The 57671-nt window shown below is 72.5% G+C and carries 50 protein-coding genes and 2 pseudogenes (1 of these 52 running past the window's edge); 15 read left to right on the forward strand and 37 right to left on the reverse strand.

Features of this window, described 5'->3' with window-relative positions:
• Positions 1–262: 262 nt before the first annotated feature.
• The 3 genes from RM590_RS00005 to thyX all read right to left on the reverse strand — a co-directional run bounded on the left by RM590_RS00005 (position 263) and on the right by thyX (position 3881).
• Positions 263–1948, reverse strand: a complete 1686-nt coding sequence (locus RM590_RS00005) for a ribonuclease J (protein ID WP_311702146.1) — start codon at positions 1946–1948, stop codon at positions 263–265.
• A gap of 128 nt (positions 1949–2076) precedes the next feature.
• The gene (gene dapA, locus RM590_RS00010) at positions 2077–2976 is read right to left on the reverse strand and encodes a 4-hydroxy-tetrahydrodipicolinate synthase (protein WP_311702147.1); all 900 of its coding nucleotides are present in this window, start codon (positions 2974–2976) and stop codon (positions 2077–2079) included.
• A gap of 182 nt (positions 2977–3158) precedes the next feature.
• Complete coding sequence (thyX, locus tag RM590_RS00015; RefSeq protein WP_311702148.1) at positions 3159–3881, reverse strand: FAD-dependent thymidylate synthase; 723 nt, start codon at positions 3879–3881, stop codon at positions 3159–3161.
• A 188-nt stretch (positions 3882–4069) separates the two neighbouring features.
• Here thyX and RM590_RS00020 point away from each other — a divergent pair, with 188 nt between their 5' ends.
• Both RM590_RS00020 and RM590_RS00025 read left to right on the forward strand, forming a co-directional pair.
• Complete coding sequence (locus tag RM590_RS00020; RefSeq protein WP_311702150.1) at positions 4070–4267, forward strand: hypothetical protein; 198 nt, start codon at positions 4070–4072, stop codon at positions 4265–4267.
• An 80-nt stretch (positions 4268–4347) separates the two neighbouring features.
• Positions 4348–4893, forward strand: coding sequence for a hypothetical protein (locus RM590_RS00025; protein ID WP_311702151.1), 546 nt, complete (start codon positions 4348–4350; stop codon positions 4891–4893).
• On the opposite strand, the gene RM590_RS00030 is transcribed toward RM590_RS00025, so the two are convergent.
• The 5 genes from RM590_RS00030 to rpsO form a co-directional block, all read right to left on the reverse strand.
• Positions 4802–5359, reverse strand: a complete 558-nt coding sequence (locus RM590_RS00030) for a tetratricopeptide repeat protein (protein ID WP_311702152.1) — start codon at positions 5357–5359, stop codon at positions 4802–4804. The genes RM590_RS00025 and RM590_RS00030 overlap by 92 nt on opposite strands.
• A gap of 2 nt (positions 5360–5361) precedes the next feature.
• Complete coding sequence (dapB, locus tag RM590_RS00035) at positions 5362–6117, reverse strand: 4-hydroxy-tetrahydrodipicolinate reductase (RefSeq protein WP_311702153.1); 756 nt, start codon at positions 6115–6117, stop codon at positions 5362–5364.
• A gap of 42 nt (positions 6118–6159) precedes the next feature.
• Positions 6160–7530 carry a M16 family metallopeptidase gene (locus RM590_RS00040; RefSeq protein WP_311702154.1) on the reverse strand — a complete coding sequence of 457 codons (1371 nt, stop codon included), beginning with the start codon at positions 7528–7530 and terminating at the stop codon, positions 6160–6162.
• Complete coding sequence (locus RM590_RS00045) at positions 7527–9773, reverse strand: polyribonucleotide nucleotidyltransferase (RefSeq protein ID WP_311702156.1); 2247 nt, start codon at positions 9771–9773, stop codon at positions 7527–7529. The genes RM590_RS00040 and RM590_RS00045 overlap by 4 nt, the downstream gene beginning before the upstream one ends.
• Before the next feature lie 282 nt (positions 9774–10055).
• Positions 10056–10346 carry a 30S ribosomal protein S15 gene (rpsO, locus tag RM590_RS00050; RefSeq protein WP_120698701.1) on the reverse strand — a complete coding sequence of 97 codons (291 nt, stop codon included), beginning with the start codon at positions 10344–10346 and terminating at the stop codon, positions 10056–10058.
• Between the two features lie 247 nt (positions 10347–10593).
• On the opposite strand from rpsO, the gene RM590_RS00055 reads away from it, so the two are divergent.
• A complete protein-coding gene (locus RM590_RS00055; protein ID WP_311702159.1) occupies positions 10594–10869 on the forward strand; it encodes a hypothetical protein in 276 nt (91 codons plus the stop codon).
• A 113-nt stretch (positions 10870–10982) separates the two neighbouring features.
• On the forward strand, positions 10983–11267 hold the full coding sequence (locus tag RM590_RS00060; RefSeq protein WP_311702160.1) for a DUF397 domain-containing protein: 285 nt from the start codon (positions 10983–10985) through the stop codon (positions 11265–11267).
• Here RM590_RS00060 and RM590_RS00065 read toward each other — a convergent pair.
• From RM590_RS00065 to RM590_RS00075, 3 genes are all read right to left on the reverse strand, one after another.
• Complete coding sequence (locus RM590_RS00065) at positions 11255–12154, reverse strand: hypothetical protein (protein ID WP_311702161.1); 900 nt, start codon at positions 12152–12154, stop codon at positions 11255–11257. The two genes, RM590_RS00060 and RM590_RS00065, sit on opposite strands and share 13 nt — an antisense overlap.
• 39 nt (positions 12155–12193) lie before the next feature.
• Positions 12194–13663, reverse strand: a complete 1470-nt coding sequence (locus RM590_RS00070) for an outer membrane protein assembly factor BamB family protein (protein ID WP_311702162.1) — start codon at positions 13661–13663, stop codon at positions 12194–12196.
• Positions 13664–13796: 133 nt separating this feature from the next.
• Positions 13797–14495 (reverse strand): class I SAM-dependent methyltransferase, encoded by a 699-nt coding sequence (locus tag RM590_RS00075; RefSeq protein ID WP_311702163.1) that lies wholly within the window; start codon positions 14493–14495, stop codon positions 13797–13799.
• Between the two features lie 293 nt (positions 14496–14788).
• Here RM590_RS00075 and RM590_RS00080 point away from each other — a divergent pair, with 293 nt between their 5' ends.
• On the forward strand, positions 14789–17440 hold the full coding sequence (locus RM590_RS00080; RefSeq protein ID WP_311702164.1) for an SCO5717 family growth-regulating ATPase: 2652 nt from the start codon (positions 14789–14791) through the stop codon (positions 17438–17440).
• Positions 17441–17474: 34 nt separating this feature from the next.
• Here RM590_RS00080 and RM590_RS00085 read toward each other — a convergent pair whose 3' ends face one another.
• The 8 genes from RM590_RS00085 to rimP all read right to left on the reverse strand — a co-directional run bounded on the left by RM590_RS00085 (position 17475) and on the right by rimP (position 25324).
• Entirely contained in the window at positions 17475–18419 is a 945-nt protein-coding gene (locus RM590_RS00085) for a bifunctional riboflavin kinase/FAD synthetase (protein WP_311702165.1), read from the reverse strand.
• A 77-nt stretch (positions 18420–18496) separates the two neighbouring features.
• Positions 18497–19390: a tRNA pseudouridine(55) synthase TruB gene (truB, locus tag RM590_RS00090; protein WP_311702166.1), complete on the reverse strand. Its 894-nt coding sequence runs from the start codon at positions 19388–19390 to the stop codon at positions 18497–18499.
• Between the two features lie 7 nt (positions 19391–19397).
• On the reverse strand, positions 19398–19859 hold the full coding sequence (rbfA, locus tag RM590_RS00095; RefSeq protein ID WP_311702167.1) for a 30S ribosome-binding factor RbfA: 462 nt from the start codon (positions 19857–19859) through the stop codon (positions 19398–19400).
• A gap of 26 nt (positions 19860–19885) precedes the next feature.
• Complete coding sequence (locus RM590_RS00100) at positions 19886–20182, reverse strand: DUF503 domain-containing protein (RefSeq protein WP_311702168.1); 297 nt, start codon at positions 20180–20182, stop codon at positions 19886–19888.
• A gap of 74 nt (positions 20183–20256) precedes the next feature.
• The gene (infB, locus tag RM590_RS00105; RefSeq protein WP_311702169.1) at positions 20257–23271 is read right to left on the reverse strand and encodes a translation initiation factor IF-2; all 3015 of its coding nucleotides are present in this window, start codon (positions 23269–23271) and stop codon (positions 20257–20259) included.
• A gap of 152 nt (positions 23272–23423) precedes the next feature.
• A complete protein-coding gene (locus tag RM590_RS00110; RefSeq protein ID WP_311702170.1) occupies positions 23424–23702 on the reverse strand; it encodes a YlxR family protein in 279 nt (92 codons plus the stop codon).
• Between the two features lie 108 nt (positions 23703–23810).
• Positions 23811–24815, reverse strand: coding sequence for a transcription termination factor NusA (nusA, locus tag RM590_RS00115; RefSeq protein WP_311702171.1), 1005 nt, complete (start codon positions 24813–24815; stop codon positions 23811–23813).
• A 2-nt stretch (positions 24816–24817) separates the two neighbouring features.
• A complete protein-coding gene (gene rimP, locus RM590_RS00120; protein ID WP_311702172.1) occupies positions 24818–25324 on the reverse strand; it encodes a ribosome maturation factor RimP in 507 nt (168 codons plus the stop codon).
• 271 nt (positions 25325–25595) lie between these two features.
• Here rimP and RM590_RS00125 point away from each other — a divergent pair, with 271 nt between their 5' ends.
• From RM590_RS00125 to RM590_RS00135, 3 genes are read left to right on the forward strand one after another with little or no spacing between them, the layout of a single operon-like run.
• Entirely contained in the window at positions 25596–26087 is a 492-nt protein-coding gene (locus RM590_RS00125) for a hypothetical protein (protein WP_311702173.1), read from the forward strand.
• Complete coding sequence (locus RM590_RS00130; RefSeq protein WP_311702174.1) at positions 26084–26524, forward strand: ferritin-like domain-containing protein; 441 nt, start codon at positions 26084–26086, stop codon at positions 26522–26524. The genes RM590_RS00125 and RM590_RS00130 overlap by 4 nt, the downstream gene beginning before the upstream one ends.
• The gene (locus RM590_RS00135) at positions 26521–27432 is read left to right on the forward strand and encodes an aminoglycoside phosphotransferase family protein (RefSeq protein WP_394813748.1); all 912 of its coding nucleotides are present in this window, start codon (positions 26521–26523) and stop codon (positions 27430–27432) included. The genes RM590_RS00130 and RM590_RS00135 overlap by 4 nt, the downstream gene beginning before the upstream one ends.
• Positions 27433–27442: 10 nt before the next feature.
• Here the strand turns inward: RM590_RS00135 and RM590_RS00140 are convergent, their stop codons facing one another.
• From RM590_RS00140 to RM590_RS00160, 5 genes and pseudogenes are all read right to left on the reverse strand, one after another.
• Positions 27443–28372 carry an alpha/beta hydrolase gene (locus tag RM590_RS00140; RefSeq protein ID WP_311702175.1) on the reverse strand — a complete coding sequence of 310 codons (930 nt, stop codon included), beginning with the start codon at positions 28370–28372 and terminating at the stop codon, positions 27443–27445.
• Positions 28369–29256, reverse strand: a pseudogene (locus tag RM590_RS00145) (4-hydroxybenzoate 3-monooxygenase); the annotation flags it as partial. The gene RM590_RS00140 and the pseudogene RM590_RS00145, both read right to left, overlap by 4 nt.
• Before the next feature lie 219 nt (positions 29257–29475).
• Positions 29476–30258 (reverse strand): annotated as a pseudogene (locus RM590_RS00150) (AMP-binding protein); the annotation flags it as partial.
• Between the two features lie 46 nt (positions 30259–30304).
• Complete coding sequence (locus tag RM590_RS00155; RefSeq protein WP_311702177.1) at positions 30305–30469, reverse strand: hypothetical protein; 165 nt, start codon at positions 30467–30469, stop codon at positions 30305–30307.
• A complete protein-coding gene (locus RM590_RS00160; protein WP_311702811.1) occupies positions 30466–30837 on the reverse strand; it encodes a phosphopantetheine-binding protein in 372 nt (123 codons plus the stop codon). The genes RM590_RS00155 and RM590_RS00160 overlap by 4 nt, the downstream gene beginning before the upstream one ends.
• A 55-nt stretch (positions 30838–30892) precedes the next feature.
• Between RM590_RS00160 and RM590_RS00165 the strand changes: the two genes are divergently transcribed.
• Both RM590_RS00165 and RM590_RS00170 read left to right on the forward strand, forming a co-directional pair.
• On the forward strand, positions 30893–31957 hold the full coding sequence (locus RM590_RS00165) for a multicopper oxidase family protein (protein WP_311702178.1): 1065 nt from the start codon (positions 30893–30895) through the stop codon (positions 31955–31957).
• Positions 31954–32337, forward strand: a complete 384-nt coding sequence (locus RM590_RS00170) for a multicopper oxidase domain-containing protein (RefSeq protein WP_311702179.1) — start codon at positions 31954–31956, stop codon at positions 32335–32337. The genes RM590_RS00165 and RM590_RS00170 overlap by 4 nt, the downstream gene beginning before the upstream one ends.
• A gap of 90 nt (positions 32338–32427) precedes the next feature.
• On the opposite strand, the gene RM590_RS00175 is transcribed toward RM590_RS00170, so the two are convergent.
• The 7 genes from RM590_RS00175 to RM590_RS00205 all read right to left on the reverse strand — a co-directional run bounded on the left by RM590_RS00175 (position 32428) and on the right by RM590_RS00205 (position 41586).
• Complete coding sequence (locus RM590_RS00175) at positions 32428–34140, reverse strand: proline--tRNA ligase (protein ID WP_311702180.1); 1713 nt, start codon at positions 34138–34140, stop codon at positions 32428–32430.
• A gap of 57 nt (positions 34141–34197) precedes the next feature.
• Complete coding sequence (locus RM590_RS00180; protein ID WP_311702181.1) at positions 34198–34764, reverse strand: GNAT family N-acetyltransferase; 567 nt, start codon at positions 34762–34764, stop codon at positions 34198–34200.
• 53 nt (positions 34765–34817) lie between these two features.
• Positions 34818–35666 (reverse strand): GNAT family N-acetyltransferase, encoded by an 849-nt coding sequence (locus RM590_RS00185; RefSeq protein WP_311702182.1) that lies wholly within the window; start codon positions 35664–35666, stop codon positions 34818–34820.
• Between the two features lie 136 nt (positions 35667–35802).
• Complete coding sequence (gene ispG, locus RM590_RS00190) at positions 35803–36957, reverse strand: flavodoxin-dependent (E)-4-hydroxy-3-methylbut-2-enyl-diphosphate synthase (protein WP_311702183.1); 1155 nt, start codon at positions 36955–36957, stop codon at positions 35803–35805.
• A 76-nt stretch (positions 36958–37033) separates the two neighbouring features.
• On the reverse strand, positions 37034–38338 hold the full coding sequence (locus RM590_RS00195; protein WP_311702184.1) for a M50 family metallopeptidase: 1305 nt from the start codon (positions 38336–38338) through the stop codon (positions 37034–37036).
• Positions 38335–39630, reverse strand: a complete 1296-nt coding sequence (dxr, locus tag RM590_RS00200; protein ID WP_311702185.1) for a 1-deoxy-D-xylulose-5-phosphate reductoisomerase — start codon at positions 39628–39630, stop codon at positions 38335–38337. Before dxr ends, RM590_RS00195 begins: the two co-directional genes overlap by 4 nt.
• A gap of 48 nt (positions 39631–39678) precedes the next feature.
• On the reverse strand, positions 39679–41586 hold the full coding sequence (locus RM590_RS00205) for an acyl-CoA dehydrogenase family protein (RefSeq protein WP_311702186.1): 1908 nt from the start codon (positions 41584–41586) through the stop codon (positions 39679–39681).
• Positions 41587–41816: 230 nt separating this feature from the next.
• On the opposite strand from RM590_RS00205, the gene RM590_RS00210 reads away from it, so the two are divergent.
• On the forward strand, positions 41817–42863 hold the full coding sequence (locus RM590_RS00210; protein WP_311702187.1) for a LacI family DNA-binding transcriptional regulator: 1047 nt from the start codon (positions 41817–41819) through the stop codon (positions 42861–42863).
• Complete coding sequence (locus RM590_RS00215; protein WP_311702188.1) at positions 42860–44899, forward strand: glycoside hydrolase family 31 protein; 2040 nt, start codon at positions 42860–42862, stop codon at positions 44897–44899. Before RM590_RS00210 ends, RM590_RS00215 begins: the two co-directional genes overlap by 4 nt.
• 101 nt (positions 44900–45000) lie before the next feature.
• Here RM590_RS00215 and RM590_RS00220 read toward each other — a convergent pair whose 3' ends face one another.
• The 5 genes from RM590_RS00220 to RM590_RS00240 all read right to left on the reverse strand — a co-directional run bounded on the left by RM590_RS00220 (position 45001) and on the right by RM590_RS00240 (position 51471).
• Positions 45001–45699 carry a GH12 family glycosyl hydrolase domain-containing protein gene (locus tag RM590_RS00220; protein ID WP_311702190.1) on the reverse strand — a complete coding sequence of 233 codons (699 nt, stop codon included), beginning with the start codon at positions 45697–45699 and terminating at the stop codon, positions 45001–45003.
• A complete protein-coding gene (locus tag RM590_RS00225; RefSeq protein ID WP_311702191.1) occupies positions 45657–47705 on the reverse strand; it encodes a beta-galactosidase in 2049 nt (682 codons plus the stop codon). The genes RM590_RS00220 and RM590_RS00225 overlap by 43 nt, the downstream gene beginning before the upstream one ends.
• 12 nt (positions 47706–47717) lie before the next feature.
• Positions 47718–48656, reverse strand: coding sequence for a carbohydrate ABC transporter permease (locus RM590_RS00230; protein WP_311702812.1), 939 nt, complete (start codon positions 48654–48656; stop codon positions 47718–47720).
• 5 nt (positions 48657–48661) lie between these two features.
• Positions 48662–49717, reverse strand: coding sequence for an ABC transporter permease (locus RM590_RS00235; protein WP_311702192.1), 1056 nt, complete (start codon positions 49715–49717; stop codon positions 48662–48664).
• 77 nt (positions 49718–49794) lie between these two features.
• The gene (locus RM590_RS00240) at positions 49795–51471 is read right to left on the reverse strand and encodes an extracellular solute-binding protein (RefSeq protein WP_311702193.1); all 1677 of its coding nucleotides are present in this window, start codon (positions 51469–51471) and stop codon (positions 49795–49797) included.
• Between the two features lie 297 nt (positions 51472–51768).
• On the opposite strand from RM590_RS00240, the gene RM590_RS00245 reads away from it, so the two are divergent.
• Together RM590_RS00245 and RM590_RS00250 are read left to right on the forward strand one after the other, a co-directional pair.
• Positions 51769–54618 (forward strand): glycoside hydrolase family 3 C-terminal domain-containing protein, encoded by a 2850-nt coding sequence (locus tag RM590_RS00245; protein ID WP_311702194.1) that lies wholly within the window; start codon positions 51769–51771, stop codon positions 54616–54618.
• A gap of 38 nt (positions 54619–54656) precedes the next feature.
• The gene (locus RM590_RS00250) at positions 54657–55703 is read left to right on the forward strand and encodes a TRM11 family SAM-dependent methyltransferase (protein WP_311702195.1); all 1047 of its coding nucleotides are present in this window, start codon (positions 54657–54659) and stop codon (positions 55701–55703) included.
• Between the two features lie 24 nt (positions 55704–55727).
• On the opposite strand, the gene RM590_RS00255 is transcribed toward RM590_RS00250, so the two are convergent.
• A complete protein-coding gene (locus RM590_RS00255) occupies positions 55728–57182 on the reverse strand; it encodes an aldehyde dehydrogenase family protein (RefSeq protein WP_311702196.1) in 1455 nt (484 codons plus the stop codon).
• A gap of 210 nt (positions 57183–57392) precedes the next feature.
• On the opposite strand from RM590_RS00255, the gene RM590_RS00260 reads away from it, so the two are divergent.
• On the forward strand, positions 57393–57671 hold the 5' portion of the coding sequence (locus tag RM590_RS00260) for a M14 family metallopeptidase (RefSeq protein ID WP_311702197.1). The gene runs 1035 nt beyond the window's last position; the window shows 279 of its 1314 coding nt (coding positions 1–279); it begins with the start codon at positions 57393–57395; its stop codon lies off the right edge, out of view.

Here is a 57671-nt window from a genome sequence, read left to right on the forward strand (position 1 = left end):
GATCAAACTCTCCGTGAATGCTTCCAAACAGGAAACCATCCACACGAGATGTTCCTCGCTGAATAGTTACCAAAAAAATCTGGCGTTGACTTTTGGCACGCTGTTGAGTTCTCAAGGAACGGACGCTCCGTGTGCGCCTGCTCGTGCCGCTCGACGAGGCCGGGATGTTGAGCCTTCCCGGCTTCCCCTTGCGGCGGTGTCGTAAACCTACTGGAGCGGGGCGCCAGGATGCAAATCCTGGCGCCCCGCGGGCAGATGACGGTCAGACGTCCATGACGACCGGCATGATCATCGGCCTGCGGCGGTAGGTGTCGGAGACCCACTTGCCCACCGTTCGCCGTACGAGCTGCTGGAGTTGGTGGGGCTCAACCACGCCGTCCTGGGCGGAGCGCGCCAGGGCCTCGTCGATCTTCGGGATGACGGCCGCGAACTCGGAGTCCTCGATGCCGGAGCCGCGCGAGTGGATGCTCGGGCCGCTGACGATCTTGCCCGTGCTGCTGTCCACCACGACGAACACCGAGATGAAGCCCTCCTCGCCGAGGATCCGGCGGTCCTTCAGGCTGGACTCGGTGACATCGCCGACCGACAGGCCGTCCACGTACACATAGCCGGCCTGGACCTTGCCCACGATCTTCGCCTTGCCGCCGACCAGATCGACCACCACGCCGTCCTCGGCGATGACGATCCGCTCCGCGGGCACCCCGGTCGCGGCGCCGAGCTCCGCGTTGGCGCGCAGGTGGCGCCACTCGCCGTGCACCGGCATCAGGTTCTTCGGCTGGCAGATGTTGTAGAAGTACAGCAGCTCGCCGGCCGAGGCGTGTCCGGAGACGTGCACCTTGGCGTTGCCCTTGTGGACGACGTTGGCACCCCAGCGGGTCAGGCCGTTGATCACGCGGTAGACCGCGTTCTCGTTGCCGGGGATCAGCGAGGACGCCAGGATCACCGTGTCGCCCTCGACGATGCGGATCTGGTGGTCGCGGTTGGCCATCCGGGAGAGGGCGGCCATCGGTTCGCCCTGGGAGCCCGTGCAGACGAGGACCACCTCGCGGTCCGGCAGGTCGTCCAGCGTCTTCACGTCCACCACCAGGCCGGGCGGGACGCGCAGATAGCCCAGGTCCCGGGCGATGCCCATGTTCCGCACCATGGAACGGCCCACGAAGGCGATCCGGCGGCCGTGTTCGTAGGCGGCGTCGACGATCTGCTGGATGCGGTGCACGTGGCTGGCGAAGCTCGCCACGATGATGCGCTTCTCGGCGCGCGCGAAGACCTGGCGCAGGACGCCCGAGATCTCCCGCTCGGGGGCCACGAACCCGGGCACCTCGGCGTTGGTCGAGTCGGACAGCAGCAGGTCGATGCCCTCCTCGCCGAGCCGGGCGAAGGCCCGCAGGTCGGTGAGGCGGCCGTCCAGCGGGAGCTGGTCCATCTTGAAGTCGCCGGTGTGCACGGCCATGCCGGCCGGGGTGCGGATGGCGACGGCGAGCGCGTCCGGGATGGAGTGGTTGACCGCGACGAATTCGCACTCGAAGGGGCCGATCCGCTCGCGGTGGCCCTCCCGCACCTCCAGCGTGTAGGGCCGGATGCGGTGTTCCTGGAGCTTGGCCTCGAGGAGGGCGAGCGTCAGCTTCGAGCCGATCAGCGGAATGTCGGGCTTCTCGCGGAGGAGATAGGGGACACCGCCGATGTGGTCCTCGTGGCCATGGGTGAGCACGATGCCTTCGACGTCGTCGAGGCGTTCCTTGATGGAACTGAAATCGGGCAGAATCAGATCGATTCCGGGCTGCTCCTGCTCGGGAAACAGCACGCCGCAGTCGACGACGAGCAGTCGACCGCCGTATTCGAAGACGGTCATGTTGCGGCCGATCTCGCCCAGGCCGCCGAGCGGGGTAACGCGTAGGCCACCCTCGGGAAGCTTCGGCGGTGGGCCGAGTTCTGGGTGCGGATGACTCAAGAGACTCTCCTGACCACGCGCGCCACGTGCCGGATTCGGACACATGGCGCGCGTGACTGTGTGCATTGGTCGGTATTCAGTTATCACCTTCGGCGCAGAGATCGCGCTTTCGGTAACGTCCTTTGTTCTTAGATTTGTACCCCGCCGGCGGCGAGATCGCGCTTGAGCTGATCCGTCTCCTCCGCGGTGAGGCCGACGAGCGGGAGGCGGAGCGGACCGCCCGGCAGGCCCTGGAATCCCAGCGCCGCCTTGGAGGTGATCACGCCCTGGGTGCGGAACATCCCGGTGAAGACGGGCAGCAGCTTCTGGTGGATTTCGGCCGCCTTGGCAACGTCCCCGCTCGTGTACGCGTCCACGAGCGCGCGCAGCTCGGGCGTCACGACGTGCCCGACGACGGAGACGAAGCCCACGGCGCCCACGGACAGCAGGGGCAGGTTGAGCATGTCGTCGCCGGAATACCAGGCGAGTCCGGTGGTGGCGATGGCCCAGCTCGCGCGGCCGAGGTCGCCCTTGGCGTCCTTGTTGGCGACGATCCGGGGGTGCTCGGCCAGCCGGACCATCGTCTCCGTGGTGATCGGAACGCCGCTGCGGCCCGGGATGTCGTAGAGCATGACGGGCAGGCCGGTGGCGTCCGCGATCGCCGTGAAGTGCTGGCGGAGCCCTTCCTGGGGCGGCTTGTTGTAGTACGGGGTGACGGTCAGCAGACCGTGGGCGCCGGCCTCCTCGGCGGCGCGGGCCAGCTCCAGGCTGTGCCGGGTGTCGTTGGTGCCGACGCCCGCCACGACGTGGGCCCGGTCGCCGACGGCCTCCACGACGGCGCGGATGAGCCGTGTTTTCTCCACATCGCTGGTGGTCGGGGACTCACCGGTGGTGCCGTTGACGATCAGGCCGTCGTTGCCGGCGTCCACCAGGTGGGCGGCGAGGCGCTGGGCGCCGTCGACGTCGAGTGAGCCATCCGCGCTGAATGGCGTGACCATGGCGGTCAGGACCCGGCCGAAGGGGGTCTGCGGTGTGGAGGTCGGAGCCATAGGTTCCACGCTACTCGCAGCTCAGCGTGCCCGGGCCCATCGGGGCGGGCAACCGGTGGATCCCGGCACTGCCTGCTCGGGGGTTCAGACAGCGCCGGGTCCGTTCATTCACCCTAAATGAACTTCCCGAAATGTCGCAATACGGACACTTCGGTCGCCCTGGGGGCGGCCCCGCGCAATTCCTAGGGAGCGACACGGCCGTTCGCGTTGAACGCGGCGTGTGTCAGCGGCATCAGCCGCGCCCACTCCTCCTCCATCCGCTGCCCCACCATCTCGATCTCCCGCTGCGGGAAGCTGGGGACCCTGGCCCGCTCGTCCTGGGTGCGCAGCCCGAGGAAGTGCATGAGGGAACGGGCATTGCACGTGGCGTACATCGACGAGAAGAGGCCGACGGGGAGCACGGCCCGGGCCACCTCGCGGGCCACGCCGGCCGCCAGCAGCTCCTGGTAGGCCGCGTAGGACTGCCGGTAGGCGTCCTCCATGACCTTCCCGGTCAGCGCGTGCTGCTCGGCGGTCCCGGGCACGAACTCGTACTTCCCCGGCCGGCCGCGCTGGACGAGCCTGCGGTCCTGCCCCGGCACGTAGAACACCGGATCGAGCTGCCGGTACCGCCCGCTCTCCTCGTTGTACGACCAGCCGACCCGGTGCCGGTGGAACTCCCGGAAGACGAAGATCGGGGCGCCGATCAGGAACGTCATCGAGTTGTGCTCAAAGGGGCTGCCGTGCCGGTCCCGCATCAGGTAGTTGATCAGCCCCTTGGAGCGCTCGGGGTCCTTGTCGATCTCCGCCAGGGACTGCTCCCCCGCCGTGGAGACCCGGGCCGCCCACAGCACGTCCGTGTCCGCGGCGCTGTGCTTGACCAACTCGACGGAGATGTCGCTGCGGAAGCTGGGGGTCTCGGTCACCGGGGAGGTCCTTCCGGTCGCACGGGCGGTGGACGAAGCGGAACCCACCCTAAGCGCCGCCACCGACAGGACCGACGGGGCGCCGCCGGACGGGCAAAACGGACCCCGCGTCCGGAGTCGGATTGTTCACCTGATAACTTTGTTATTGGTCCATTCAGGGGAACCGGCCAAGGGAAGGGGCGCCCGTCATGACCTCTCGCGACGACTTCCGCAGCAACGTGACCGCGCCCCGTTCGCGGCCCTCCCTCCGCGGCATGATCGGCGGGGCGCTCGTCGGCCTTGTCGTGATATCCGGGCTGATAGGCGCCCTGCTGCTGGCCCGCCCCGCCCTCGATGTGGAACACCGGACGACTCCCGACGCACCCGAGGCGGCTCAGGACCGCTGAGGCGCGGTAGCCTCACCGTTCACAGCATCGTCCCCCCGCGTCCGCGTGATGCCGTCTGTGAATACGAACGAGGACCAGCCGTGCCCCTGACTTTCCTCGCGGCCGACCACGACTCCGCCGGTGCTCCGTCGGAGATCCCCCTGCCGCACACCGAACAGGACTACTGGCGCCGCCCCTACCGCCCCGGCCCCTGGCGGGTGGCCGTGGCCGCGGTGACGCTCCTGGTCGCCGCCTATCTGCTGATCTCGGGCGTGATCATCATCCTCGCCGGTTCTCCCACGGGCGCCGGTGCCACGGCGGTGGCGGCGGTCCTGGCGATCGCGTTCGCCCTGCGCCTGCTGCGCATCGGGATCTGGGTCAGCCCCCGCGGCCTGCGGCGGGTGGGCCTGCTGCGCACCCAGACGCTGCGCTGGCGGGACATCGCGCGCGTCTGCACCGTCCAGCAGCCCGTGAAGTGGCTCGGCCTGCCGCGCAGCGTGCAGGGCCAGGCGGTGCACATCGAACGCCGCCGCGGCGAGGCGCTGCGCACGCTGCTCACCGACCACAGCGCGGACTTCCTGGCCCGGCCCGAGGCGTTCGACCGGGCGGCGGACGTGCTGGAGGCGTGGGCCGCCGAGCGGCGTTAGGGCCCGGACCGGTGGCCGGCGCGGGGCGGCGTCCCGCGTGCAGGGCGATCGCGTGCTCCATCGCCTTGCGGGCGCGGGGCGTGTCCCGCGCGTCGTGGTACGCGACGGCCAGCCGGAACCAGCAGCGCCAGTCCTCCGGGTGGGCCTCGGTCTCCGCCCGCCGGGCGGCGAAGACGGCGTCGGCGGCCGCCTGGTCGATCCGGCCGCTCGGCGTGCGCGCGAGATTATCCACCGGGAGCCCGCCCTCGGCGTCCAGTTCGCGGGCCAGCCGGTTGGCGTTCAGCACGAACCGCAGGCTGCGCCACAGGAACCAGGCACCCAGCACCGGCAGCACCAGCACGGCCACGCCCAGCGAAACGGCCACCCAGGAGCCGTCCGCGATCAGCACCACGCCCCGGTGGCCGACCAGCCCGAAGTAGACGAGCAGGACGGCGCACAGCACCAGGTAGACGATCCGGTCGCGCACGGCTAGCCGTCCAGGTCCATGAAGTGCTCCAGCCCGAAGGTGAGCCCGGGGGCGCCGCCGACGCGCCGCACGCCGAGCAGCACGCCGGGCATGAACGAGCCGCGGTTCATCGAGTCGTGGCGGATGGTGAAAATCTCGCCCTCGTCGCCGAAGAGCACCTCCTGGTGCGCGACCAGGCCCCGGAGCCGCACGGAGTGCACCGGCACCCCGGCCACGTCCGCACCCCGGGCGCCCTCCAGCGCGGAGCTGGTGGCGTCCGGCTGCGGGCCCAGCCCGGCGGCGTGCCGGGCGTCGCCGATGAGCTGGGCGGTGCGCGCGGCCGTGCCGCTGGGGGCGTCGGCCTTGTTGGGGTGGTGCAGCTCGACGATCTCGACGGATTCGAAGAAACGTGCCGCCTGCTGGGCGAAGCGCATCGTGAGGACGGCGCCGATGCCGAAGTTCGGGGCGATGAGCACGCCGGTGCCGGGCGCGGACTCCAGCCAGTCGCGCAGGGTGGCGAGCCGCTCCTCGGTCCAGCCCGTGGTGCCGACGACGGCGTGGATGCCGTTGCGGACGCAGAACTCCAGGTTGGCCAGGACCGCGTCCGGGTGGGTCAGCTCGACGGCGACCTGGGCGCCGGTCTCGGTGAGCGTCTCCAGCTTGTCGCCCCGGCCGAGCGCCGCGACCAGTTCCATGTCCTCGGCGGCGTCCACGGCCCGGACCGCCTCGGACCCCATGCGTCCGCGGGCTCCGATGACGGCCACGCGCAGCTTGCTCATGCGATGAACTCCCGTACTTCCCGTTCTCCGGGATCTCTTGTGTCAGGCCACGGCGGCGGGCAGACGCGCGGCCTGCCGGTCGTTGAGCGGGCCGATGACGGACAGCGAGGGCCGGTGGCCCAGCACCTCGCGGGCGACCTGCCGGACGTCGTCCGGGGTGACCGCGGCGAAGCGCTCCAGCATCTCGTCCACCGACATCTGCCGGCCCCAGCACACCTCGCTCTTGCCCAGCCGGTGCATCAGGGAACCGGTGTCCTCCAGGCCCAGGACGGTGGACCCGGCGAGCTGGCCGATGGCGCGGCGCGTCTCGTCGTCGCTGATGCCGTGCTCGGCGGCGTCGGCGAGCTGCTCGCGGCAGATCTTCAGCACGTCGTCCAGCCGGTCGGGGCGGCAGCCGGCGTAGACGCCGAAGATGCCGCAGTCCGCGTAGCCGGAGGTGTGCGTGTAGATGTTGTACGCCAGGCCGCGCTTCTCGCGGACCTCCTGGAACAGCCGGGAGCTCATGCCGCCGCCCAGCGCCGTGGACAGCACGCCGAGCGCCCAGCGGCGGTCGTCGTGGCGGGAGACGCCGGGCATGCCGAGTACGACGTGCGCCTGCTCGGTGGGGCGTTCCTGCACGTCGACGCGGCCGGCCGTCTTGATCCCCCGCCGGCCCGTGCGGGGACCCACCGGTTCCGCGCTCTCGCCGGACAGGGCCCCGGCGCTCTCGAACGCGGCCGTGACCTGTGCGACGACGGCGGCGTGGTCGACGTTCCCCGCGGCGGTGACGACGAGCCTCGTCGGGTCGTAGTGCCGCCGGTAGAAACGGGCGATGCGGTCGCGGGTCAGCGCGTTGACCGTCTCCACCGTACCGAGCACCGGGCGGCCCAGCGGGCTGTCGCCCAGCAGCGTGTGCGCGAAGAGGTCGTGGACGCCGTCGCTGGGGTCGTCCTCCGTCATCGCGATCTCCTCGAGGATCACGCCGCGCTCGGCGTCGACCTCCTCGGCGGCGATCAGCGAGCCCGTGAGCATGTCGCAGACGATGTCGATGGCCAGCGGCAGGTCGGTGTCCAGGACCCGCGCGTAGTAGCAGGTGAACTCCTTCGTGGTGAAGGCGTTCATCTCGCCGCCGACCGCGTCGACGGCGGAGGAGATGTCCAGGGCGCTGCGCCGCCTGGTGCCCTTGAAGAGCAGGTGCTCCAGGTAGTGGGTGGCGCCGTTGAGGGCCGGGGTCTCGTCGCGCGAGCCGACCCGGGCCCAGATGCCGAAGGTGGCGGAACGGACGAACGGCACCGTTTCGGTGATGATCCGCAGCCCGCCCGGGAGAACGGTCTTGTGCACGGTGCCCGGCCCGGCGTCCGCGCGGCGCGGACGGGGCACGGCCCGCCCCACCGGTGCGGTGGGGCGGGCCGTCGTGCGGGTGGTACGCGTCACTTCTCGACGGCGTCCTTCCCTGCTTCGGTGCCGCCCTCGGCGGCGGGGGCCTCGGCGGCCTCCTCCTCGTCCAGGACGGGGATCAGCGACAGCTTCCCGCGCTGGTCGATCTCCGCGATCTCGACCTGGACCTTCTGGCCGACGCCGAGCACGTCGTCCACGTTCTCCACGCGCTTGCCGCCGGCGAGCTTGCGGATCTGCGAGATGTGCAGCAGGCCGTCCTTGCCGGGGAGCAGGGAGACGAAGGCGCCGAAGGTCGTGGTCTTCACCACCGTGCCCAGGTACCGCTCGCCGACCTCGGGCATCGTCGGGTTGGCGATGCCGTTGATCGTGGTGCGGGCGGCCTCGGCGGACGGGCCGTCGGCGGCGCCGATGTAGATGGTGCCGTCGTCCTCGATGGTGATGTCGGCGCCGGTGTCCTCCTGGATCTGGTTGATCATCTTGCCCTTGGGGCCGATGACCTCGCCGATCTTGTCCACCGGGATCTTGACGGTGATGATGCGCGGCGCGTTCGGCGACATCTCGTCGGGAACGTCGATGGCCTCGCTCATCACGTCGAGGATGTGCAGCCGGGCGTCCCGCGCCTGCTTCAGGGCGGCGGCGAGCACCGAGGCCGGGATGCCGTCCAGCTTCGTGTCGAGCTGGAGGGCGGTCACGAACTGCCGGGTGCCGGCGACCTTGAAGTCCATGTCGCCGTAGGCGTCCTCCGCGCCGAGGATGTCGGTGAGGGTGACGTAGTGGGTCTCGCCCTCGATCTCCTGGGAGATCAGGCCCATGGCGATGCCGGCGACCGGGGCTTTCAGCGGCACACCGGCGTTCAGCAGGGACATGGTGGAGGCGCAGACCGAGCCCATCGAGGTGGACCCGTTGGAGCCGAGCGCCTCGGAGACCTGCCGGATCGCGTAGGGGAACTCCTCGCGGGTCGGCAGCACCGGCACCAGGGCCCGCTCGGCGAGCGCGCCGTGGCCGATCTCGCGGCGCTTGGGGGAGCCCACGCGACCGGTCTCACCGGTGGAGTAGGGCGGGAAGTTGTAGTTGTGCATGTAGCGCTTGCGGGTCACCGGGGAGAGGGTGTCGAGCTGCTGCTCCATGCGAAGCATGTTCAGCGTGGTGACGCCCAGGATCTGGGTCTCGCCGCGCTCGAACAGCGCCGAGCCGTGGACCCGCGGGATCGCCTCGACCTCGGCGGCCAGGGTGCGGATGTCGGTGACGCCGCGGCCGTCGATGCGAACCTTGTCGCGGATGACGCGCTCGCGCACGAGCTGCTTGGTGAGCGCGCGGTAGGCGGCGGAGATCTCCTTCTCGCGCCCCTCGAACTGCGGCAGCAGCTTCTCGGCGGCCACCGTCTTGACGCGGTCCAGCTCGGCCTCGCGCTCCTGCTTGCCGGCGATGGTCAGCGCCTGGGCCAGCTCGTCGCGGACGGCCGCGGACAGGGCCTCCAGCACGTCGTCCTGGAAGTCGAGGAAGACGGGGAACTCGCCGGTCGGCTTGGCGGCCTTGGCGGCGAGGTCGGCCTGGGCCTTGCAGAGCACCTTGATGAACGGCTTGGCGGCCTCCAGGCCGGCGGCGACGACCTCCTCGGTCGGCGCCTGCGCGCCGCCCTTGACGAGCTCGATCGTCTTCTCCGTGGCCTCGGCCTCGACCATCATGATCGCGACATCGCCGTCCGGCAGGACCCGGCCGGCGACGACCATGTCGAACACGGCCTCCTCCAGCTCGGTGTGGGTAGGGAACGCCACCCACTGGCCGCGGATGAGGGCCACGCGGGTGCCGCCGATGGGGCCCGAGAAGGGCAGCCCGGCGAGCTGGGTGGAGCAGGAGGCGGCGTTGATCGCGACCACGTCGTAGAGGTGGTCGGGGTTGAGGGCCATGACCGTCTCGACGATCTGGATCTCGTTGCGCAGGCCCTTCTTGAACGAGGGGCGCAGCGGGCGGTCGATCAGCCGGCAGGTGAGGATGGCGTCCTCGGAGGGACGGCCCTCGCGCCGGAAGAAGGAGCCGGGGATCTTCCCGGCCGCGTACATCCGCTCCTCGACATCGACGGTGAGCGGGAAGAAGTCGAGCTGGTCCTTCGGGTTCTTCGAGGCGGTCGTGGCCGACAGCACCATCGTGTCGTCGTCCAGGTACGCCACCGCCGATCCGGCGGCCTGCCGGGCGAGCCGGCCGGTCTCGAACCGGATGGTGCGGGTGCCGAAGGTGCCGTTGTCGATCACGGCCTCGGCGTAGTGGGTCTCGTTCTCCACCTTGGAAATTCTCCTCTTCTGCGCCCCGCCGGCGGCGGGGCGGTGGAGCACCTCCAGACGGGCCGGCCATCGATCGAAGCTCCCGGGAGGTCAGCCCGGAGGCCACTACCGAGGACCGGCGACGGTGAGAAGGCGCTCCGCCTCGTACATACGTCGTTCTCGGTTGTGCCGTGGAACAAGCCTACAAAGGCGAGCGGTCCCCGGCTCGGTTTCCGTCCGTGACGGACCGGATACGGCGAAGGGAGCGGCCCCGCCGGCGGTGGCCGCTCCCTCCTGGGCGTGTTACCTGGCGCCCGCCGCGCCGCGGCGGATGCCGAGGCGCTCCACCAGGGTCCGGAAGCGCTGGATGTCCTTGCGCGCCAGGTACTGCAGCAGGCGGCGGCGCTGGCCCACCAGGAGCAGCAGGCCCCGGCGGGAGTGGTGGTCGTGCTTGTGGGTCTTGAGGTGCTCGGTCAGGTCCGAGATGCGGCGGGACAACAGAGCCACCTGAACCTCGGGGGAGCCGGTGTCGCCTTCCTTGGTGGCGAACTCGGCGATGATCTTCTGCTTGGTGGCGGCGTCGAGCGACGACACACGTACTCCTTGGCGCTATCCGATGTAGCCACCGAGTGCCCCTGGGCTGATCCGCAGGGGAGCTTCCGGAACTCGGGAGGCGGGGTCCGCTGAGCGCTTCCTCCAGAAGAATCCGGGGGCGCGTACGCAAACGGCCGCTAAGCAGGCTACAGCAGGATGGCGGCGCGAGCACATCGGGTGGCGTCCGGCCACGAGCATACCGGCGAACGCCCGAACCCGCCGAACGCCGAACGCTTATGCTGCTGCCGTGACTTCGACACAGCAGGGACTCACCCCGCGCCAGGCCCGCCGGCTCCGGATGGGCATCGCGGCGGTGGCGATGGTCGCGATGGCCGTCGTGCTCGTCATCCAGCTCGGCGACGGCTCCTCCTTGCGGTCCATAGGTCTGTACGGCGCGGCGTTCATTCTGTCCGGCGCCGTCATCGAGATGAGCCGGCGCGGCCGGACCCGGCTCGGCATGGCGGTACTGGTGGCCGGCTTCGTGCTGCTGCTGGGCGCCGACTGGTGGCTGCGCAGCCGCTGACCGCCCGGCCCGGCGGGGCCGTTCCTCGCGACCGGTACCGGTGTCGGTGCGCTGCGTTACGATCGCGGGCACAGGCATCCGTTGTCGCCGACCAGATGGGGAGGGCCGGACCGATGGCATCGACCGAGACTCCGGAAGAGATCGCCGCGCGCAAGGAGCGCGAGAAGAACGAGCTGTACGCGCTGGACATCTCGGGCGTGGAGTGGCTGAGCGCGCCGGACGGGCCGCAGGATGAGAAGGTGGAGATCGCGCACCTGCCCGGGGGCGGCGTGGGCATGCGGAACTCGAAGGATCCCGCGACGGTGCTGCGTTTCACCGCGGCCGAGTGGGAGGCGTTCGTCCTCGGGGCGCGCGACGGCGAGTTCGACATCACGGAGCCGGGTCCTCAGCCGTCGTAGGGGCGCAGGCTCCCGACGATCAGGTCGACGGTCTCCTGGGAGACCTCTCCCTCGTATCCGCGGTCGATGATCAACGACCAGGCGGACAGGTCGTCGTCGGCGTCGAGGTAGGAGACGGCGACACTCAGACCCGCCCGGATGTCGCAGGAGTCCTCCGGGTCGTCGGGGATGTCCTCGACCGTGGCGTACGCGATGTGCCCGGTGATGCCGTGGTCGTTCCGGTAGGGCTCCGGCTCCCGGAAGTCCGTCGTGCCCTCCTCCTCCTGGTAGAACGCGGCCCAGGCGGCGAGGCGGGCCGTGAGGTCCGCGCCCTCCTCGGTGCCGGTGGTGCCCTGGGCGCCGCGGGTGCCGGCGAAGCCGTGGACCCCGCCCGTGTCGCACTCCGCCCACTCCAGCACGGCGCCGCTCTCCAGGCTGAAGGCCGGGCGCTCGGCGTTCTCGTCGACCTCGTTGTCGATCCACAGCGGCTCGCCCTCGGCGGTCACCAGCCAGTCGGGCGGGACGTCGAAGGCGAGGTCGCGGCCGGAGCTGACCACGACCTGCCAGTCGTCGGCGACGACCGGCTCCCACTCCTCGGGCACGGGCGCCCGGGGGTCGTCCGGCTCGCGGCCGAACTCGTAGACGACTTCGCCGGGTTGGGCCGGGTCGTCGTCGCCGACCGCCGGCGGCTCGCCTTCGACGTCCCGGCCGTTCAGCAGGGACACCCCGAGGATCGCGGCGGTGCCGAGCACGGCCAGGGCGACCAGCGCCGCGAGCGCGGCACGGCCCCGGCGGGCGACGGGCGCGGGCGGGTAGGGATCGGGCTGCCGGTAGCCGGGCGTCAGATAGGGGTTGGTCCCCGGCGCGGGCGGCGGCGGGCCCGCTGCCGGGTCCTGGCGGTCGGACATGTGCGTTCCTCGACGGTATTGATGAGGCGGAATGGCGGATCAGCGGTAGGCGATGAGGAGCGACTCCTCCCCGGTGCCGGCGCGTGAAAGCAGTTCGAGGAGCAGGGCGTTCTCGGGGGCGACCCAGACCGTGCGCCAGTAGGTGCGGGAGAGGGCGTCGGTCATGATCCCCCGTTCCTCCGCGCGCTGGTTGAGCCGCATCACGTCTCTCGTCTCCTCCGTGGCGGGATCCAGCGCCCGCACGACTCCGCTGCCGCCCTCGGGCCCCTCGTAGAGGAGGACCTCGCCGTCCACGGAGCCGGCCAGCGTGACGATGCCGCCGTGCTCGGGGGTGATCTCGTACAGGGCGTGGCCCGCGGTGAGGTCGTGGACGCGGATCGAGTTGCCGATCAGGCTGTCCACCGCGTACAGCCGGTCGCCCTCGACCAGGGCGAGCGGGCATCCGGACAGATCGCCCCGGGAGCAGGGCGCGCCGTGACGGTCGTCGTCCCAGGCGATCTCGGTGGCGACCGACTCCCGCGCGTCGTCGACGACCAGGAACGCGACGTCGCCGCCGCCGTATCCCTGGCCGTACTGGCCGTACACCACGAGCGGTTCGACGGAGAGGACGCCGAGCACGGCGAACGCCTCGCCCTCCTCGACGCGCCAGCGCCACAACTCCCGGCCGCTCTCGGTGGTCGCGCGCACCCCGCCGCGGTCCCCCGCCCCCTGGGCGCAGGAGACGACGGAGACGAACATGTCGTCCCACACCGCGTAGCCCGTCTCCGGGCAGGTCTCGCCGGGCTCGGTGCGCCAGATCTGCTGCTCCTGGCTGATGCTGTAGCCGGCGCCGCCGGTGCCCGTGCCATAGCCGACGGCGACGGTGTCGCCGAGGATCGCCGGCACGTCGAACTGGCTGGGCGGCGGGTGGGAGGTCATCTCCAGCGACATGACCTCCTCGCCCGTGACGATGTCGAGGACCGTCAGGATCTCGCAGTGGAAACCCTGGTGGAGGGCGATGCGGCCGGCGTCGGCGGTCACCGAGGCCCGGCAGCCGAACTCGCCGGGCGCCAGCGGGAAGGTCCACGCCTCGTCGCCGGTGGCCGCGGCGAAGGCGGTGATGGCGTCGCCCATGTGCTTGACGACGAGGCCGTCCTGGTACCACAGGCCCCGGGCCTCGATCGATTGGCCGTCCCCGGCCGGGGCGTTGCCGGCCCAGGCCATCTCGGCGTCGATCACCTCGGCGGGCAGCCGGGGCCCGGCGGCGTCCCCCGCGGCGGCCTCGGCCTCGGTGCCGGACGTGCCGGACCCGCCGCGGTCCGCGAGCAGCAGGAGGGCGCCGCCGGTCACCAGGACGGCGACGGCGAGGACCACGGCGAGAACGGCCGGCCGCCACGCGCGCCGGCCCCGGCCGGGCGGCCGGGGCGGCGGCGTCGGGGGCGCGAGGGATCCCGCGGGGACCGGTGGGCCGAACGCGCCGCCGGGCGGCGGAACGGCCGGCTGCCGGTTCGGAAACGAAGGCTGTGCCATGGCTCTTCCCCCAGGATCGGCGCACCCGCGGTTCAACGAGCCGCCGCACCACGGCCGTTGACCTGGCCGGCCGCGCGCCGCCGTTTCCCTTCGAGGGCCAGCCGCGGCCGATGATAAGCACGCGGCCGGGCGTTCAGCGCTTGACGCAGGTATAGGCGCCGTACAGGCGCCCGGCGAACTCCGCGGCGACGATCTCGAATCCGGCGGTCTCCAGCATCGGTTCCAGCAGCCAGCGGTAGGTGCTGTGCTCGGTGCGGATGTGCTCGGCGTAGTCCTCGCGCGTGTAGCCCTCCGACGGGTCCGTCACCGCGCCGGCCTGCCACTCGGCGAAGACGTCGGCCGCCTGTGACGGGTGGAAGTCGTAGACGAGGTCCCGCAGGCGCAGCACGCCGCCGGGGCGGAGCACGCCGGCGATGCGCTCCAGGGCGATGGTCTTCCAGAAGTCGGGCAGTTGGTGGAGCGCGTGGCGGGTGGACACCGCGTCGGCCGGCGGGCCGGTGTGGGCGTAGCTGAGGAAGCCGGCGCGCACGGTCTCGACGTTGTCGAGGCCGGCCTCGGCCGCCCGGTCGGCGATCACGCGCGTCATGGGCGACGAGACGTCCACGGCGACGACGCGGCCGAACGCCCGGGCGGCGGCGAGCGCGAAGCGGCCCGTGCCGGCGCCGAGATCAACCACGGTGGCGCTCTTGTCCAGCCCGCGCGCCCGGAGTTCGTCGATGTCGGGGCCGGGGTCGGGGTAGCCCTGTTTGCGGTCGAATCCCGCGACGAAATCGGGGTCGAGGTGCTCGGGGCCCGCATGGGCGAGTTCGTCGATCATCCACGTCTCGGACATGGGGGGACCCTGCCACGGCGGCGGGGTGAACGCGCGGCATTTTCGACGGGCCCGGGCCGTTCACCTTCCCTTCCGCTTTGCCCCGTTTCATGGTGGCCGGAACGGTGGCCCGCCCGGGGAGGACTAGGGGAGTTCAGCGGGGACGATTAGGGTGAGGGAAGACGCGGCAGGAGTGCCGTGGGCAATGTCCCGAGCCCATGTCGCGGGAACCGCTCGGGGGATCCGGCCCGTCATCCGGATAAGCGGCCCCACGAGGTGTGGATCGGGAAGAAATACCAGCAGCGGGAGGCGTCGTGAACAGCGATCGGGACAGGGTTCGCACCGCGGAGGAGACCTCCGCCGACGAACGCCCCGATGACGGGCACCTCGAGGAGGAGTCCCACAGCACGGGCCAGTTCACCATCGACCACACGCCGCCCGCCTGGTACGCGGGGAGCGGTGTCGGCAGCACCCCGGACGCCACCGGGGGCAGCCGGCCCACCGCGCCGGAGGAGGGGCCGCGGGACGCGGCTCCCGGTGACGTGGTGAGTGGGGACACGATGCAGATCTCGACGGCGGCCGTGCGGAAGGCCGTGGCCGACGCGGAAGGCACGGACGGCACGGAGGAGAAGCCGCCCGCGCCCGCGGGTCCGGCGCCCGCGGCGGGCCCGGTGGGCGGTGGCCTGCCCGGCGGACTGCCGCCGCTACCACCGGACTTCCAGCTCAAGCCGCCCATGCCGGCCGGCGCGCCACCCGCCTTCCCCTCGGCCAACGAGGGGCCCATCGACGCGCAGCGGCCCGAGCCGTCCGACGCGGTGCCGGAGGGCGAGGAGGGCGCCGAGCCGCTGGGCGGTGACTTCACCAGGATGTTCACGCCCGGGCGCGCCGAGGAGCCGGAGAGCCGCGACGTGCGCGTGGAGTTCTCCCGGCCCGCCGCCGAGCCCGAGGTGGACGACGAGCCGGAGAGCGGCCCGGAGCCGGCCGAAGAGGGGCCCGCGGCGTCCGGTCCCCCGGCTCCGCCGCTGGGCCTGTCGCTGCCGCCCGTGCCGTCCGCCGCCGCGCGGGCGGCGGACGGGGAGCGTTCCGACCCCCGGTCCGCGGTGCAGCCGCCGGCCGAGGGCGCCGCGCCGCCCGCCGGGCTGCCGCCCGTTCAGCCGCCGCCCGTGCCGCCGCGGGCCCAGCCGCAGTCGTCGCCGTTCCAGCAGGACGCGACGCCGCCGACCGGGGAGCCCGCCGAGCGGCCGCAGCCGTTCCGGCACGAGCAGAGCGGGGCCCCCTCGGCGCCGCCGGCCGGCCTGCCGCAACAGGCCCAGGCGACGGGCCAGTTCACGTTCCCGCCGGCCGCCGCGCAGCAGCAGCAGCAGAACCCGGCGCCGCCCGCGGGGTTCCCGCAGCAGCAGAACGCCGCCGGCGGCCCGGCCGCGTTCCCCCCGGCACCCCAGCAGCCCAACCCCGCACTCCCCCAGCCCTTCCAACCGGGAGGCGGCAACCCCGCCCTCCCCCAGGCACCCCAACAGCAGCAGAACCCGGCGCCACCCCCGGGGTTCCCGCAGCAGCAGAACGCCGCCGGCGGCCCGGCCGCGTTCCCCCCGGCACCCCAGCAGCCCAACCCCGCACTCCCCCAGCCCTTCCAGCCCGGAGGCGGCAACCCCGCCCTCCCCCAGGCACCCCAACAGCAGCAGAACCCGGCGCTCCCGCAGGCGTACCAGCCGGGCGGCGCTGCCCAGGGCGGCCCGCAGGCGCTGCCCGCCGCGCCGGGTGCCGACCAGCAACAGCAGCAGTACGCCGGGCAGATGCAGCCGGGCGCGCTGGGGTACCAGGCGTCGGTCGAGCTGTCCTCGGACCGGCTGCTCCAGGACCGGCGGCGCAGCAGGCCGCGTTCGCAGGCGGCCAGCAAGCCCTCCTCCCGGTTCCGGCTGGGCGGCAAGACGGCGGAGGCGGAGCGGCAGCGCAAGCTGGACATCATCCGCACGCCGATGCTGAGCTGCTACCGCATCGCGGTGATCAGCCTCAAGGGCGGCGTCGGCAAGACGACGACCACCACCGCGCTCGGCGCGACGCTCGCCAGCGAGCGGCAGGACAAGGTCATCGCGATCGACGCCAACCCGGACGCGGGCACGCTCGGCCGCCGGGTGCGCCGGGAGACCGGGGCCACCATCCGCGACCTGGTCGGCGCGATCCCGTATCTCAACAGCTACATGGACATCCGCCGGTTCACCTCGCAGGCCCCCTCGGGCCTGGAGATCCTGGCCAACGACGTGGACCCGGCGATCTCGACCACGTTCAACGACGAGGACTACCGCCGCGTCATCGACGTGCTCGGCAAGCAGTACCCGATCATCCTGACCGACTCCGGCACCGGGCTGCTCTACAGCGCGATGCGCGGCGTGCTCGACCTGGCGCACCAGTTGATCATCGTCTCCACCCCCTCGGTGGACGGCGCGAGCAGCGCGAGCACCACGCTCGACTGGCTGTCGGCGCACGGGTACGGCGGGCTGGTCCAGCGCAGCATCACGGTCATCTCGGGGGTCCGGGAGACCGGCAAGCTGGTCAAGGTCGAGGACATCGTGGCGCACTTCCAGACCCGCTGCCGCGGCGTCGTGGTCGCGCCCTTCGACGAACACCTGGCCGCCGGCGCCGAGTTGGACCTGGACATGATGCGGCCCCGGACCCGCCAGGCGTACTTCGACCTCGCCGCGCTCATCGCCGAGGACTTCGTGCGGGCGCAGCAGGAGCAGGGTCTGTGGACACAGGACGGAGCCGCGCTGCCGCCGCACATGGCGCCGCCGCTGCCCGGTCAGGCCCAGGGGGCCCAGGGCCAGCAGGGCTATGGCTATCCGCAGCCCCAGCAGCAGGGCTACGGATACCCCCAGGCCCAGCAGCAGCCCCCGCAGCAGCAACAACAGCCGCCGCAGTACGGGTACCCGCAGCAGCCGGGCCCCTGGCAGCCGCCGCCCCAGGCATGAGCCGGGCGGGCTGATCCGGTCCGGGCGGGCCGGATCAGCCCTCGCGGGTGAGCTGGCGCACCATGCGCAGGTCCTCCGTGATCCGCTCCATCAGCGCGTCCAGGGAGTCGAACGCCTCCTGGCCGCGCACGAACGCCTGGAACTCGATGGCCGCCCACCGGTCGTACAGGTCGAGGTCCGTCCGGTCCAGCGCGTGCGCCTCGACGGTCCGCCGCGTGCCGTGGAAGTGCGGGTTGGTGCCGACCGAGATGGCCGCGGGAAGGCGTTCCCCGCCGGCCACCAGCCAGCCGGAGTACACCCCGTCCGCCGGGACGGCCGAGTGGGGCACGGGCTCCAGGTTCGCCGTGGGGATCCCCAACTCGCGCCCGCGCCGGGCGCCGTGGACGACCGTGCCCTCGACGCGGTGCGGGCGGCCCAGCACCTCGGCCGCGCCCGCCACATCGCCCTCGCCGATCAGCCGCCTGGCCAGCGTCGAGGAGAACGCCTCGCCACCGCCCGCCGCGCCCTGCTCGTACAGGTCGATGACCAGCACCTCGAAGCCATAGGTCTCCCCCAGCTCCGCCAGGGTCCCCACGGTGCCCGCGGCCCGGTGCCCGAAACGGAAGGTGGGCCCCTCGACCACCGCGCGCGCGTGCAGCTTCTCCACCAGCACCTTCACCACGAACTCGGCCGGGGAGAGCTGGGAGAACTCCTTGGTGAACGGCAGCACGAGCACCGCGTCCACCCCCAGCTCCGCCATCAGCTCCGAGCGCCGCGGGTGCGGCGCGAGCAGCGGCGGGTGGCTGCCGGGGCGGGTCACCTCCTTGGGGTGCGGGTCGAACGTGACCACCACCGCCGGGACGCCCAGCTCGCGGGCGCGCGCCACGGCCCGGCCGATGATGAGCTGATGCCCCCGGTGGACCCCGTCGTACGAACCGATGGTGACGACGCTGCGCCCCCAGTCCTCGGGGATGTCAGCCATGTCACGCCAGCGCTGCACCGTTTTCGCTCCTCGCCGTTTCTGTGGGCCCTGCCGGTCCAAGGTACCCGCCGTGCCTCGGCGGCCGGGCGGCCGGTTCAGGTGAAGACGGCCAGACTGCGGGACCGGTCGCCCGAGCTCTCGATCAGGGCGATGAAACGGTCCTCGGGGCCGAAGACGGCGACCGGTCCGGCGGGCAGCGGCGGGGTGGTGATGCGCGCGCCGTTGCCGAGGAGGGTGGCCTGCCGGTCGTCGACGTCCCAGCGGGGGAACGCCGCGGCGGCGGCCTCGCCCAGCGGCAGCACCGTCAGCCGCTCGCGCAGCGCGTCCAGCGTGTGCGCCACATCGAGGCCGTAGGGGCCGACCCGGGTGCGGCGCAGCGCCGTCAGATGCCCGCCGGTGCCGAGCGCGGCGCCCAGGTCGCGGGCGAGGGCGCGGATATAGGTCCCGGAGGAGCAGACGACCGTCACGTCCAGGTCCAGCACGGGAACGCCGTCCGGCGTGGTGAGCTCCTGCGCGTCGCGGACGGCGAAGGAGTGGACGGTGACCGGGCGCGCCGGGATGTCCACGTCCTCGCCGGCCAGCACCCGGCGGTAGGCCCGCTTGCCGTCGATCTTGACCGCGCTGACCTTGGCCGGGACCTGCATCAGGTCGCCGGTCAGCCGCGCCACCCCGGCGTCCACGGCCACCCGCTCGACACCCCGGGCGCCGGCGCTCGCGGTGACCTCGCCCTCGGCGTCGTCGGTCACCGTGGTCCGGCCGAGCCGGATGGTGCCCTCGTACTCCTTCTCGGTGAGCGCGAGGTGGCCCAGCAGCCGGGTGGCCCGGCCGAGGCCGAGCACGAGCACGCCGGTGGCCATGGGATCCAGGGTCCCGGCGTGCCCGACCCGGCGCGTGCGCGCGATGCCGCGCAGCACGGCGACGACGTCGTGCGAGGTGAAGCCGGCGGGCTTGTCGACCACGACGAGCCCATCCGTGGTGGTGCGGCTCATCGGCCGGTCAGTCCTCGCCCTCGTCCTCGGCGTCCTCGTCGGCCCGCTCGCCCTCCTTGACGTACGGGTCGGCGCCGCCCGCGTACTCGGCGCCCGCCGAGGCTCGCCGGACCTGCTCGTCGCGCTCACGGGCCTGAACGAACAGATCGTCCAGGTTCCGCGCGGTCTCGGGCAGCGCGTCGGGCACGAACTCCAGGCTGGGCGTGTGCTTCACGCCCGCCGCCGCGCCCACCGCGGAGCGCAGCACGCCCTTGGCGCTGCGCAGCCCGGCCGCCACCTCCTCGCGGTCGGTGTCGTCGCCGTACACCGTGTAGAAGACGGTCGCCTCCCGCAGGTCTCCGGTGACCCGGGTGTCGGTGATCGTCACCCTGGTGCCGAGCCGCGGGTCCTTGATGTCCCGGTGCAGCTTCTCCGCGACCACCTCGCGGATGAGGTCCGCCAGCCTCTTCGCCCGCGCCTTGTCGGCCACTGGTCCGTCTCCTTGCTCGTGCTGTGCTATTCGTCGTGCTCGCCGTGGATCCGCCGCCGCACGGACAGCAACTCCACCTCCGGACGCGCGGCCACCCAGCGCTCGCACCTGTCGAGCACGTCGGTGAGATGCGCGGCGTCCCCGGAGACCACGGCCAGCCCGATCTCGGCCCGGCGGTGCAGATCCTGCCCGCCCACCTCGGCGACACTGACCGCGTACGCGCGCCGCAGTTCCGCGACGATCGGCCGTATCACGGAGCGTTTCTGCTTGAGCGAGTGAACGTCGCCGAGCAGCAGGTCGAAGGACAACGTCCCGGTATACATGCAGTGATCGTAACGGGAGCGGCCGGGGCCGATCGACGGAGTTTCCTCCGGCCGACCGGCCCCGGCCGACTGCGTCACGCGCGGGGCTTCTCCCGCATCTCGTACGTCGCGATGACGTCGTCGACCTTGATGTCGTTGAAGTTCCCGAGGTTGATACCGCCCTCGAAGCCTTCCCGGATCTCGGTGACGTCGTCCTTGAAGCGACGCAGGCCCTCGATGGTGAGGTTCTCCGCGACGACCTTGCCGTCGCGCACCAGGCGGGCCTTGGTGTTCCGCCTGACCTCGCCGGACCTGATGAGGACACCCGCGATGTTGCCCAGCTTGGACGAGCGGAAGACCTCGCGGATCTCCGCCGTACCCAGCTCGACCTCTTCGAACTCGGGCTTCAGCAGACCCTTCAGGGCCGCCTCGATCTCCTCGATCGCCTGGTAGATGACCGAGTAGTACCGGACGTCCACCCCTTCGCGCTCGGCCGCCTGCGTGGCACGCCCCTCGGCGCGCACGTTGAAGCCGATCACGATGGCGTCGGAGCCGGCCGCGAGGTCGATGTCGGTCTCGGTGACCGCGCCGACGCCGCGGTGCAGCACCCGCAGATCGACTCCCTCGCCGACGTCGAGCTGGAGCAGCGAGGACTCCAGGGCCTCGACCGAACCGGACGCGTCGCCCTTGAGGATGAGGTTGAGCTGCTGGATCTCGCCGGCCTTGAGCACCTTGTCCAGGTCCTCCAGGGAGACCCTGCGGGTGCGCTTGGCGAAGGCCGCGTTCCGCTCGCGGGCGGCCCGCTTCTCGGCGATCTGCCGCGCGGTGCGGTCCTCCCCGACGACCAGGAAGTTGTCCCCGGCGCCGGGCACGTTGGTCAGACCCTGCACCAGGACGGGCGTGGAGGGCCCGGCCTCGGTGAGGTTCCGCCCGGTGTCGTCGAGCATGGCGCGCACGCGGCCGTGGGCGTCGCCCACCACCATCGTGTCGCCGACCCGCAGCGTGCCGCGCTGGACCAGCACCGTGGCCACGGCACCCCGGCCGCGGTCGAGGTGGGCCTCGATCGCGATGCCCTGGGCGTCCTGGTGCGGGTTGGCCCGCAGGTCGAGCGCCGCGTCGGCGGTCAGGACGACCGCTTCCAGCAGCCCCTCGATGTTCGTGCCCTGGCGGGCGGAGATGTCGACGAACATCGTGTCGCCGCCGTACTCCTCGGCCACCAGGCCGAACTCGGTGAGCTGTCCGCGCACCTTCGCGGGGTCGGCGCCCTCGACGTCGATCTTGTTGACCGCGACGACGATCGGCACGTCGGCCGCCTTGGCGTGGTTGAGCGCCTCGATGGTCTGAGGCATCACGCCGTCGTTGGCCGCGACCACGAGGATCGCGATGTCGGTCGACTTCGCGCCGCGGGCACGCATGGCGGTGAACGCCTCGTGACCCGGGGTGTCGATGAAGGTGATCGCGCGGTCCTCGCCGTTGACGTCGATCGAGACCTGGTAGGCACCGATGTGCTGGGTGATGCCGCCGGCCTCGCCCTCGATGACGTTGGTCTTGCGGATCGCGTCGAGCAGTCGGGTCTTTCCGTGGTCGACGTGACCCATGACGGTGACCACCGGGGGCCGGGAGACCAGGGCCTCCTCGCCGCCCTCGTCCTCGCCGAACTCGATGTCGAAGGACTCGAGCAGCTCGCGGTCCTCCTCCTCCGGGCTGACGATCTGGACGGTGTAGTTCATCTCGTCACCGAGCAACTGCAGCGTCTCGTCGGAGACCGACTGGGTCGCGGTGACCATCTCGCCCAGGTTGAACATGACCTGGACCAGGGACGCCGGGTTGGCGTTGATCTTCTCCGCGAAGTCGGTGAGCGAGGCGCCGCGGGAGAGCCGGATGGTCTCGCCCTTGCCGCGCGGCAGCATCACACCGCCGATGGACGGGGCCTGCATGGCCTCGTACTCCTGGCGGCGCTGCCGCTTCGACTTGCGGCCACGACGCGCCGGCCCGCCGGGACGGCCGAAGGCGCCCTGCGTGCCACCACGGCCACCGGGACCACCCGGCCGGCCACCGCCGCCCGGACCGCCGCCGAAGCCACCGGGACGGCCACCGCCGCCGCCGAAGCCGCCACCGCCACCCGGACGGGTGCCGGTGCCCGGACGGCCACCGCCGCCGAAGCCGCCGCCACCGCCGCCGGGACGGGGACCGCCGCGGCCGGCGAAGCCGCCGCCACCGCCGCCCGGACGGGGACCGCCGCCGCCACCGGGACGGCCGGCCGGGCCGCCGCCGGGACGACCGCCGGCCGACGGCCGCTGCGGCATCATGCCCGGGTTGGGCCGGCTGCCGCCGGGGCCGGGACGCGGACCCGCGCCGGCGGGACCGCCCTGCGGACGCGGCATGTTGCCCGGGGTGGCGCGACCGCCACCGGGCGCCTGCGGACGCGGACCCGGCCGGTCCTGGCCACCGGGGCGCGGACCGGGCCGCTCCTGGCCGCCCGGCCGCGGGCCGGGACCCGGACGGGGCGCCTGCTGGGGGCGCGCCATGCCGGTCGAACCGCTGGTCGTGAAGGGGTTGTTACCCGGGCGCGGGCCGGCGGGCCGGCCGCCCGGCTTGGGGGCGTTCGGCTTGGCCGGCGCCGGCTTCGGCGCCGGGGCGCCGCCGCCCGGACGGGGACCGGCAGGCCGGGCACCGCCCGGCCGGGGGCCCTGCTGGGCGCCGGGGCGCGGCGCGGCGGGCCGCGACGGGGCCGCCTCACCGGCGGGCGCCGTGAACTCGGGGGCCGCGGGGGCCGCCGGGGTCACGGGGGCCGGCTTGGGGCCGGGCCGGGGTCCACCGGCGGGCTTGGGGGCCGCGGCGCCCGGCTTGGGCGCGGGCGGCCTGGGGGCCATCGCGCCCGGCTTGGGCGCGGCGGGCCGCGGCGCGGCGGGCGCGCCCGGCTTGGCGGGCCGGCGGCCACCGCCGCCGTTGCCCGCGCTGAACGCGTCTGTCAGTTTGCGTACTACTGGCGCCTCGATTGTCGAGGACGCCGAACGGACGAATTCACCAAGTTCTTGGAGCTTGGCCATGACGACCTTGCTCTCCACTCCAAGCTCCTTGGCGAGCTCGTATACCCGGACCTTAGCCACTTCGCTCCTTTACGGTCCGGGGTCGGTCGTCCGCCGGACCTTCGCTACTTCTCGGGCGTACTCATCGCGTACTCATCGAGTGCTCATCGCAATCTCGACCTACTTCCGACTCGCGAGGTACCTACCGTGCGGACCATCCGCGACGGCGCTTCTTACGGTGCTGTCCGGCCGACGACCTGACGGAGCTGCTCCGTGTCAAGCGGTCCCTGGACCCTGAGGGCCCGGGGGAACGCCCGACGGCGGACCGCCAGCTCAAGACAGGCCGGCCTGGGATGCACATACGCACCCCGACCGGGCAGCGTACCGCGAAGATCAGGGACACAGCGATCCCCGATCACCACCACACGCAGCAGACCTTCTCGGGCTGAGCGCTCCCGGCAGCCCACGCATGTACGTTCAGGGCATGCGGACACGTGCGTCCGGCCAGACACTAAAGATTCTACCTCCCCGAGCGCCGGGCCCTCCCAGGTGGGCCCGGGGCAACCGTTCCGAAAACCACGCGGCGGGCGCCGTCATTCCCCGGCGGCCCCCGGCACGGCTCACGGCGCGGGCTGCTCGCTCTGCTCGGTGTCCGGCCGGATGTCGATGCGCCAGCCGGTCAGCCGGGCGGCGAGGCGGGCGTTCTGCCCCTCCTTGCCGATGGCCAGCGAGAGCTGGTAGTCCGGCACGGTCACCCGGGCGGAGCGGGCGGTCGGGTCGACCACGTCGACCTTGGTGACCCGGGCCGGGGAGAGGGCGTTCGCCACGAGCTCGGCCGGATCGTCCGACCAGTCCACGATGTCGATCTTCTCTCCGTGCAGTTCGGCCATCACGCTGCGCACCCGGCCGCCCATCGGGCCGATGCAGGCGCCCTTCGCGTTCAGCCCGGAGCGCAGCGAGCGCACCGCGATCTTGGTGCGATGCCCGGCCTCGCGGGCGATCGCGGCGATCTCCACCGAGCCGTCGGCGATCTCCGGGACCTCCAGCTCGAAGAGCTTCTTCACCAGATTGGGGTGGGTGCGGGAAAGGGTGACCGAGGGGCCACGCGCCCCCTTCACGACCCGCACCACGTAGGAACGCAGCCGCGCGCCGTGCGGATAGTTCTCGCCGGGGACCTGCTCCTGCGGGGGCAGGATCGCCTCCAGCCGGCCGATGTCCACCAGCACGCTCTTGGGGTCCCGGCCCTGCTGCACGATGCCGACGACCACGTCGCCCTCGCGGCCGGCGTACTCGCCGAAGGTGACGTCCTCCTCGGCGTCCCGCAGCCGCTGGAGGATGACCTGCTTGGCCGTGGTGGCCGCGATCCGCCCGAAGTCCCGGGGGGTGTCGTCGAACTCCCGCGGCTCGGCGCCCTCCTCGGCGTCCGCCAGGTCGTCGGTGTCCTCCTTGGCCCAGACCGTCACCCCGCCGGTCGAGCGGTCCAGGACCACGCGGGCCTGGCGGCGGCTGCCCTCGCTGCGGTGGTAGGCGATCAGGAGGGCCGACTCGATGGCCTCCACCAGCACGTCGAGGGAGATCTCCTTCTCCCGGACGAGCGCTTGCAGGGAATCCATGTCGATGTGCACGGCTACGCCTCCTTCAGGCTCTGGTCACCAGCCGGCCGACGGCTGAACTCGAGCTCCACCCGCGCCGCCGCGATATCGGCGAACTCGACCCGGCGGGCCGTGGGTTTGCGGCCCTTCTCCCCCGGAACCTCGAGATCAAGCCCGGTCTCGTCCAGGCCCGTGAGCCGGGCGGTCAGCTCGCCGCCCTCGCGCAGCCGGAGCCGGACCAGGCGGCCGAGGGAACGGCGGTAGTGCCGCGGCTCGGTCAGCGGCCGCTCCGCGCCGGGGGAGGTCACTTCGAGGGTGTAGGGGGCGCCGCCCATCGCGTCGCTCTCGTCGAGCGCCGCGGACACCGCCCGGCTCAGCTCGGCGCATGCCTCCAGGCCCACGCCGCCGTCCGCGTCCACCACCACCTGGAGCACCCGCCGGCGCCCGGCCGGGGTGATCCTGACGTCCTCCAGGTCCAGCCCGCGCTTGCCGGCCAACGGCTCCAGCAGCTCCCGCAGCCTGTCGATCTGGGTGGAACTCATCCGGGTGACTCCTCGGCCGCGTGTGCTGTTGTGGGTTGGTGCGTCTCGGGCGCTCTCGCCAACAGCCTATCGCCTACGGCACGCTACGCCGACCGACGAGAAGAGGCGCCGGGCACGCCGGTGGGAGGGGCGGCGCCGGGATAGGCGCAGCGCACAGGTACGCTCACGGGGCGGTGATCTCTCCGGCCGGGTCCGCCGACGCCAGGCGGGGCGGTACGGCGCCGAGGGCCACCGCAGCCCAACGGTCCACTTGCGAAGAGTCGGGGAAGCCATGTCCTTCGGCATCTCCTCCGGCGTCCCCAGACGCGCACTGCTGGCGAGCTGTCTGCTGGCCGGCACGCTGGCCGGGTGCACGTCCGGGGGCGGCACGGGGTCCGGCGGCCGGGCCGCCGCCGTCAGCACACTGGGACTGCGCCGCCGGGCGGCCCGCGACAGCACCGCGCTGCTGGCCCGCTACGACGCCACGGTGGCGGCCCATCCCTCGCTGGCCCGCTCGCTGTCGCCGTTCCGCGAGATCGTCGTCGAGCATCTGTCGGCGCTCAGCGAGGCCGACGCGGCGACGACCGGGGCGGCCGGGTCGCCGCCCGAGGTGCCGGGCGAGCCGGCGCGCGCGGTCTCCGCGCTGGTCGACGCCGAACGGCAGGCCGCGGACGAGCGGCTGCGCGCGCTGGGCGACGCCCCGCCGGAGCTGGCGCGGCTGCTGGCGTCGCTGGCCGCCGCCGGGGCGGCCCAGGCCCATCTGCTGAGCGAGGTCACCGCATGAGCGAGAGCACCCCCGAGCTGAACGCCGCGCAGGCCGCGCTGGCCGCGGAGCACGCCGCCGTCTACGGCTACGGCGTGGTGGGCGCGCGGATCGGCGAGGAGCGCGGCGCGGAGGCGCGCGAGGCGCTGACCGCGCACCGGTCGCGGCGCGATTTGCTGCACCGGGCCGTGCGGGACCTGGGCGGCGCGCCGGTGGCCTCGGCGGCCGGTTACGCGCTGCCGTTCGAGGTCACGGACGGGGCGAGCGCGGTGGAGCTGGCGGTGGAGCTGGAGACTCGGCTCGCCGGGGCGTACGCGGACCTGGTGCTCGCCTCGGAGGGCGAGGCCCGGCGCGGGGCCGCGGCGGCGCTGCGCGAGACGGCCGTGCGGGCGGCGCGCTGGCGCGGGCACGGCGAGCCGTTCCCGGGGCTGGCCGAGTACGCGGAAGAGGGGCGGTGACCGTGCCCGCGACCCTGTCCCCGCTGCCGCCGCAGCGGCTGGCCCGTGCCCAGGGGGCCGGGGCCGGCGACTGGCTGGCCGGACTGCCCGCGCTGGTCGAGAAGTTGCTGGGCCGCTGGGAGCTGACCGCCGAGCGGGTGGTGGCGCCGGGCGGGCGGAGCAGCGTGCTGGTGCTGGTGCGCGAGGCGGACGGCGGGCGCGCGGCGCTGAAGATCTGCGCGCCGGACGCCCCGGCCGCGCTGGAGGAGGCGGCGCTGCGGCACTGGGACGGGCTGGGCGCGGTGCGGCTGCTGCGAAGTGCGCCGGAGGACGGCGCGCTGCTGCTGGAGCGGCTGCACTGCGAGACGTCGCTGCGTTCGCTGCCGGACGCCAAGGCGATGCTGGAGGCGGTCTCGACCGCGCGCCGGCTGTGGGTGGAGCCGGGTCCGGGGCATCCGTTCCCGTCGGTGGAGGCGCGGACCGGGCGGCAGGCCGAGCTGATGCGCGCGGCCGGGGCCGGCGAGGAGACGGGGCCACTGGTGGCGGAGGCGCTGCGGACCCGGGCCGAGCTGGTGGCCGACGCGGGGGAACGCCTCCTGCTGCACGGCGACTTCCGGCAGGGCAGCGTGCTGGCGTCGGACGCCGAGCGGGCGCCCTGGCTGGCGGTGGGGCCGGAGCCGGTGGTGGGCGAGCGCGCCTACGATCTGGCGCGGCTGGTGCGGGACCGGCTGCACGACCTGGTGGCCTCGCCGGGCGCGGCGGCCATCACCCGGCGGCGCGTGACGCGGCTGGCGGAGTCGGTGGAGGTGGACCCGGAACGGGTGCGCGGCTGGGCGCTGTTCCGGGCCGTGGAGTCCGGCGTCCGGCATCTGGCGGCCGGGCAGCGGACGGACGGCGAGATGCTGCTGGAGTTCGCCACCTGGCTGTGACCGCCGCCGGTCAGGGCGAGGCCCCCGACCGGTCGGCCGGCGCCAGGTGCCGGGTCAGGAAGGCGGCGACCGTGTGCCAGCCCAGCAGGATGGGCCGGTCCGCTCTCTCGCGCGACGACAGCAGGACGGCGCCCCGGCCGACGGCGGGGTGGGTGAGGAACTCCTGCCACTGGCCGTGGGTGCCGCGGGGCAGCCCGATGAGTTCGACGTGTCCGCCGCGCTCGCGGGCGGCCCGCAGCAGCAGTTCGCTCTGGCCGTAGGGAACGAGGGGATCGCGCCGCCCGTGCAGGAGCAGCACGGGCGGGTGGTGGGCGCCGGCGTGGGTGAGAGGACTGGCACAGGTGGCCCGCTCGGGGAGCGAGTGCAGGGGGCCGCCGAGGAGCCGGGACTCGGGGGAGCTCGGGTCCCGGTGGCTGCTGAAGCCGCCGGAGGACCAGCGGATCAGCGCCTCGCGGACGCCGGGCGGGGCCTGCTCGTCCATCCGGAGCAGGTCCGCCGGCGGATAGAACGCGACCGCCGCCCGGACCGCGCGGGGGCCCGCCGGCTCGGGCGCGTCGCCGGTGAGGGCGGCCATCAGCGCCAGCCAGCCGCCGGACGACTCCCCCATGACGGCGAGGCGGCCGGCGTCCAGGTGGAGGGCGGCGGCGTTGTCCCGCAGCCAGCGGATGGCCGCCTCGATGTCGTGCACCTGTCCCGGGAACGGAGTGTGCCGGCTGGAGCGCACCGCGACGCCGGCCACCGCGAAGCCCCGGCCGCCGAGCGCCGCGGCCACCGCGCCGGTGCCGTCCCGCCCGCTCTCCTCCAGCCAGGCGGAGCCGTGCGACCAGTCGACCACCGGCCAGGGCCCGGGGCCGTCCGGCACATGGAGGTCGAGCAGGTGGCCCCGGCTGCCGGGCGGGTGCGCGGGGGCGTAGGCGATGTCCGTGTGGACCGGGCTCATGCGATCGGCAACCCCGTGTAGTTGTCCGCCAGTTCGGTGGCGAGCGCGGAGGACGAGGCGATCCGGTGGAGCTGGGCGAGCTGGAGCCGGGGCTCGAAGGGCTGCTCCGGGTCGGCGTGCAGCAGCGACGTCATGTACCAGGAGAAGTGCTCGGTCTGCCATACGCGGCGCAGGCAGGTGTCGGAGTACTGGTCCAGCAGGTCGGCGGAGCCCGTGGAGTTGAGGTGGGCGAAGGCGCGGGCGAGGACCGCGACGTCGGCGAAGGCCAGGTTGAGGCCCTTGGCGCCGGTGGGCGGGACGATGTGGGCCGCGTCGCCGGCCAGGAAGACGTTGCCGTGGCGCATGGGCTCGAAGACCGAACTGCGCAACGGGACGACGTTCTTGGCGGTGATGGGGCCGCGCTGGAGCTTCCAGTCGGCGTCCACGGCGAAGCGCTCGTCGAGCTCGTCCCAGATCCGGTCGTCGGGCCAGTCCTCGGCGCGGGTGCCGTTGGGTACCTGGAGGTAGAGGCGGGTGACGGTGGGCGGGCGCATGCTGTGCAGCGCGAACCCGCGCGGTGAGTGCGCGTAGATCAGCTCGTGGCCGGAGGGCGGGACGTTCACGAGGATGCCCAGCCAGGAGGAGGGGTGGATCCGGTCGTAGGTGCGCGCCACCGACGCGGGGACGCACGTCCTGACCACGCCGTGGAAGCCGTCGCAGCCGACGACGAAGTCGCAGGAGAGCGTCTTCTCGCGGCCCTCGTGGGTGAAGCGGACGGTGGGCCGGGCGGTGTCGGCGCCCTCCACCGCGTGCACCTCCGCCTCGAACAACAGCGGTGCGCCGGGCTCGGTGACCGCGCCGCCGGTGACGACGCGGGCCACCGGAACGTCGCTGCGGGTGCCGTCCGGTGCCGCCACCACCTGGACGTCGAGGACCGCGGGGTGGGCGGCGACGGCGCGCTCGATCTCCAGCGGGCTGACCATCTTCCCAGCGACGTTGATGATGTTCCGCAGGCGGCCGAGGAGGCGGACGCGCCCGCCGTCCAGCACGGCGAGGTCGCCGGTCCGGTACCACTCGCCGTCGAGTTCGAGGGGGACCACCCCGGACGGCCCGAGATAGCCGACGGCCAGCGCGTCGGTGCGCAGCAGCAGTTCCCCGCCCTGCGCCACGCCGTCGACCGGCTCCAGCTTCGCGGTGACGCCGGGCAGCGGGGTGCCGACGTCGCCGTCGGTGAACGCGGGGTGGGCCCGGGCCAGCGAGATCGCGCCGGTCTCGGAGGATCCGTAGCCGTTGTAGACGTCGAACGCGCAGCGCCGGGCGAGCACTGTCGCGACCTCGGCGGGCAGCGGCGAGCCGGAGGACACCGCGCGCCGCAGGGCGGGCAGGTCCGGGGGCCCGGCGGAGCCGGCCAGCAGCCGGCCGTGGAACGGGAGGGCGACCAGGGATTCCGCCCCGTGGTCCCGTACCGCGCGCAGCAGCTTGGACAGGGTGGTGCGCGGCTGGCTGAACCGCGTGCGCGCGCCGTACAGCAGCGGGGCGATCAGGCCGTAGGTGAAGCCGTAGGGGTGGAAGACGGGCGCGCTGACGACCACCGGCACGTTCTCCCCGTACGGCATGAAGGCTCCGATGCGGTAGCAGTCGGCGAGCACGACGGCGGCCCGGCGCACCACGCCGGTGGGCGCTCCGGTGGAGCCGGAGGTGAGGAAGATCTGGGTGCCGGCCGGTATCCCGGGCGGGACCTCGGGCTCGTCGGGCTCGGTGATCCACAGCGGGAGCGGGCCGTCCGCGCCGAGGGTGGGCAGGGTGTCCGGGAGGTCGTCCGGCGGCGTGTCGCGGACGACGGGGGCCGCTGGGTGACCGGCAGTTCCGGGTCGTGGTGCAGGACGGGGACGGTGGCGAGGTCGCAGGCGAGGGCCGTCACGGCGCGGGCCGGTGGGCCGGCGGCGTGGGCGATCACCAGGGCGGGCGGGCCCGGCCGCGGGTCAGCTCGTCGGCCAGGCGCTCGGCGGCGGTCAGCAGCTCCCGGGCGGCCCACTCCCGGCGGGCCCACACGAGCGCGGGGCGGTCCGCCCGGCCGGCGGCCTCGCGCACGGCGGCGAAGATTCCGGCGGCGGTCACGACTGGTCCCCGGACGGGCCGTGGGTCAGGACGAAGTCGACCATTTTCTCCACGGAATCGAAATTCTCGAAGGAAATCTGATCGTCCTCGAACTCGACCTCGAATTCCTCTTCCAGCCAGGTGAGGAGCTCCAGCAGGGCGAGCGAGTCGAATCCACCGCGGCTGTTGAAGGAGCCGATGCCGCGTCCGGTTCGCCCGGGGTGAGCTGCGCGGAAATCGCCTGCTCCAGGTATCTGCGGTGGTAGGCGTCCGCGCGCTGGGCGTGCCGGGCCTGCGCGGGCTGCTGCTCGAAGTCGGCGATGTGGCGCGGCTGCCACACCTTGGGCAGCACGGCCGCCGGGTCCAGGCTGAGTTGGCGGATCCCGCATGACCCACTCGGACCCTTCGTCCCGGCGACGCGTGCCGGGGATCTCCAGACGGCGTTTGTTCAGCGGCGCAACGGGTGCGTTCGCGGGCACGGCCCTCACCGCCGCGGCCTGGGCGCCCTATGTGCTGGCCTCCGACGGCAGCGCGGCGAAGACCCGGCCACTGCCGATCCCGCCCCTGCTCAGGCCCCGGCGGCGCGAGGGCACCTCCGTCTTCCGGCTGGACATGCGCCGCGGAACGCACGAGGTCCTGCCCGGTGTCCGCAGCAACACCATGGGGTTCAACGGCTCGTTCCCGGGCCCGACGATCCGGGTGCGCGACCGGGAGCGCGTCCGCGTGGAGATCACCAACCACCTCGGCGAGGACACCACCGTCCACTGGCACGGCGCGCACGTACCGCCGGACGTCGACGGCGGCATGCAGACGACCTTCGCGAACGGGAACTCCTGGGAGCCCGAGTTCACCGTCAATCAGGAGGCGGCCACGCTCTGGTACCACCCGCATTCCATGGGCACCTCGTCGAAGCAGATCGCGCACGGCCTGGCGGGCATGATGATCGTCGACGACGACTCCGCCGCCTCCCGGGCGCTGCCGCACCGCTACGGCGTGGACGACATCCCCGTCGTCCTCCAGTGCCGGGCCGTCGACCCCGCCGGGGCCCTGAAGTACGACTTCACCGGCTACAACGAGGAGGGCGTCCTCTTCCCCGTGCTGGTCAACGGGGTGAACGTCGAGGACACCACCCTCACCCTGCGGGCCGCCCGGTCCCGGCTGCGGCTGCGCTTCCTCAACGCCTCGCTCACCGACGTCTTCACCGTCTCGCGCGCCGACGGCCGCCCGCTCACGCAGATCGCCACCGAGGCCGCCTACCTGCCGGAGGCCACCGAGGTCGAAACTCGATCCGCCTGGTGGCGGCCTCCCGCGCCGAGATCGTCATCGACGCGGCGGACGCCGTCCAGCTCCAAGCCGTGGTGGAGACCGCCTGGGTCGAGGGCGGCAGCGGCACCTACCCCTTCCTGCGGATCACGCCGCCCGACCGGTACCGCCGGCCCCCCGCCCTCCCGGCCCGCCTCAACACCGTGCCGCGCTTCGACACTTCGGCCCTCACCTCGCGCGAGGTGACCCTGACCTGGAACTTCACCCCCCAGGGCATGGGCATCAACGGCATCGTCGGCACCTCGATGGAGGCCATGATGTCCAACGTCATCCACGTCCGGCTGGGCGACACCGAGGTGTGGGACATCGTCAACACCACCGGGCTGGAGCACTCCTTCCACCTGCACGACGTGCCGTTCCAGATCGTCTCCGTCGACGGGGTCCCGCCGACCGGCGTCGACCTGGGCTGGAAGGACACCGTCGAGGTCGGGCCGGAGTCCACCGTGCGGATCGCCATGCGCTTCACGGACTACGCGGACGACGAGTACATGTACATGATCCACTGCCACCTCTCGCCGCACGAGGACGAGGGAATGATGGCCCTCCTCATGGTCATGGACGAATGAGAAATCAACGGGAAACGAATGAGCGGCCTATCGATGGCCTCCAGGGCACCTATAGGTCATCGATAGGCAGCCCATAGAAATCGAAGCGCTTCACCGAATTTCCTTGCGGAGCCGGGTCGGAACGTCGTCCACCGGCAGCTCGAAACGGACTCCGGTGCGGCGGTCCTGCAACTCCACGCGCCCCTCGGGGGCGCCGCGGCCGGCGATCAGGATGGTGGGGACGCCGATCAGTTCGGCGTCGGCGAATTTCACGCCCGGGGAGACTCCCGCGCGATCGTCCACCAGCACCCGGATTCCGGCCGCGCCGAGGCGTTCCCCGAGGTCGCGGGCCAGCTCGGTCTGCACGGCCCGGCCCGCGGCCACGATGTGCACGTCGGCCGGGGCAACCTCCCGGGGCCAGCACAGGCCCCGCTCGTCCGCCGTCTGCTCGGCGAGGGCGGCCACGGCTCGCGAGACGCCGATGCCGTAGCAGCCCATGGTGACGCGGACGGGCCTGCCGTCGCGGCCGAGGACATCGAGTCCGAAGGCGTCGGCGTACTTGCGGCCCAACTGGAAGATGTGGCCGATCTCGATGGCCCGGTCCAGGTTCAGCCCCGCGCCGCAGGCCGGACAGGGGTCCCCCGGCTCGGCGACGACCACGTCCAGGTACCGGTCGGCCTCGAAGTCGCGCCCGGCCACCACGTACCGGGCGTGGGCACCCGGCTTGTTGGCGCCGGTGACCCAGGCGGTGCCGGGGGCGACGCGCGGGTCGGCGAGATAGCGGAACGCCTCGCCCGCCATCCCCTGGGGGCCCACATAGCCGCGCACGAGGTCGGGCCGGCCGGCGAAGTCCTCGGCCGTGACCACCTCGACGGTCGCCGGGGCCAGGTGCTCGGCCAGCTTGCCCAGATCGACCTCGCGGTCGCCCGGCACGCCGACCGCGGTGATCTCGCCGTCCACCTTCACCAGCAGGTTCTTCAGGGTGGCCGACGCGGGCACCCCGAGCCGGGCGGCGAGCGTCTCGATGGTCGGGGTGTCCGGGGTCGCCACCTCCTCCAGGGGCGGGTGGCCGGCCGGGTCGGCGGCCGGGACGCTTACCGCCACGGCCTCGGTGTTGGCCGCGTAGCCGCAGGCCGGACAGTGGGCGAAGGTGTCCTCACCGGCGGCGGCGGGCGCGAGGAACTCCTCGGAGGCGGAGCCGCCCATCGCGCCGGAGACGGCCGAGACGATCCGGTGGTCCAGGCCCAGGCGGGTGAAGATCCGGATGTACGCCTCGCGGTGCCGGCCGTAGGCGGCGGCCAGTTCCTCGTCGGTCAGGGCGAAGGAGTAGGAGTCCTTCATCAGGAACTCCCGGCCGCGCAGGACGCCGGAGCGGGGGCGGGCCTCGTCCCGGTACTTGGTCTGGATCTGGTAGAGCGTGACCGGCAGGTCGCGGTAGGAGGTGACCTGGTCCTTCACGAGCTGGGTGAAGATCTCCTCGTGGGTGGGGCCGAGGAGATAGCCGCCGCCCCTGCGGTCGGTCAGGCGGAACAGCAGGTTGCCGTACTCGGTGTAGCGGCCGGTGACGTCGTAGGGCTCCCGGGGCAGCAGCGCCGGGAGCAGGACCTCCTGGCCGCCGATGGCGTCCATCTCCTCGCGGACGATCCGGGCCACGTTGTCCAGGACGCGCTTGCCCAGTGGCAGCCAGCTCCAGATCCCGGCGGCCGAGCGGCGCACATAGCCGGCGCGCACAAGCAGCCGGTGGCTGCGGGTCTCGGCGTCGGCCGGGGCCTCGCGCAAGGTCTTGAACAGGATGCTGGAGAGGTACGACACGCTTGCTGCCATGACCGGGGAGCGTAGCGGCGGATCGGCGGGCGGCGCCAAGGAGTTATGGCCGAAGGGTCAGCGGCGCAGGGGGAGTTCGGCGCCCATCACCGCGTACGGGCAGGGCGCGGAGGGGAACAGGACGCGGCGGGCCAGATCGCGGTAGCCGAGCTTGCGGTACAGCGCGCGGGCCGGGCTCTCCGTGTCGATGGCGGACAGGATCGACCGCGGCTCGGTGGCGCTGTCGGTCAGGGTGGTGATGAGCCGGCGGCCTATCCCCCGGTGCTGGTAGGCGGGCAGCACGTGGAGCTCCGTGATGGTGAACGAGTCGTCCAGCCAGGCGTCGTTCCCCGCGCGCCGCAGATAGGGCTCGACGACGCTGGACCACCACTGCGCGCGGTCGTTCGGCATGCCGTAGACGAAGCCGACGAGCCGGCCGTCGGCGTTGGTCGCGCCCAGCGCGCGGGCGCCGGGGCTGGCGAGGTGGCGCAGCACGATGTGGTGGCGGACCGCCACCTCCTCGGCGCTCAGTCCGAACGCCTGCGCCTGCACGTCCAGCGCCTCGTCCACCGAGGCCGCGAGGTCGAGCGGCGCGACGACGATGTCCCGGGCGTCCGGGGCGGCTCCGCCGGCGGATGGTGTCATGCCGGGAGGCTAACGTGCCCGGCCGGGGAAGTCGCGTCCGGTCCCGCGAATGCTCAGAACAGCACGCTCATCAGGGTGCCGGAGCGGGTGAACCCGAGGCGGCGGTAGACGGCGAGGGCGGGCGCGTTGAAGTCGTTGACATAGAGGCTGACCAGTGGGGCCGTCTCGGCGAGGGCGTGGGCGAGGACGGTGGCCACACCGGCGGTGGCCAGGCCCTGGCCGCGGCGGTCCGGCGCGGTCCACACGCCCTGGAGCTGGCAGACCTCGGGGGTGACGGCGCCGATCTCGGCCTTGAAGACGACCCGGCCGTCCTCCACCCGGGCGAAGCAGCGGCCGGTGCCGACGGTCTCGGCGACCCGCGACTGGTAGGCGAGCCCGCCGTCCTCGGCGCCGAGCGGCGAGATGCCGACCTCCTCGGTGAACATCGCGACGGCGGCGGGGAAGACGAGGTCCATCTCGTCCTTGCGCACCCGCCGCACCAGCGGGTCGGGGGTGATCCCGGCCGGCATCGTGCGGGTGACCAGCAGCGGCTGGCGCGGGCGGAGCTGGCGGGCCGGGCCCCAGTGCGGCTCCAGGCGGGCCCAGAGCTGGGCGGTGGGGCCGGCCGGGCCGACCAGGGAGGAGCAGCGGCGCCCCTCGCGCAGGGCGCGGTCGGCGAAGGCGCGCACGGCCGCGGTCCCGGCGCGGATGGGGACGAGATTGGCGCCGGCGTAGCAGAGGGAGGTGAGCCGGCCGCGGCGGTAGTACCCCCACATCTCGCCGCCCAGGTAAGGGCGTTCCAGCCTGGATTCGAGGACTCGGGCGGTCACGAAGGCGTTCGCCACGGGATCCTCGTTGAGCACGGTCAGCGCGTCGCCGAACTCGCTGGGGTCCAGGACCCGAGTGGTTGACGTGGTCAGCACGGAGCGGGGCCTTGTGTTCTCGGGGACGTGAGTGCCCGCACCCTATCCCGGTCACCGGCCGCGCGGGATCCTCCCGCGGAAATCCCCGCGGTGGCCCGGGCCGGTGCGCCCGCCGGGGGCCGGCGGGCGGCGGGGCTCAGGAGACCGTGACCTCCGGCCGGCCCGAGGGAGTTCCTTCCTTCTCGAGCTGCTCGGCGATCTTCATGGCCTCGTCGATCAGCGTCTCGACGATCTTGGATTCGGGGACGGTCTTGATGACCTCGCCCTTGACGAAGATCTGTCCCTTGCCGTTCCCCGAGGCGACGCCGAGGTCGGCCTCGCGGGCCTCGCCGGGTCCGTTGACGACGCAGCCCATCACGGCGACGCGCAGCGGCACGTCCATGCCGGTGAGCCCGGCGGTGACCTCCTCGGCCAGCTTGTAGACGTCCACCTGGGCCCGGCCGCAGGACGGGCAGGAGACGATCTCCAGGCCGCGCTCGCGCAGGCCGAGGGACTCCAGGATCTGGGCGCCGACCTTGACCTCCTCCACCGGGGGCGCGGAGAGCGAGACGCGGATGGTGTCGCCGATGCCCTCGCTGAGCAGGGCCCCGAAGGCGACGGCCGACTTGATGGTGCCCTGGAAGGCGGGGCCGGCCTCGGTGACGCCCAGGTGCAGCGGGTAGTCGCACTGGGCGGCGAGCTGGCGGTAGGCGTTGACCATGACGACGGGGTCGTTGTGCTTGACCGAGATCTTGATGTCCCGGAAGCCGTGCTCCTCGAACAGCGAGCACTCCCACAGCGCCGACTCCACCAGCGCCTCGGGGGTGGCCTTGCCGTACTTGGCGAGCAGCCGCTTGTCGAGCGAGCCGGCGTTGACGCCGATGCGGATGGGGGTGCCGGTCTGGGAGGCCGCCCGGGCGATCTCCTTGACCTGGTCGTCGAACTTCTTGATGTTGCCCGGGTTGACCCGCACGGCGGCGCAGCCCGCGTCGATCGCGGCGAAGACGTACTTGGGCTGGAAGTGGATGTCGGCGATCACGGGGATCTGCGACTTGCGCGCGATCACCTTGAGCGCGTCGGCGTCGTCCTGCGTCGGGACGGCGACCCGCACGATCTGGCAGCCGGACGCCGTCAGCTCGGCGATCTGCTGAAGGGTCGCGCCTATGTCCGAGGTCCGCGTCGTGGTCATCGACTGGACGGAGACGGGCGCGTCACCGCCGACGGCCACCGACCCGACCTGGATCTGGCGGCTGGCGCGGCGCTCGGCCAGCTTGACGGGCACGGACGGCATTCCCAGCGAGATGGCTGTCATGGATGTATGCAACCCCACGTGTGGTCATGGTCCCGGAAGGCGCCGGGCTCCCCTTGGGTCGAGCCTACGGCACGGGTCACCCGGTCAGCCGCACCGGGCTGACGATGTCGGCGGCGAGCACCAGCAGCGTGAAGCAGATGAACACCCCGGCGACGACATAGGCGACGGGCATCAACTGGGCGACGTCGAACGGGCCCGGGTCGGGGCGCCGGGTGACCCGCGCGAAGCCGCGCCGCGTCGACTCCCACAGCGCGCCCGCGATGTGCCCGCCGTCGAGCGGGAGCAGCGGCAGCATGTTGAACAGGAACAATGACAGATTGAAGCCCGCGACGAGGAACAGCGCGGTGGCCACCTGCTGGCTGGCGGGGATGTCCAGGGTGAAGATCTCACCGCCCACGCGGGCCGCGCCGACGACGCCCATCGGGGAGTCCGGCTCGCGCTCGCCGTTGCCCAGGGCGGCGTCCCACAGGCCGGGGATCTCGGACGGGATGTCGATCAGGGCTTCCACGCCGCTGGACATAATGTCACCCATACGAGCGACAGCTTCGCCGAAATCCTGCTTGACGATTCCACTCGCGGGTGAGAACCCGAGGAAGCCGGCGGTGACGTACTCGCCCTCGACGTAGCCGCCGTCGCCGTCCGTCTTGGCGACCTGGTTCTCTATGAGGTTGGCGTGGAGGTCCAGCGTCCGGCCGTCGCGCTCGACCGTGATGGTGGCCGCGCCGGTGGTCTCCCGGATGCGCTCCTGGAGCGTGCCCCACTCGTCGATGGGCTCGCCGTTGAAGGCCACGATCGTGTCGCCCGCGCGCAGCCCGGCCTCGGCGGCGGGCGCCGGGCGGTCGCCCTCCCGGCAGTCGCGGGGCTCCTCGCTCTGGTCGACCACGCACTCGGAGACGGTGGCGACGGTGGTGGTCTGGGTGTTGATGCCGAAGCCCATCAGCACCCCGAGGAAGATGGCGACGGCCAGGATGAGGTTCTGCGCGGGGCCGGCGAACATCACGATCACGCGCTTCCAGGGCTTGCGCGTGTAGAAGAGCCGCTTCTCGTCGCCGGGCTGGAGCTCCTCGAACGCGGCGGCGCGGGCGTCCTCGATCATTCCGCGGAACGGCGAGGTGGAGCGCTTGCGGATCTTGCCGTCGTCGCCGGGCGGGAACATCCCGATCATGCGGATGTAGCCGCCGAGCGGGATGGCCTTGATGCCGAACTCCGTCTCCTTCTTCTTCCGCGACCAGATGGTGGGCCCGAAGCCGACCATGAACTGCGGCACGCGGACGCCGAACATGCGGGCGGTGGTGAAGTGCCCCAGCTCGTGCCAGGCGATGGAGATGAGCAGCCCGAAGACGAAGACGAGTATGCCGAGGATGAACATCAGGGCCGTCATGCCGTCATCTCCTGATTCGCTCCGCCGCCGCCGCGGCTGCTGTCACGGCCGGCCGTGCCGGCCAGCTCCCGGGCACGCCGACGCGCCCTCGTCTCCGCTTCGAGGACGTCCGAGAGGGTCAGTGAGGTTCCTGAACCGGCACTGCCCTGCTCCTCCACGACCCGGGCGACGGTGTCCACGATCCCGGTGAACGGCAGCAGGCCGGCGAGGAAGGCGTCGACGCATTCCTCGTTGGCCGCGTTGAACACCGCGGGCGCGGTACCGCCGAGGCTACCCACCTTCCGGGCGAGCGGCACCGAGGGGAAGGCATCTGTGTCCAGCGGCAGGAACTCCCACGTGTGCGCCCGGGTCCAGTCGCAGGCGGGCGCCGCGTCGGGGACCCGGTCGGGCCAGCCGAGGGCCAGCGAGATGGGCATCCGCATGTCGGGCGGGCCAGCCTGGGCCAGCGTGGAGCCGTCGGTGAACTCGACCATCGAGTGGATGTAGGACTGCGGGTGGACCACGACCTCGATGCGGTCGAACGGAATGCCGTACAGCAGGTGGGCCTCGATGACCTCCAGGCCCTTGTTGACCAGGGTGGCCGAGTTCACCGTGATGACCGGGCCCATCGACCAGGTGGGGTGGGCCAGCGCGTCGCCGGGCGTGACCCCGGCGAGCTCGGCGCGCGTCCGACCGCGGAACGGGCCGCCGCTCGCCGTGACGATCAGGCGCCGGACCTCGGCGCGGGTGCCGCCCAGCAGCGCCTGGAAGAGGGCGGAGTGCTCGGAGTCGACGGGGATGATCTGGCCCGGCTTGGCCAGCCCGGTCACCAACGGGCCGCCGACGATCAGCGATTCCTTGTTGGCCAGGGCGAGCAGCCGGCCGGCCTGGAGGGCGGCGAGGGTGGGCGCGAGGCCGATGGAGCCGGTGATGCCGTTGAGCACGGTGTGGCAGTCGCTCGCGGCCAGCTCGGTGGCGGCGTCCGGGCCGGCCAGGATCTCCGGCAGCGGCCGGCCGGCGCCGTACTCGGCGCGCAGCGCCTCGCGCAGCGCGGCGGCGCGGTCCGCGCGCGCGATGGCGACCGTGCGCACCCCGAGCCGGTGGGCCTGGCCGGCCAGCAGCTCCAGCCGCCCGCCGGCGGCGGACAGGCCGGTCACGCGGAACAGCCGCGGGTTGCGCAGGACGACGTCGACGGCCTGCGTCCCGATCGACCCGGTGGACCCGAGAATCACCACCTCCCGCGGTCCGTCGGGCCGGGGGGCGGCCGGTTGGCGCAGGTGCGGGTCGGCGAGGCAGACGGGGCTCTCGGTCATCCGCCCATTGTCGCCCGTCCGGCGCAGGCCCGGGACCGCGGGGCCCGCTCAGTCCCCGGGACGGATGAGGCGCCGGACGTCCTTGCGCCGGGCGGGTCCCGGCTCGGTCTCGGCGATCCAGGGACCGGGCGAGGAGGGGTCCGTGATGCCCTCCTCCAGCCAGGTGTGGGCGCCGTCCAGCACCTCGGTGACCAGTGCGCCGTCGGCGTCGTCGGTGTTGTGCCACAGGCGGTGGAACAGCTCGTCGACGCGCAGCCGGGCCTGCCGGCAGAAGACGTCGGCGAGCCGGTACGCCGGGCGGCCGTGGTCGTCCCGGGCGCGCAGTTGTTCGGCGTGCACACAGGCGGCGGTCATGGCGAAGAGCTCGGCGCCGATGTCGACGACGCGGCCGAGGAACGCCTGCTTGTTCTCCAAACGGCCCTGCCAGCGGGACATGGCGTAGAAGGTGGCCCGGGCCAGCCGCCGGGCGGCGCGTTCGACGTAGCGCAGATGCGCGGAGAGGTCGGGCAGCCGCGAGACGTGGAAGTCGCCGTAGGCGAGCGGCAGATGGCCCCGGCCGATGGCGAGGGAGGGCAGCCAGCGGGCGTAGAACGCGCCGGCCGCGACGATGGCCTTTCGTTTGCGGGTGAGGGAGGCGTCGGGGTCGATGAGACCGCCGGCGACCTTGAGGTGGGCGTCCACCGCCTCGCGCGCGATGAGCAGCCGCATGATCTCGCTGGAGCCCTCGAAGACGCGGTTGATGCGCAGGTCGCGCAGCACCTGCTCGGCGGGGATGGCGCGTTCGCCGCGGGCGGCCAGCGAGTCGGCGGTCTCGAAGCCGCGTCCGCCGCGGATCTGGACCAGCTCGTCGGCGATCCGCCACGCCGCCTCGCTGGCGTAGAGCTTGGCGAGGGCGGCCTCGATGCGGATGTCGTGGCGGTCCTCGTCGGCCAGCTCGCCGGTGAGTTCGAGGATGGCCTCCAGGGCGAAGGTGGTGGCGGCGATGTAGGAGATCTTGCCGCCGACGGCCTCGTGCTCGGCGATCGGCTTGCCCCACTGGACGCGGGCCCCGGACCACTCGCGGGCGGTCTTCAGGCACCACTTGCCGGCGCCGGCGCACAGCGCGGGCAGGGCGAGGCGGCCGGTGTTGAGCGTGGTCAGGGCGATCCGCAGGCCCGCGCCCTCCGCGCCGACGCGGTGGGCGGCCGGGACCCGGACGCCGTGGAAGCGGGTGACGCCGTTCTCGATGCCGCGCAGGCCCATGAACGCGTTGCGGTGCTCGACGGTGATGCCCGGCGAGTCGGCCTCGACGACGAACGCGGTGATGCCGCGGCCGGGCACGTCGGCCATGACGACGAGGAGTTCGGCGATCACGCCGTTGGTCGTCCACAGCTTGACGCCGTCCAGCACGTAGTCGTCGCCGTCGGGAACGGCGGTGGTGGCCAGCCGGGCGGGGTCGGAGCCGACGTCGGGCTCGGTGAGGAGGAACGCGGAGATCGCGCCGCGGGCGCAGCGCGGCAGGAAGGTTTCTTTCTGGCTGTCCGTGCCGAAGAGCGTCAACGGCCGGGGGACGCCGATGGACTGATGGGCGGACAGCAGGGCGCCGACGGCGGGGCTGGCCGTGCCGATGAGCGCGAGGGCGCGGTTGTAGTGGACGTGCCCGAGCCCCAGGCCCCCGTACCGGGGTGCGATGTTCATGCCGAAGGCGCCGAGCTCGCGCAGGCCGTTGATGACGTCGTCGGGAACGCGGGCCTCACGGTCGATCAGCCGGCCGTCGATCCGGGTGGCGCAGAACTCCCGCAGCCGGTCCAGGAACTGGTCCCCCTCGGCGCCGGCGAGGTCCGGGGCGGGGCGCGGATGGATGAGATCGAGGCGGAGCCGGCCGAGGAAGAGCTCCCCGGCGAAGCTGGGCCTGTGCCGGTCGCGCTCCCGGGCGGCCTCGGCGACCCGGCGGGCCTCGCGTTCAGAGACGGTCATGTGCACGCACCTCGTCCCGGTGATTCCCCGCAGGGGGTATGTACCCGTTTCTCCGTGCGGGAACTCGGGCTCTCGAGCGCCGTTGAAGCGCTTCGACACATCTCTGGACACGGGCAGTTGTGCGGTCTAGGGTCAACGCGATTACATAGACAGCCCCTATCGAAGCGCTTCACACAACGTCGGGTGTGTCCCCACTTATCACACCCCTCCTCATCCTCCTGGGAGAGCAGATGGTCACTCTCGCCGAGGTCGCCCGGCACGCCGGCGTCTCAGCCAGCACGGTGAGCTACGTCCTCAGCGGCAAGCGGACCATCTCCACCCGGACCCGGGAGCGCGTCGAGAAGAGCATCCGCGAGCTGGGCTACCACCCCAACGCCGGCGCCCGCGCCCTGGCCAGCAGCAAGTCCAACATCATCGCGCTGATGATGCCGTTGCGCACCGACATGTATGTGCCGGTGATGATGGAGATCGCCATCGCGGTGGCCACCACCGCGCGCGAGCGCGGGCACGACGTGCTGCTGCTGACCGGCCAGGAGGGCCCCGAGGCCGTGCGCCGCGTGGTCGGCAGCGGCCTGGCCGACGCCATGATCCTGATGGACGTGGAGCTCCAGGACCAGCGGCTGCCGCTGGTGCGCGAGGCGCCGCGGCCCGCCGTGCTCATCGGCCTGCCCGCCGACACCAGCGATCTGACCTGTGTGGACCTGGACTTCGTGGCCACCGGGCGGCAGTGCGTGGACCACCTCGCCGAGTTCGGGCACCGGGACATCGCCGTGGTGGGCGAGGCGGCCGCCGTGTACGAGCGGCACACCGGGTTCGCGGAGCGGACCATCCTGGGCGTGCGCGAGCGCGCCGCCGAGCTGGGCGCGCGCGTGCTGCACCGGCCGTGCGAGGGCAGTTACGAGTCGATGGCCGGCACGCTGGCCCGGATCTTCGACGAACGCCCCGGCACCACCGCCGTCATCGTGCAGAACGAGGCCGCGATCGGCCCGATGCTCAGCCTGCTGCGCCAGCAGGGGCGGGCCGTTCCCGAAGACATCTCCGTGGTGGCCATCTGTCCCGAACAGGTCGCCACCCAGCAGTCGGTGGCCCTGACCTCGGTCGCCATCCCGGCCCACGAGATGGGGCGGCGGGCCGTCGAGCTGGTCATGGCCAAGATCGAGGCGGCCGGCGGCAACGGCGCCGCCGAGGCGACCGGGCCTCACACCGAGATGCTGCCCCCGCAACTCACCGTCCGGGCCAGCACCGGCCCGGCCCCCTCACCGACAGGAGCGCCGTGAACGACTCGTCCGCCGTATCCCTGGCCCAGTCCTCCCCCACCGTCGGCACCTTCCACGAGCGCGCCGGGGCGCTGGAGTGGAGCGGCCGGCAGGAGACGTTGCGCATCGAGCCCTGGGGGCCGGACGCCCTCCGGGTCCGGGCGCGGCTCGGCGGCCCGGTGCTGGCCGACCTGCCCGGCGCGCTGCTGGAGGGGCCGCCCGACCCGGGGCCCGTGGCCGTCAAGATCGAGGACGGGCGGGCCACGCTGACCTGTGGCGCGATCACCGCCGAGGTGAGCGCCGAGGGCCAGATCCGGTTCGTGCGCACCGACGGCGGCGAGGAGCTGCTGGCCGAGGAGCGGGCGCACTTCTGGTGGCCTGGCCCGCGCCTGTACACGTCGATGGGCAACGGCTACCACCGGCTGGAGCAGCGTTTCGCCGCCTACCCGGACGAGAAGCTCTACGGGCTGGGACAGCATCAGCACGGGCTGCTGGACCAGAAGGGCGCGGTCCTGGACCTGGTGCAGCGCAACGCCGAGGTGACCATCCCGGTGCTGACCTCCAGCCGGGGCTACACGCTGCTGTGGAACAACCCGGCGATCGGCCGGGTGGAGCTGGCCGGGAACGGCACCCGCTGGGTGGCCGACAGCGCCCGGCAGATCGACTACTGGATCACGGCGGGCCGGCCGGCCGAGGCGCAGCGGCGCTACACGGCGGTGACGGGCCGCACCCCGATGCTGCCGGAGTGGGCGGCGGGCTTCTGGCAGTGCAAGCTGCGCTACCGCACCCAGGACGAACTGCTGGGCGTGGCACGGGAGTACAAGCGGCGCGGGCTGCCGATCTCGGCGATCGTCTGCGACTTCTTCCACTGGACGCACCTGGGCGAGTGGAAGTTCGACCCGGCCGAGTGGCCGGACCCCGCGGCGATGGTGCGGGAGCTGGGGGAGCTGGGCATCACGCTGGTGGTCTCGGTGTGGCCGTCGGTGTCGCCGCTGAGCGAGAACCATCCGGTGATGGAGCAGCGCGGGTTCTTCATCGGCACCGAGTACGGGCCGATGGCGCACGCGGACTGGCCGGACAAGGAGGTCGCCGAGCCGGTGCAGGTGGCGTTCTACGACGCCACCAACCCCGGGGCGCGCGACTTCGTGTGGGCCCGGATCCGGGAGAACTACCTGGAGCCGTACGGGATCACCGCGTTCTGGCTGGACGCCTGCGAGCCGGAGCTGAAGCCCGGCTTCCAGGCGAACCTGCGCTACCACGCCGGCCCGGGCCTGGAGGTCGGGAACCTCTACCCCCGGGAGAACGCCCGGACGTTCGACGAGGGGCTGCGGGCGGCCGGGGCCGGCGACGACGGGGTCATCACCCTCAACCGCTCGGCCTGGGCGGGCAGTCAGCGGCACGGCGCGGCACTGTGGTCGGGCGACATCGGCACGGACTTCGCGACGCTGCGGCGGCAGATAGCCGCGGGCCTGAACACGTCGCTGTCCGGGATCCCCTGGTGGAACACGGACATCGGCGGCTTCCACGGCGGGAACCCGGACGACCCGGAGTACCGCGAGGTGCTGGTGCGGTGGTTCCAGTTCGGCACGCTGTCGCCGCTGATGCGGCTGCACGGCTTCCGGGACCCGGGGATGCCGCTCGGTCCGGCGATGACCGGCGGGCCCAACGAGGTGTGGTCCTACGGCGAGGAGGCGCTGCCGGTCCTGGAGTCGTATCTGCGGCTGCGCGAGCGCCTGCGGCCCTACGTCCTGACGCAGATGCGGGCCGCACACGAGGAGGGGCTGCCGCCGATGCGGCCGCTGTTCCTGGAGTTCCCGGACGACGAGCGGACGTGGGACGTGGCCGACACGTATCTGTTCGGCCCGGATCTGCTGGTGGCGCCGGTGCTGGAGGCCGGGGCCCGCGAGCGCGAGGTCTATCTGCCCGCCGGGGCGCGCTGGACGGACGCCTGGACCGGGACGGAGTACGCGGGCGGCGCAACGGTGACGGTGCCGGCTCCGCTGGAGCGGATCCCGCTGTTCCTGCGCGACGGGGCACGCCTGCCGATCGCCGACTGACGATCGCCGGCCGGGACTCCCGCCCACCCGCCCCGTGCAGGGGAGCGGGTGGGCGGGCTGTTCGCGGTCCTGCGCTCCCGCGGACCGGATCGCCCCGCCGGTCAGCTCTCGCTGACGGCGAAGTTGTTGGTGACGAAGTCGAGTCCGCCGGCGGACGAGGTGATCTCGTAGCCGAACTGCACGTCACCGATGACCGTGCTCTGGCTCATCCAGCCCCGCTCCGTGATCCAGTCGAGGATCGGCAGGATGTCCACCTCGCCCGAGGTGGAGTCGCCCTGCCGCAGGAACGAGTAGACGTTGTTGCTGCCGTTGCTGCCGTTGTAGACGTCCCAGGTGTGGCCGCCCACGGTGGCCTGCCCGACGGGGGAACCGAGCGGGCCGACCGGGCCCGTCCAGTTCATCCAGAGCATGATCTCGTGGTCGTAGTTCACGTCCCAGACGTCGAACGTCGTGTTGTACGCGCCCGAGGAGGGCACCGTGACGTCGAAGGTGGCGCTGAGGGATCCGATGTCGGCGATCGGCTCGCCGACGATCCACTTGGCGTTGGGGTAGGACTTGATGCCGCCGGTGTTGGGGTGGTCGGCGGTCACGGACCACTGGGAACCGGAGTCGGCGGCGATGCACTGGCTGCCGGCGCCGGAGCCCCAGATGTTGTTGTAGACGATGTAGCCGTCACCGGGCTCCCAGTTGCCCCACTGGTCGCAGGACTCCCAGACGGCGGCGTGCGCGGTGCCCGTGGTCAGTCCCACGGCAGTGGTCAGGGCCGTGGCGCTGGCCACGGCGAGGAAGAGTCGGCGCATGTGCGGCTCCCTTGTGTGTGGGGGGTGAGAACGGCCGCGCCGAGCCGGTCCAGAGAGATCCCGGCCGGGTGGGCGTGGCCGGTGAGCAGGTCGGTGTGGGGGTGGGGCAGGGGGACTGTGACCTGCTCACGACTGTGGTTGAGGAGGAAGAGCAACTCCCCTCGGCGGACGGCCTCGACGCCGGGCGGCAGCCCGGGCAGCACGGGCGTGACGCCCGCGGCCCCGGCGGCGGAGGCCAGCAGCTCGGCCAGGGCGGGCGGCTCCGGCAGCGTGGAGACGTACCAGGCGGTGCCGCGCCCGTACGTGTGCCGGGTGACGGCGGGGCGGCCGGCCAGCTCGCCGTCGGCGTAGGCGGTGACGGTCTCGGCGCCGGCGGGCTCCAGGTCCTCGCTCCAGAGGGCGCCGGTGGTGCCGTCGGTGAGGTGGACGGCCGAGCCGGCCGGCAGCGGCCACCATTCGTGGACGGCGGCCAGGCCCAGCACCTCGCGCAGCCGGGCGTCGGTGCCGCCCTCGCGCACGCGGTCGTCCTCGTCGGCGACGCCGGTGAAGAAGCCGCTGACCAGAGTGCCGCCGCCGGCGACATAGGCCGCGAGGTTGTCCAGGGCGGCGTCGGTGAGGAGGTAGAGCTGCGGGATGACGACCATGCGGTAGCCGCCGAGGTCGGCCTCCGGGTGGGCGAAGTCGCAGGTGAGGTTGCGCTGCCAGAGCGCGTGGTGCCAGGCGGACAGGATCGCCCGGTAGTCCAGTTCGGCGGAGGGACTGCCGGGCTGTTGGGTGGCCCACCAGGCGGACCAGTCGTGCAGCACGGCGATGTCCGCGGTGACCTCGCCGCCCAGCACCGGGGCGAGGCGGCCGAGTTCGGCGCCGAGGTCGCGGATCCGGGCGAACGCGGGGGAACCTTCCCCGGAGTGCGGCAGCATCGCCGAGTGGAACTTCTCGCTGCCCTGGCGGGAGGCGCGCCACTGGAAGAAGCACACGCCGTCGGCGCCCCGGGCGACGGCCTGGAGCGACCACAGCCGGGTCACGCCGGCCGGCTTCGGCTGGTTGACCGGGCGGAAGTTGACGGCGGAGGCCGCCTGTTCCATCAGCATCCAGGGGCCGCCGGCCTGGGAACGGGTGAGGTCCTGGACGAGCGCGCCGTGGGCGGGGCCGGCCGGGTCGTCGAAGGAGGCGGCGGGATCCGGGTAGATGTCGACGGAGACGACGTCCTCCTCGGCCGCCCAGCGCCAGCCGTCCTGCCCTACGAAGAGGGGCATGAAGTTGGTGGTGACGGGGATGTCGGGGCTGTGCGCGGCGACGATGTCGCGCTCGGCGACGAAGCACTCGAGCAGGGCGTCGCTGGTGAAGCGGCTGAAGTCCAGCGACTGCGCCGGGTTGTTGAGGTACTGGGCGCGGCGGGGCGGGACGATCTCGTCCCAGGAGTCGTAGCGCTGGCTCCAGAAGGCCGTGCCCCAGGCGGTGTTGAGCGCGGCCAGGGAGCCATAGCGCTCGCGCAGCCAGGTCCGGAAGTGGCGCGCGGTGGTGTCGCACCAGCAGGCCGTGCCGTACTCGTTGTTGATGTGCCACATCCGCAGCGCCGGGTGGGACCCGTAGCGGACGGCGAGGTCGGCGGTGATGCGGGCGGCGTGTTCGCGGTAGACGGGCGAGGACGCGCAGAACTGGTTGCGCGAGCCGTACCAGATCACCGTGCCGTCCCTGTCCCGCGGCAGCGTCTCGGGGTGCTGGGCACCCAGCCAGGGCGGCGGGGAGGCGGTGGGAGTGGCCAGGCAGACGCCGATGCCGCCCTCGTGGAGCAGGTCCAGGACGGTGTCCAGCCAGCCGAACTCCCGGGCCCCCGGGCGCGGTTCGATGGTGGCCCAGGAGAAGACGCCGACGGTCGCCAGGTTGACGCCGGCCTCCTTCATCAGGCGGATGTCCTGCGGCCACACCTCGGCCGGCCACTGTTCGGGGTTGTAGTCCCCGCCGAACAGCAGCCGTCCTCGGGTGGCGTCGTTGAGTGCTGCCATGGTGGTGTCCTCTCAGCCCTTGACGGCGCCGATCAGCATGCCCTTCTTGAAGTGACGCTGGACGAACGGGGAGAGGATGGCGACCGGCAGGAGCGCGAGTATCATCACGGCGGTCTGCACGGCGAGGCTGGGTATCTGCCCGGTGCCGATGACCTGGGCCATCCCGGCGGGCCGCTCGTTGGCCACCACGATCTGCTGAAGGACGTTCTGCAGCGGCAGCTTCTCCTGGTCGGTGATGTAGATGAAGCCGGCGAACCAGTTGCCCCAGTACGCCACGGCGTAGAAGAGCGAGATGACCGCGAGCACGGCCCGGGACAGCGGCAGCACCATCTGCCACAGGATGCGGAAATCGCCCGCGCCGTCGATGCGCGCGCTGTCGATGATCTCCTGGCCGACGTTCATGAAGAACGCGCGCAGCACCAGGATGTTGAAGACGTTGACCGCCATGGGGAGGATCAGCGCGGCGTAGGTGTTCATCAGACCCAGGCTCTGGATGAGCAGGTAGGTCGGGATGATGCCGGCGCCGCCGAAGAACATGGTGGCCAGCAGCGTGAACAGCAGCGTGCGGTGCCACAGCGAGCCGAGCCGGGACAGGCCGTAGGCGGCCAGCACGGACACGGTCATGCTGAACAGCGTGCCGACGAGCGTCACGCCAATGGAGACCATCATGGCGCGGGACACCTCGCCGCCGCTGAGGAGTTCGCGGTAGGCGGCGAAGCTGATGCCCTCCGGCCAGACGACGAGGCCGCCGGTCTCGTTGATGGTCTCGGCGTCGGAGAGGCTGGTGACCAGGACGATCCAGATCGGGAAGAGGATGGCCAGCACGGCGATGCCCAGGATGACGCCCTTGGCCGTCAGCCCCACGCGGGTGGGCGGCTCCTCCCAGGCGGGCCGCTGCCGCTTGCCCTTGGGCTCGTCGTCGTCCGTGACCAGGACGCTGGTGTCGGTCATGGTGCTCATCGCCTCGAATACACCCCCTGCTCGCCCATCGCGTGGGCGACTCGGTTGGCGGCCAGCACCAGGCAGAGGCTGAAAATGCCCTTGATGATGCCGATGGCCGCCGCGTAGCTGAAGTCCCCGTTCGCGATGCCCCGGTTCCAGACGTAGGTGTCGAGCACCTCGGAGGCGCCGGGGCCGACGGCCGTTCGCTGGATGAGGAACTGCTCGCCGCCGATGGTCAGTATGTTGCCGACCTGGAGGACGAGCAGCAGGGCGATGACCGGGCGCAGCGCGGGCAGCGTGATGTGCCACATGCGGCGCCAGCGGTTGGCGCCGTCCGCCGCGGCCGACTCGTACAGCTCGGTGTTGACGGTGGACAGGGCGGCCAGGAAGACGATGATGCCCCAGCCGGCGTCCTTCCAGATGACCTGGGCGGTGATCAGCCACTTGAAGAAGCCCGGGTCGGTCATCAGGTCGAAGCTGTCGGTCAGGCCCCAGTCGCGGAAGAGCTGGGCGACCAGCCCGGCGCCGCCGAACATCTGCTGGAAGACCGTGATGACCAGCACCCAGGAGAAGAAGTGCGGCAGGTACAGCACGGCCTGGGCCCAGGCGCGGACCTTGCTGTGCAGCACGCTGTTGATCAGCAGGGCGAGCGCGATCGGCACCGGGAAGAAGAGCAGCAACTGGAGCGAGGAGAACATCAGGGTGTTCTGCACCGCGTTCCAGAAGTCGGAGTCGTCGAGCATCCGCTCGAAGTTCTCCATGCCCGTCCAGGCGCTGTTGGCCATGGAGTCGAAGAAGCCGTCGCCGGCGTACGGGCTGTAGAACTGGAACGCGATGACGTTGCCGGCGATCGGGATGTAGGCGAAGACCAGCAGCAGGATGACGGCGGGCAGCGTCATCAGGACGAGCATGTAGTCGCGGCGCAGGCGGTGCCGGAAGGCGATGCCGCCCTTCAGGCGGGGGTCGTCCTTGCGGCGCCGGCGCGTCGCTTTCTTCGCCGTGGCGGGCTTCTCGGCTGGCCCGCCGCTCTCCCGTGGCACGGGCGGGCGCGGGACCGTGCTCTGGGACACGGGCTTCTCCTTGCTAGCGGCGGGTCCCAGCCGGGTGGCCGGACCCGCCAGGTGACGAGGACGGGGGCGGGCGGTGGTCAGGCGCCTTGTTCTTCGTCGAGCAGTCCCTGGTAGAACTCGCGCAGCTCGTCGCCGCCGTTGCGGCGCCACTCGGCCACGGCGTTCTGCATGTCGCGGATGGACTGGCGGCCGCGGACGACGTCGTCCTCCAGCAGCTCGAACTCGCCGTCGATGCTGGCCAGCCGGGCCGGCTCCTGCACCTGGCGGCCGAAGAACATCGGCTCCTTGGTGTACTTCATGTGCCGGCTCATCCAGCCCACGTGGTCCTCGACATACTGCGGGGTGTCGGGACCGGCGATGACCTGGCCGTGGCAGGCGACGAAGGGGTAGGTCTCGGGCACGACCTCCTCCTCGCCCTGCGGGGTCCGCACGGGCAGCCCGTCCTCGAGGGTGTAGTGGGTGCCCTCGATGCCGTAGGAGCGCAGCCGCTGCTCGCGGGTGCCGTACGGGGCGGCGGCGAAGTTGGCGATCTCCAGGGCCTCGCGGATGCGCTCCTCGGGGAGGTTCTTGTTGACGAACGTCCAGATCCCGGCGCCGTTGGCGAGGTACATCACGGGGTCGTTGCCGTCGACGCCGAAGTAGTCGAAGGCGTTCATGCGGAAGTCGGGGTTGGCCGTCCGCTGTTCCACCACCGCGCCCTGCCAGGCACCGTCACCGGTGTTGAACATCAGCGACTCGCCCGCGGTGAAGCGCTGGAGGGAGTCGCCGGAGGCGGCGACCGCGTCCGGGTGGACGACGTCGGCCTCATAGAGCTTGCGGGTCCACTCCAGCGCCTCCAGGTAGGCGTCGGTCTCGTAGCGGTTGATCAGCGCGCCGTCGTCGCCCTGCGTCCAGTACTGGGGCTTGTTGGGCACCACACCGAAGATGATGAACGCGGACCACTTGAAGTCCTCGACGGCCCAGATCCGGTTGCGTGCCGAGGTGACGTCCTTGCAGAAGGCGACGAAGTCATCCAGGTTGGTGGGCACCTCCCAGCCGTTGGCCTCGAAGATGTCCTGCCGGAAGTAGGGCACCACGCCACCGATGGGCGGGCCGGGCCGGGGCAGCCCGCGCAGGGCCCCACCGAAGATGGCCGACTCCCAGGCGGCGGTGGGGATGGCAGCGAGGTTGGGGTAGTCCAGCACGGCGTCGCCGGAGAGGAACGGGCCCAGGTCCGCGAACCGGCTGCTGATCGCCTGCGGGATCTGTCCCGCCATCTCCCAGCTCGGGACGCACACCAGGTCCGGAATGTCACTGCCGGCCAGCACGGCGCCGAGCTTGTCGCCGTACGTCATGCCGTCCTGGGTCTGCCAGTTGATCTTGACCCCGATGCCCTCGTCCATCGTGGTCCAGAAGACGTTGCCGCCGCCGGGCGGGGTGCCCCACAGTGGGGTCATGATGGTGTACTCGCCGCCCTTGCCGCGCGGTTCGGGCACCGAGACGCCGAGCTGGTCGTCGGGTATCCAGGTGGTGTAGCCGGGGCTGGCGCCGTTCTCGCCGGGGATGTCCGGCGGGAAGGCGGCGTCCGACTCCTGGAAGGTCGGCAGGATGCTCTGCACCTCCTGGTCCGACGCCGCGCCCTCCTGGCCGCCACCACCGCCGCCGTCACCGCCGCAGGCGGAGAGCAGGGGCACGCCGCCGGCGGTCGCCGCCGCTGCAAACGCCGATGAGGCGAGGAATTTTCTGCGGCTGGGAACGGAGCGTGAGTTCGGCATGGCGTCAACCCTTCAAGGCTCTGCGTCTTCGCAAATGACCGTGGCGGCAACCTGGTCGAAGCGCTTCGATGTTGGGCTGAGGCTAGAACCCCTCAGCGGGCGGCACAAGCCCTGTTTCGCAGAAACTTCGACGCCGTTTCGACATGGCTCTGACCTGTAGACGCTAGGAGAAGGCGAGTCGATACCGAGTGGTGTCTTGACAGGGAGGGGCGGGGAAACTCAGCATCGAAGCGCTTCGAACGTCGCCCGCGAAGATCGCTTCGCGGGACAGCCGCCACCACCGCGAGGGGACCGCACGTGACTGCCCAACCGCCGCCCTTCCGCGATCCCCGAGCGAGTGTCGAGGTGCGGGTCGCCGACCTGTTGGGGCGCCTGACACCTGCCGAGCGGATCGCGATGCTCCACCAATACACCCCGGCCATCGAGCGGTTGGGCATCCCGGCCTTCCGCACCGGGCAGGAGGCCCTGCACGGCGTGGCGTGGATGGGCCGGGCCACGGTCTTCCCGCAGGCGGTGGGCCTCGGCGCCACCTGGAACGACGAACTGGTGCGCCGCGTCGGTGAGGCCGCCGGCCGCGAGGTCCGCGCGATGCGGGCCCACGACGAGCGGGTCGGCCTCAACGTCTGGGCCCCGACGGTCAATCTGCTGCGCCACCCGCTGTGGGGCCGCAACGAGGAGGGCTACGCGGAGGACCCGCACCTGACCGCCGCCCTCGCCACCGCCTACACCCGCGGCCTGCGCGGCGACCACCCCGTCTACTGGCGCACCGCACCGGTCCTCAAGCACTGGCTGGCGCACAACCACGAGCGGGACCGGGTCACCGCCAGCACCTCGGTGCGCGCCCGCGTGCTGCACGAGTACGAACTGCCCGCGTTCCGCGGCCCGGTGCGGGCCGGCGCGGTGTCCGGCGTGATGCCCGCGTACAACCTGGTCAACGGCCGGCCCAACCACCTCTCCCCGCTGCTCGCCGACGAGCTGCGCACCTGGACCGAACTGCCGCTGGTCATCTGCTCGGACGCCGCCGCGCCGAGCAACATCGCGGGTCTCCAGGGCTATCTGCCCAGTCACGCGGAGGGCCTGGCCGCCGCCCTGCGGGCCGGTGTGGACAGCTTCACGGACGACAACGAGGACTCCGCCCCGACCGTCGAACGCCTCACGGCCGCCCTGGAGCGGGGGCTGATCACCCAGGAGGACATCGACGTCGCCGCCGCCCGGCTGCTCGGCATGCGCTTCCGCCTCGGCCAGTTCGACCCGGACGACGACCCGCACATCAAGGACGCCGCCTTCGACACCCCCGAGCACCAGGAGCTGGCGCTGACCGCGGCCGAGCAGGCCGTGGTGCTGCTGAAGAACAACGGGCTGCTGCCGCTGCGCTCCGGCACCCGGCTGGCGGTCGTCGGGCTGCTCGCCAACGAGGTCAAACTCGACTGGTACAGCGGCTCGTTGCTGCGCCGCACCAGCCCGCTGGCCGGGCTGCGCGCCCACCCGGGCGTCGCCTCGGTCACCTTCGCGGAGGGCGCCGACCAGGTGCGGCTGCGCACCGAGCGGGGCTGGGTCCACGCCCACGCGGCGCCGGGCGCCGAGGACGGCGAGCCCACGGCGACGGCCGCGCTCGACCCGGCGCTGCTGGCCGGCCGCACCGACCTGCCGCCGCTGACCGTTGGCCCCGAGGCGGAGGCCACCACGTTCGCGCTGATCGACTGGGGCGACGGGGTGCTCACCCTGCGCGCGCCGGACGGGCGTTACCTGTCCGTCGCGGACGACGGCCTGGTGCGGGCCTCCGCCGATCAGCCCGGCGGCTGGGTGGTCCAGGAGACGTTCGCTCTGGAGCCGCACGGCGGAGGCCACCTCCTGCGGCATCGAGGTACCGGCAACCATGTGTCTGTCGCCGCCGACGGCCTGAAGGTTGCCGAGGAGGGCGACGTCTTCTTCCTGGAGACCGTCGAACGCGGCCAGGACGCGGTGGCCGCCGCCGCGGCCGGCGCCGACGTGGTGATCGTCGTCGCGGGCAACGACCCGCACATCAACGGCCGGGAGACCGAGGACCGCACCACCCTGGCCCTGCCGCCCCAGCAGGACCGGCTGTGGCGCGCCGCCCACGCGGCCAACGAGAACACGGTCCTGGTGCTGACCTCCGCCTACCCCTACGCCGTGCGGGACGCGGACGCGGCACTCCCCGCGCTGCTGTGGACGGCGCACGGCGGGCAGGCGGCCGGCACCGCGCTGGCGCGCGTGCTGTGCGGCGACGTCTCGCCGGCCGGCCGGCTGCCACAGACCTGGTACGCGGACGACGCCGAGCTGCCCGGCATGCTGGACTACGACCTGATCGGCTCCCGCACCACCTACCTGTACTACGACGGCACGCCGCTCTACCCGTTCGGCCACGGCCTGTCCTACACCACCTTCGACTACACCGCCCTGACCGCGTCCGCCGACGGCACGGAGCTGACCGCCGAGGTGACCGTGGCCAACACCGGCGGCACCGCGAGCGACGAGGTGGTCCAGCTCTACGCCCGCGCCACCGACCCGAGCGTGCCGCGCCCGCACCGGTCGCTCATCGCGCACCGCCGGGTGCGGCTGGCGCCGGGCGAGTCCCGGGAGCTGTCGTTCACCGTGCCGCTCGCCGAGGCGCTGGGCTTCTTCGACGTCGCGCACTCCCGCTGGACGGTCGAGCCGGGCGCCTACGCGGTCCAGGCCGGCGCCTCCAGCCGCGACATCCGCCGCACGGCGACGCTGACCGTGGCCGGCGAGCCGGCCGGGCCGCGCCCGGTGCGGGACGCCGGGCTGGCCGCCGCCGCGTTCGACGAGACCTCGGGGACCGAGCTGGTGGACACCGCGCGGGAGGCCGGCGACGCGGTGTCCGCCGGCGCCGACGGGGTGGGCGAACTGACCTTCCGCGCCTGCGACTTCGGCACGGGAACGACCACGGTGGACCTGCGCGCGGCCCGCGCGGAGGCCGGCGAGGCCACCGTCGAGCTGCACATCCCCGGCACCGGCTGCCGCGCCACCCTGCGGGTGCCGTCCACCGGGGACCGTTACGCCTACACGACGGTGACGGCCGAGCTGCCCGGCGCCCCCGCCGGGGTGCACGACCTGTGCCTGACGCTGCACGGCCCCGTCCGGGTGGACCGGCTGACCTTCACGTAACGGTTGAGCTGCGCGTAACGGTTAAGCTGTCCGGCGCCATGAACACGTACGGCCTGCTGCTCCTCCCCTCCCACAACCGTGTCTACGCGCAGGCGTCCGCCGCGCTCGCCCACGCCGAGCTGCTCGTTCTGAGCGGCGCGGTGCTGGGCGGGCGGCTGACCGGAGTCGCCGAGACGACCCTGGGCGGGGTGCCCTATCTGACGTTCCGCGCCGACGGGCTCTCCCCCGGGGACATCCGCCACCTCGCCAACCTCTCGTCGCTCTACGCGCTCTTCGAGATCCAGGACGGGAAGCTGCTGCGCCCGGTGGAACTGACGAGGCTGGACAAGTTCAGCAGCGATCTGATCACCATCCAGAAGTACCCGGGCAAGACCAATGAGGACTTCACCAAGCTCCTGCTGAACGTGACGGCGATGTCCTGCGCCACCCCCGAGCGGCTGCTCACCGGCGAGCTGCGCGTCCTGGACCCGCTGTGCGGCCGGGGCACCACGCTCAACCAGGCGATGATGTACGGCCTGGACGCCGCCGGGGTGGAGCGGGACACCAAGAGCTTCGAGTCCTACGGCAACTTCCTGCGCCAGTGGCTGAAGAACAACCGCGTCAAGCACCGGGCGGAGACCACCACCGTCCGGCGCGACCGCCGCTCGCTGGGCCGGCGCTTCCACGTCGCGCTCGGCGAGAGCAAGGAGCTGTACAAGAAGGGGCAGGAGATCGAGGTCACGATGGTCAACGCGGACACCGCCGCCAGCGGCGACTTCTTCCGCCCGGCCTCGTTCGACCTGATCGTGACCGACGCGCCCTACGGCGTGCAGCACGGCGCCACGGCGCGGGCCACGCTCTCGCGCAGCCCGCTGCCGCTGCTCCGGTCCGCGCTGCCGGCCTGGACCCGGCTGCTGCGCCCGGGCGGCGCCATCGGCATCGCGTGGAACACCTATGTCGCCCGCCGCGAGGAGCTGGCCGGACTGCTCGGCGACCACGGCTTCGAGGTCCCCGACGCCGAGCCGTACCACGGCTTCCGGCACCGCGTGGACCAGGCGATCGTCCGCGACCTCATCGTGGCCCGCCGGACCGCCGCCGGGGACTGACCCAGGCGGCCGGGCCCGGCGCGGTCAGAGCTCCAGCCCGGTGAGGACCATGACGCGCTCGTACGTGTAGTCCTCCATCGCGAACCGCACCCCCTCACGGCCCACCCCGGACTGCTTGGCCCCGCCGTAGGGCATGTGGTCGGCGCGGTAGGAGGGCACGTCACCGACCACCACGCCGCCCACCTCCAGCGCGCGGTGGGCGCGGAAGGCGGCCTGGATGTCGTGCGTGAACAGGCCCGCCTGGAGGCCGAACTTGGAGTCGTTGGCCGCGGCGAAGGCCGCCTCCTCGCTGTCCACCCGGGTCACCGTCATGACCGGGCCGAAGACCTCCTCGCGGGAGACCTTCGCGTCGCGCGGAACGCCCTCCAGCACGGTCGGCAGATAGCTCGCGCCCTGCCGCGCCCCGCCGGTGAGCACCTTGGCGCCGGCCGCGGTGGCCTCGTTCACCCAGGTCTCCACGCGGCGCGCCGCCTCCTCGCTGATCAGCGGGCCCACGTCGGTGGCGTCCTCGCGCGGGTCGCCGGTGACCAGCGCCTCGACGGCGGCGATCAGCCGGGGCAGCAGCCGGTCGTACACGGCGGTGTCGGCGATGACGCGCTGCACGGAGATGCAGGACTGGCCGCCCTGGTAGTTGGAGAACGTGGCGATGCGCTGGGCCGCCCAGTCCAGGTCGGCGTCCGAGGAGTAGTCGGCGAGCACGACGGCCGCGCCGTTGCCGCCCAGCTCCAGGGTGACGCGCTTGCGCGGCACCGAGTCGCGGATGGACCAGCCCACCGGGACCGAGCCGGTGAACGAGATCACCGGCAGCCGCGGGTCCTGCACCAGCGACGGCATCGCGTCGTTGGGCACGGGCAGCACGCTCCAGGAACCGGTGGGCAGGTCCGTCTCGGCCAGCAGCTCGCCGAGGAGGAGCGCGGTGAGCGGCGTCGCGGGGGCGGGCTTGAGGATGATCGGCACGCCGGCCGCCAGCGCGGGGGCGACCTTGTGGGCGCAGAGATTGAGCGGGAAGTTGAACGGGGCGATGCCGAGCACCGGGCCGTAGGGCACGCGGCGGGTGAGCGCGAGGCGGCCGACCCCGGCGGCGTCGGTGTCCAGCCGCTGCGCCATGCCGCCGTTGAACCGGCGCGCCTCGTCGGCCGCCCAGCGGAACACCGAGATGCAGCGCGACACCTCCAGGCGCGCCCACTTCATCGGCTTGCCGTTCTCCGCGCAGATCAGCCGGGCGATCTCCTCGGCGCGCTCGCCGAGCCGCCGGTGCACCCGGTCCAGCGCGGCGGCCCGCGCGTGCGCGGGCGTCGCGGCGAACTCGCCGGCCACGGCCGCGGCGGTGGCGACCGCCTCCTCCGTCTGGGCGGCGGTGGGCACGCTGACGCTGCCCAGGTCGCCGTTGTCCCAGGGGGAGGTGACCTCCAGGGTGCTCTCACCGGTCGCCTCGCGGCCGGCGAGCCAGAACGGGTGCGGGGATGTCGCTGTGGTCATCGCGGGTGCCGCCCTTCCGAAGATGTCGCTTCCCGCCCTCCACCGTAGGCGCTCGGGTCCGTCCCCTCCCTTGTCCGGCGCGGCCGAATGTGTCCATACCGTGCTCCGTTTCGGCAGGACTCGGAGGCCATATTGACCGGGCCATGCCACTTTCGAAAGCATGTCCGCCACCCCTCACCGTCGCGCTGGAACACCCCACCAGGAGATGCGATGCGCATGCTCAGATCCGGCAAGCGGACCACCACGACCGCCGCCGCCGTCCTCACCCTCGCGCTGGCCCTCATATGCGGCACCCAGGCCACCGCCGCTCCCCCGCCCGCCGCGCCGGGCTCCGACACCGCCGTCCGGCAGTACGAGGTCGCCGGAGTGGCGACCGCTCCCGAACGGACCGCCCTGACCCGCACGGGCACCGCCATCGACGAGGCCGGTCCCGGCTCCGTGGTGATCACCGCGGACGCCGCCCAGGCCGAACGGCTGCGCGGCCTCGGC

Origin of the sequence: Streptomyces litchfieldiae (genome assembly GCF_031845365.1) — a bacterium.
GTDB lineage: Bacteria > Actinomycetota > Actinomycetes > Streptomycetales > Streptomycetaceae > Streptomyces > Streptomyces litchfieldiae.

Excerpts from the sequence above, each read along its gene's own strand:
- RM590_RS00195 (WP_311702184.1), bottom strand. The coding sequence starts at position 38,338 with ATGACGGCCCTGATGTTCATCCTCGGCATACTCGTCTTCGTCTTCGGG.
- RM590_RS00250 (WP_311702195.1), top strand. The coding sequence starts at position 54,657 with ATGAACACGTACGGCCTGCTGCTCCTCCCCTCCCACAACCGTGTCTAC.
- RM590_RS00060 (WP_311702160.1), top strand. The coding sequence starts at position 10,983 with ATGGCATCGACCGAGACTCCGGAAGAGATCGCCGCGCGCAAGGAGCGC.
- RM590_RS00210 (WP_311702187.1), top strand. The coding sequence starts at position 41,817 with ATGGTCACTCTCGCCGAGGTCGCCCGGCACGCCGGCGTCTCAGCCAGC.
- dapA (WP_311702147.1), bottom strand. The coding sequence starts at position 2,976 with ATGGCTCCGACCTCCACACCGCAGACCCCCTTCGGCCGGGTCCTGACC.
- RM590_RS00140 (WP_311702175.1), bottom strand. The coding sequence starts at position 28,372 with ATGAGCCCGGTCCACACGGACATCGCCTACGCCCCCGCGCACCCGCCC.
- ispG (WP_311702183.1), bottom strand. The coding sequence starts at position 36,957 with ATGACAGCCATCTCGCTGGGAATGCCGTCCGTGCCCGTCAAGCTGGCC.
- dxr (WP_311702185.1), bottom strand. The coding sequence starts at position 39,630 with ATGACCGAGAGCCCCGTCTGCCTCGCCGACCCGCACCTGCGCCAACCG.
- RM590_RS00175 (WP_311702180.1), bottom strand. The coding sequence starts at position 34,140 with ATGGCAGCAAGCGTGTCGTACCTCTCCAGCATCCTGTTCAAGACCTTG.
- RM590_RS00160 (WP_311702811.1), bottom strand. The coding sequence starts at position 30,837 with ATGCGGGATCCGCCAACTCAGCCTGGACCCGGCGGCCGTGCTGCCCAA.
- RM590_RS00230 (WP_311702812.1), bottom strand. The coding sequence starts at position 48,656 with ATGACCGACACCAGCGTCCTGGTCACGGACGACGACGAGCCCAAGGGC.
- RM590_RS00065 (WP_311702161.1), bottom strand. The coding sequence starts at position 12,154 with ATGTCCGACCGCCAGGACCCGGCAGCGGGCCCGCCGCCGCCCGCGCCG.
- RM590_RS00240 (WP_311702193.1), bottom strand. The coding sequence starts at position 51,471 with ATGCCGAACTCACGCTCCGTTCCCAGCCGCAGAAAATTCCTCGCCTCA.
- RM590_RS00205 (WP_311702186.1), bottom strand. The coding sequence starts at position 41,586 with ATGACCGTCTCTGAACGCGAGGCCCGCCGGGTCGCCGAGGCCGCCCGG.
- RM590_RS00070 (WP_311702162.1), bottom strand. The coding sequence starts at position 13,663 with ATGGCACAGCCTTCGTTTCCGAACCGGCAGCCGGCCGTTCCGCCGCCC.
- dapB (WP_311702153.1), bottom strand. The coding sequence starts at position 6,117 with ATGAGCAAGCTGCGCGTGGCCGTCATCGGAGCCCGCGGACGCATGGGG.
- rimP (WP_311702172.1), bottom strand. The coding sequence starts at position 25,324 with ATGAGTTCCACCCAGATCGACAGGCTGCGGGAGCTGCTGGAGCCGTTG.
- RM590_RS00075 (WP_311702163.1), bottom strand. The coding sequence starts at position 14,495 with ATGTCCGAGACGTGGATGATCGACGAACTCGCCCATGCGGGCCCCGAG.
- RM590_RS00020 (WP_311702150.1), top strand. The coding sequence starts at position 4,070 with ATGACCTCTCGCGACGACTTCCGCAGCAACGTGACCGCGCCCCGTTCG.
- RM590_RS00255 (WP_311702196.1), bottom strand. The coding sequence starts at position 57,182 with ATGACCACAGCGACATCCCCGCACCCGTTCTGGCTCGCCGGCCGCGAG.
- RM590_RS00125 (WP_311702173.1), top strand. The coding sequence starts at position 25,596 with ATGTCCTTCGGCATCTCCTCCGGCGTCCCCAGACGCGCACTGCTGGCG.
- RM590_RS00130 (WP_311702174.1), top strand. The coding sequence starts at position 26,084 with ATGAGCGAGAGCACCCCCGAGCTGAACGCCGCGCAGGCCGCGCTGGCC.
- RM590_RS00180 (WP_311702181.1), bottom strand. The coding sequence starts at position 34,764 with ATGACACCATCCGCCGGCGGAGCCGCCCCGGACGCCCGGGACATCGTC.
- RM590_RS00225 (WP_311702191.1), bottom strand. The coding sequence starts at position 47,705 with ATGGCAGCACTCAACGACGCCACCCGAGGACGGCTGCTGTTCGGCGGG.
- RM590_RS00220 (WP_311702190.1), bottom strand. The coding sequence starts at position 45,699 with ATGCGCCGACTCTTCCTCGCCGTGGCCAGCGCCACGGCCCTGACCACT.
- RM590_RS00100 (WP_311702168.1), bottom strand. The coding sequence starts at position 20,182 with ATGTATACCGGGACGTTGTCCTTCGACCTGCTGCTCGGCGACGTTCAC.
- truB (WP_311702166.1), bottom strand. The coding sequence starts at position 19,390 with ATGAGCCGCACCACCACGGATGGGCTCGTCGTGGTCGACAAGCCCGCC.